Source organism: Streptomyces sp. NBC_01549, from assembly GCF_026339955.1.
In the GTDB taxonomy this organism is placed as follows: Bacteria; Actinomycetota; Actinomycetes; order Streptomycetales; family Streptomycetaceae; genus Streptomyces.
Genome location: NZ_JAPEPW010000001.1, coordinates 3,299,876 through 3,357,546, shown reverse-complemented (window position 1 = coordinate 3,357,546; position 57,671 = coordinate 3,299,876). Strand labels below are relative to the sequence as shown.

The following is a 57,671-nucleotide window of genomic DNA, read 5'->3' as shown; positions in this document are numbered from 1 at the left end:
CGCGAGGGCCTGGTCGAGGCCAGACGCGGCCTCGGCACCTTCGTGAAGCGCTCACTGGGCGCCGCCCCCGCCGACTCGCCCCTGCGCGTCGAGCTCGACGAATGGGCCGCCAGGGCCCGCGGGGCAGGGCTCGATCAAGACGACGTGGCGGCGCTCTTCACCGCCGTACTGGAAAAGTTCAGCAAGGGAGACAACCAATGAGCGACACCGCCATGGAGGCGGCCGGGCTCGGCAAGCGGTTCGGACGGCGCGGGGGCTGGGCACTGCGCGAGTGCTCCTTCCGGCTCCCCGCAGGACGCGTCTGCGCCCTCGTCGGACCCAACGGAGCGGGCAAGTCGACCCTGCTGGCCCACGCCGCCGGACTGCTCGCCCCCACCGAGGGCTCCCTGACCGTGCTCGGCAGTCACCCGGCCGCCGCGCGCGAACGCATCGCGTACATCGCCCAGGACAAGCCGCTGTACCCGCAGCTGACGGTGGCCCAGACACTGCGCCTGGGCCACGAGCTCAACCCCGCCCGCTGGGACGCCTCGGTCGCCGAGCGGATCACGTACGAGAACGGCGGGCTGGACCCGAAGGCCAAGGTCCGTACGCTCTCCGGCGGCCAGCGCACCCGCGTGGCGCTCGCCCTCGCCCTCGGCAAGCGGCCCGAACTCCTGCTCCTGGACGAACCGATGGCCGACCTCGACCCGCTCGCCCGCCACGAGCTGATGGGCACACTGATGGCCGAGGCCGCCCAGTACGGCACGACGGTCGTGATGTCCTCGCACGTCGTCGCCGAGCTGGAAGGCTCCTGCGACTACCTGTTGCTGATAGGCGGCGGTCAGGTACGACTGGCCGGCGACCTGGACGACCTGCTGGACGCGCACACCCTGACCACCGGGCCGGTCCGCGACCTCACCCCGCACACCGTGGTCGAATCCCGCACCACGGGGCGTCAGCTGACCGCCCTGATCCGCCCGCAGGGCCCGTTCTCCGGCGGACTCGACGCCCACGTCACCACGCCCTCCCTGGAGGAGCTGGTCCTCGCGCATCTGCGCAACCCCGAGGCCCCCGCGCTGATCCTCGCCCCCGCCCGCACGTCCGCCCAGGAGTCCGCCGCATGACCGCGCTCACCGCCCCCGGCAGCACGGCGGCGCCCCCGCGCCGCCCGTCCACCTCGCGCGGCCTGATACGCGCGGTGCTGCTGCTGCACCGCCCGGCGCTCTACATCTGGGCCGGTCTGTTCGTCGCCCTCGGGGCGCTGCTGCTGTGGCTGTACGGCCCGGGAATGGACGCGGCGGCCGAGGCCTGGCGGCAGTACGACCACTGCACGACGGCCAACTGCTCCTACGACCAGGACGCGCTCCTCAGGTACAAGTCGTACTCCCAGTACGCCACCTTCGCGGTGACCTTCCTGCCGCTCCTCGTCGCCGCCTGGTCGGGCGCCTCGCTCGTGGGCCGCGAAATGGAGAACGGCACCGCGCACCTCGCCTGGACCCAGTCCATCTCCCCGGCCCGCTGGCTGGCGGTCAAGCTGACGCTCCCGGCCGCGCTGATCACCGCCGGGACAAGCGTGCTGGTCGCACTGCACCACCAGGTGTGGGCCAGGAGCCAGGGCCGGATCCACAGCGCCAAGAACTGGAGCGAGTCCCTCACGTTCCACGCCAACGGACCGACCACCGTGGCCTTCGCCCTGTGCGGCCTGGCCGTCGGCGCGCTCGCCGGCCTCACGCTGCGCCGCTCGTTGGGCGCGCTCGTCGTGGCGACGCTGGCGACCGGTGCCGTCCGGATCGCCGTCGGCATGGCGCTGCCCTACCTCTGGCCGACCGTGCGGACCGTCAGCAGCCTCAAGAACGACGGCCCCGTCGGCGGGGGCCTCACCCTCCACCACGGCCTCCTCACCTCCACCGGCGCCCAGCTGCCCGACCCGTACTGCGGCAGCAGCCGCTACACGGCCTGCCGCCACCTCTACGACAGGCTCGACGCCGTCAGCTTCTACAGCGACTGGCACCCCTACTCCCACTACTGGCCCCTCCAGCTCGTGGCGACCGGCCTCACCCTCGTCATCACCGCACTGGCGGCCTTCGTCGCCTTCCGGCTGCTGAACCACCGGACCGGTACCGCCTCGAAGGAGGTCCGCCAGTGAGCGCCGCCGTCAACGGCCTGCCCTGGACCGTCCTGCGCCTGCACCGCGCGGCGCTGCTCGGCTGGGGCGCGTTCGTGGCCGCCGTCACCGGGTTCCTGCTGTGGACGGCCGGGGTCAAGGCGGACGCCGCCCGCGCCGAACTGGCCTACTGCGCACACCACGACACCTGCTCCATCAAGGCCACACTCGACTACGACGGCGCCGTCCGCCTGGCTGCCACGTTGCTGTGCTACTCCTTCCTCGCCGTCGCGGCCTGGGCGGGCGCCGCCCTGGTCGCCCGCGAGCTGGAGACAGGCACCGCGCAGCTCGCCTGGACCCAGTCGGTGCCCCCCGTGCGCTGGCTGGTCACCAAGCTCGCCCTGCCCGCGCTGCTGATCACCGTCGGCGGTGCGGTGCTGGTGCCGGTGTTCCGCCACGCCTGGTGGATCAACCCGGACCGGCTGGGCAGCGGCTGGACCTCCGCCAACGTCTTCGTCGCCCGCGGCCCCGCGACGGTGGCGTACGGCCTGTGCGCGCTGGCCGTCGGCGCACTCGCCGGACTGGTGCTGCGCCGCTCGCTGCCCGCCCTCGGCGTCTCCTTCGCCGTGATGCTGATGCTCAACCAGCTCATGCAGAGGTGCCGCACGGACCTGTGGCCCTCGGTCACCCGTACCGGCACCGCCCTGTTCACTCCGCCCGACACCGCCTGGCAGCTGACCAACGGGGTGATCGTCCACGGAAGACGCGTGGCGAACCCCGAGTACGGACACTGCAACGGCACGGGCACGAGGGCCGAACAGTGCCTGGCCGACCACGGGATCACCGGGTACTACTCCGTCTACCACCCCGTCTCCCACTTCTGGCCCCTCCACCTCGTGGAGACCGGCATCGTCCTCGCCGTGACCGCCGCGGCCACCGCCGCCGCCTTCCGGCTGCTGCGCCGCCGCACCGCATAGCTCCCCCGCACACCGGCGGCCGTGTACGCCCCCCACGGGGGGTGGGGCGTACACGGCCCCCGGGCATGTAGTCGTCCGGGAGCCGCTCCCCGATATCCCGCACGTCATGTCGCCGTAACCATCGATTCAGACGGGCTTGCGACGCTCAGCCAATGAAGCCCGCCGTGCCAGAGCCGTCGCCTCCACCGGAGCACGAGACCTCTCCGACGACGGGGAGCGAGGCGGTGCCGGGGCCGCGGAACGGGAACATCCGCCTCACCCCGCTGCCGCTCGCGCTCTCCGACGCGCCGGTCTCGCTCCCGGCGCGGAAGAATGGGGCCATGAACCAGCCCAGCGCCCAGGCACCGGTCCAGCACCCGCAGCCCTCCGTCGGCTCCATAGCCGCCCACCGCCCGCACACCGTGGCGGCGAACGTCTCCGACCTCGAGCCCGACATCGACGCCGACCTCGACGCCTACGAGGACCTGGTGCAGGACGGCATCATGTTGCCGCAGGGCCGGTTCCTCGACCGCGAGCGCAGCTGGCTGGCGTTCAACGAGCGGGTGCTGGAGCTCGCCGAGGACCCGAGCACGCCCCTGCTCGAACGGGCGAACTTCCTGGCGATCTTCGCCAGCAACCTGGACGAGTTCTTCATGGTCCGGGTGGCCGGACTGAAGCGCCGCATCGCGACCGGCGTGGCCACCAAGTCCGCCTCCGGCCTGCAGCCCCGCGAGGTCCTGGAGATGATCTGGGCCCGCTCGCGCGAGCTCATGGCCCGGCACGCGGCCTGTTACCAGGAGGACGTCGCCCCCGCGCTCGCGGAGGAGGGCATCCACCTGGTCCGCTGGAGTGAACTGACGGAGAAGGAGCAGGCCCGCCTCTTCACCCTCTTCCGGCACCAGATCTTCCCGGTGCTGACCCCGCTGGCGGTCGACCCCGCGCACCCCTTCCCGTACATCTCGGGTCTGTCCCTGAACCTCGCGGTCGTCGTGCGGAACCCGGTCAGCGGCCACCGGCACTTCGCGCGCGTCAAGGTCCCGCCGCTGCTCTCCCGCTTCCTGGAGGCCTCCCCGAACCGCTACGTCCCCATCGAGGACGTGATCGCGGCGCACCTGGAGGAGCTGTTCCCGGGCATGGAGGTGCTGGAGCACCACACCTTCCGGCTGACCAGGAACGAGGACCTGGAGGTCGAGGAGGACGACGCCGAGAACCTGCTCCAGGCCCTGGAGAAGGAGCTCATGCGGCGCCGCTTCGGGCCGCCGGTGCGTCTGGAGGTCGAGGAGTCGATCGACCGGTACGTCCTCGATCTCCTCGTACGGGAACTGAAGATCTCCGAGGCGGAGGTGTACCCGCTGCCGGGTCCCCTGGACCTCACCGGCCTCTTCGGCATCGGCGCCCTCGACCGGCCCGAACTGAAGTACCCGAAGTTCATCGCGGGAACGCATCGCGACCTGGCCGAGGTCGAGTCGGCGTCCGCGCCCGACATCTTCGCCGCCCTGCGCGAGCGCGACGTCCTGCTGCACCACCCGTACGACTCCTTCTCCACCTCCGTACAGGCCTTCCTGGAGCAGGCGGCGGCCGACCCGGACGTGCTGGCCATCAAGCAGACGCTGTACCGGACCTCGGGCGACTCGCCGATCGTCGACGCGCTGATAGACGCCGCCGAGTCCGGCAAGCAGGTCCTCGTCCTCGTCGAGATCAAGGCGCGCTTCGACGAACAGGCCAACATCAAGTGGGCCCGCAAGCTGGAGGAGTCGGGCTGCCATGTGGTGTACGGGCTGGTCGGGCTGAAGACCCACTGCAAGCTGTCGCTGGTCGTCCGGCAGGAGGGGGAGACGCTCCGGCGCTACTCCCACGTCGGCACCGGCAACTACCACCCGAAGACCGCCCGGCTGTACGAGGACCTCGGCCTGCTCACCGCCGACCCGCAGGTCGGCGCGGACCTGTCCGATCTCTTCAACCGGCTCTCCGGCTACTCACGCCGCGAGACCTACCGCCGGCTGCTCGTCGCTCCCAAGTCCCTGCGCGACGGCCTGATCGCGCGGATCAACAAGGAAGTCCAGCACCACAAGGCCGGACGCCCGGCCTACGTCCGCATCAAGTGCAACTCGATGGTGGACGAGGCGCTCATCGACGCGCTGTACCGCGCGTCCCAGGCCGGAGTGCCCGTCGACGTGTGGGTGCGCGGCATCTGCGCGGTCCGGCCGGGCGTCACGGGCCTGTCCGAAAACATACGCGTACGGTCCGTGCTCGGCCGCTTTCTCGAACACTCCCGCGTCTTCGGCTTCGGCAACGGCGGAGAGCCGGAGGTCTGGATCGGCAGCGCGGACATGATGCACCGCAACCTGGACCGGCGGATCGAGGCCCTGGTCAGGATCACCGACCCGGCCCACCGCGCAGCCCTCAACCGGCTGTTCGAGACCGGGATGTCCGACACCACCGCCTCCTGGCACCTGGGCCCGGACGGCGAGTGGACCCGGCACTCGACCGACGCGGACGGCCAACCCCTGCGCAACGTCCAGGAGATGCTCATAGACGCCCGGAGGCGCCGGCGTGGCACAGCAACACCTTGAACCCCCCACCGACTCCCCGGCCGGGCCCGTGTCGGGGGACGCCCTCGCGGGCTACCTGAGGGCCCAGGCCACGGAGTTCCTCCGCTCTCTGCGACAGCACCGGGAGAACGGCCCCGAAGCGGGTGCCGCCGCCCGGGCGAAGCCGAGAACGGAGGCGCGAACCGACGCGCGAGACGTGTCGGGAAACGTGTCACGAAACGTGTCGCGAGACCTTTCGCGAACGGGGGAGTACGGCTCGGGGGGGTACGGCCCGGGGGAATCCGTCGACGCGGCGCGCGCCCTGCGCCGCTCGGCCCGCCGCATCAGCGGCACCCTGCACACCTTCCGACCGATGCTCGACACGGACTGGTCGGAGGGCATGCGGCCCGAACTGGCGTGGCTCTCGGGCACCCTGGCCCGTGAGCACGCCTACGCGGCCCGCCTGGAACGGCTCCTCGGCGCACTGAACCGGCTCTCGGGCGCGGCCGGCTTCCCGGCACAGACCGCGGGGAACACCGGGGCGCCGGCCAAAGGCAGTCTGACCGTCGGCGCCGCGAAGGCGGGCGCACTGCTCGACCGCCAGCTGACGCTGGCCCGCACCCGGGCCCACTCGGCCGCGCTCCAGGCACTCGGCTCCTCTCGCTTCCACGCCGTCGCGGACAGCGTCGCCGTGCTCGCCAGCGAGGTGCCGCTCACCCCGGCGGCCACCACGGCCGACCTGCGCCCGCTGGCCGCCGCCGCGACGGACCGGCTGACCGACGCGGTCGCCGCGCTGCCCCTGGTCACCGCGGGCCACCCGTACAACGCCGAGGCCCTCGTGCACGGCCTCTCCGCGGACACCGCACCCCAACCCCAGGACGCCCCCTGGCACCAGGTCCGGCTGCTGCTGCGCCTGCACCGCTACGCGTGCGAGGTCCTCTACGGAGAGGACGCCCCCATCGACGTACGACTGCTCCGCGCGGGCCAGGCCCTCACCCGGCACCGGGACGCGGCGGAGGCGGCCGCGGCCGCCGCGTCGGCGGCCCGCACCCCGCGCATCGCCCCGGCCACCGCGTACGCGCTCGGCGTGCTCCACGCCGACCAGCGGCACGAGGTGGAGGCGGCACGGTTCGCGTTCCAGCAGAACTGGCAGAAGGAAGCCGTGCGCACCCCGTGAGGGAGGCCCGATGACCGAGGACACCTTCAAGGCCGTACGAGCGGCGGGCTGCGTCCTGTGGCGCCGCTCGCCACTCGGCGGTGAGCTGGAGATATGTCTGGTCCACCGGCCGAAGTACGACGACTGGTCGCATCCGAAAGGCAAGCTCAAGCGCGGCGAGGAACCGCTCGCGGGGGCGCTGCGGGAGGTCGAGGAGGAGACGGGGTACACCGCCGCCCCGGGCGCCGCCCTGCCCACTGTTCGCTATCCCGTCGCCGGCCGGCCCAAGGAGGTCCGCTACTGGGCGGCCGAGGCGACGGACGGCCGGTTCACTCCGAACAACGAGGTCGACCGCGTCCTGTGGCTCTCCCCCGCCGCGGCCCGCGACCGCCTGACCCAGCCCAGGGACGCCGACCTGGTGGACGCCCTGCTGAGCGTGCTGCATCTGGGCCGGTCCGGCGCGGCGGCCGGGCCGATGTGACCCGCCACGGCGCGGGGGCTACGTTCGAGCGGATACGCACATGACTCGTCACACACCGTTACCCTGATCGGGATCCGCCCGTGTCCTCGACGTAAGCGTTCCGTGACCTCACCGCACCGCCCACAGGGGTTCACCCCCCGTTCACTTACGACCGTCGACGCCTTCACCTGATCTGCCTAATTTCGGCCTTACCCGGTGCGGAACGCCTCCTGTGTGCGGCTTCCGCATGACACACACTTCGCACGCCGCCACCCAGACGGCGGCTCCTGGAAGGAACACCCCAACAGTGAAGCTTCAGCGCAAGAACCGGCTTCGCGCCCTTTCGCTCGGTGCTGTCGCCGTCTCCGGCGCCCTGGCCCTCACGGCGTGCGGCTCCGACGACACCGGCACCAAGAGCAGCGCCACGGGCGGCTCGACCACGGGCTCCGCCAGCTCGATCAAGTGCGACGACGCCAAGGGCCAGCTGCTCGCCGACGGCTCGTCCGCGCAGAAGAACGCGATCGACGCCTGGGTCAAGGAGTTCAGCGCCGCCTGCTCCGGCGTGCAGATCAACTACAAGGGCGGCGGCTCCGGCGCCGGTGTCACGGCGTTCACCCAGGGCCAGGTCGCCTTCGCCGGCTCGGACTCCGCGCTGAAGCCCGAAGAGGTCACCGCCTCCAAGAAGATGTGCACCGGCGGCGGCCAGGGCATCGACCTCCCGATGGTCGGCGGCCCGATCGCGGTCGGCTTCAACGTCCCGGGTGTCGACAAGCTGGTCCTGAACGCCTCGACGATCGCCCAGATCTTCAACGACAAGATCAAGAACTGGAACGACGCGGCGATCGCGAAGCTGAACCCGGGCGTCAAGCTGCCCGACCTCAAGATCCAGGCGTTCCACCGCTCGGACGAGTCCGGCACCACGGACAACTTCACCAAGTACCTGATCGCCGCGGCCCCCGCCGACTGGAAGTACTCCGGCGGCAAGGCCTGGCAGGCCAAGGGCGGCCAGTCCGCTCCGCAGTCCTCCGGTGTCGCCCAGCAGGTGAAGCAGACCTCCGGCGCCATCGGTTACATGGAGCTGTCGTTCGCCAAGGACGGCATCAAGGCGGCCAGCATCGACACGGGCGCCAGCGCCCCGGTCGACGCCACCGTCGACAACGCCACCAAGGCCATCGCGGACGCCAAGGTCGTCGGCACGGGCAAGGACCTCTCGCTCGAGCTGAACCGCGCCACCAAGGCCGAGGGCGCCTACCCGATCACCCTGGTCACGTACGAGATCGTCTGCGACACGGGCAACAAGTCGGACACCCTGGCCGCCACGAAGGCGTTCCTGACCTACATCGCGAGCGAGGACGGCCAGAAGGTCCTCTCCTCCATCGACTACGCGCCGATCCCGGCGGACATCATCACCAAGGTCCGCACCACCATCGCGGGCCTGAGCTGACCTGAGTGTGCGGCCCGGCTCCGAACAGGTCCGGGCCGCACCGTCCGGTGCACCGCCGCCAGGAGCCGCACACCGAGTACGGCTCTGCAGACCGGAGATCCCGATGGACATATCGACACAGAACACAGACGAAGCACCTCCCCCCACCCCTCAGCCTTCCGTGGCCGTGCAGAAGAGCGCGAGCCACGGCGCCACCCGACCCGGTGACCGGATCTTCCTCGGTCTCTCCCGCGGGTCGGGCATCTTCCTGCTGGTGATCATGGCCGCCATCGCGGTCTTCCTCACCTATCGCGCCTCGCTCGCGATCAGCAGGGACCACGGCAACTTCCTCACCACCTTCGAGTGGAACACCAACACCATCCCGCCGGTCTTCGGCATCGCCGTCCTGGCCTTCGGCACGGTGGTCTCCTCGATCATCGCCATGGCCCTGGCGGTCCCCGTCGCGGTCGCCATCGCGCTGTTCATCACGCACTACGCACCGCGCAGGCTGAGCGGCCCGGTCGCCTACGTGATCGACCTGCTCGCCGCCGTGCCGTCCATCGTCTACGGCCTGTGGGGCGCCCTCGTCCTGGTGCCGCACATGACCGGCCTCTTCGGCTGGCTGGACAAGTACCTCGGCTGGACCGGCATCTTCGAGTGGCAGGGCGGCGCGCCCCGCTCGATGCTCACCGTCAGCATCCTGCTCGCGATCATGATCCTGCCGATCATCACCAACGTGAGCCGCGAGGTCTTCCGCCAGGTCCCGCAGATGCACGAGGAGGCCGCGCTGGCCCTCGGCGCCACGCGCTGGGAGGTCATCCGCATGTCGGTGCTTCCCTTCGGCCGCTCCGGCGTCATCTCCGCGTCGATGCTGGGTCTCGGCCGCGCACTCGGTGAGACAATGGCCGTCGCCACGGTCCTCTCGCCGACCTTCGACATCAACGCCAGCCTGCTCGACCCGGGTGGCGGCACCTTCGCACAGAACATCGCCAGCAAGTTCGGCGAGGCGACCGCTGACGGCCGCGACGCACTGATCGCTTCCGGTCTCGTCCTCTTCGTCATCACCCTGCTGGTCAACGGCGCGGCCCGGGTCATCATCGCCCGTCGCGCGGAGTACTCGGGGGCCAACGCATGAGCCACTCAGCACCCGCCACGGACAAGCGCCCCAGCACCCTGCGCGGCGCGACCCTGCCGAAGTGGTCGCCGTGGGCGATCGCTGTCGGCGCCGTCGTGGTCGCCGTGGCCATCGGCCTGGCCGGCGGTCTCGACAGCAAGGTCCAGTGGGGCCTGATCGCCGGAATTCTCTTCGTCCTCGGTACGTACGGCATCGCCGCCCGCGTCGAGGGTCGCCGCCAGGCCAAGGACCGCGTCGCTACCAGCCTCGTCTGGGTCTGCTTCCTCATCGCGGTCGTCCCGCTGGCGTCCCTGATCTGGACCACCGTCAAGCGCGGTGTGAAGGTCTTCGACATCTACTTCCTGACCCACTCGATGGGTGTGGTCGCGGACTCCGAGCCCGGCGGCGGCATCTACCACGCCATCGTCGGCACGCTGGAGCAGGTCGGCCTCGCCACCCTGATCGCGGCGCCGATCGGTGTGCTCACCGCGGTCTACCTGGTGGAGTACGGGCGCGGCAAGCTCTCCACCGCCATCACCTTCTTCGTCGACGTGATGACGGGCATCCCCTCGATCGTCGCCGGTCTGTTCATCCTGAGCCTGATGCTCATCCTGGACCTGCAGCCCTTCGGCTTCGCCGGTTCGCTGGCCCTGGCCATCCTGATGATGCCCGTCGTGGTCCGCTCCACCGAGGAGATGCTCAAGCTCGTACCGAACGAGCTGCGCGAGGCCTCCCTGGCGCTCGGCGTGCCCAAGTGGCGCACGATCCTCAAGGTGGTCCTGCCGACCTCGATCGGCGGCATCACGACCGGTGTCATGCTCGCCGTCGCACGCATCACGGGCGAGACCGCCCCGGTGCTGCTGCTGGTGTGGGGCACGAACTTCATCAACACCAACCCGTTCTCCGGAGCGCAGGCCTCGCTGCCGCTGTACATCTACCAGCAGTACGCGAACAGCGCCGGTTCGAACGCGGCGTACGACCGTGCCTGGGCGGCGGCGCTCGCCCTGATCGCCTTCGTGATGATCCTCAACCTGGTGGCCCGCGGCATCGCCCGCTGGAAGGCACCGAAGACAGGTCGCTGACGCGGCCATATCAGCGACCAGCAGCATCCCCCTCGAAAGAAGCAGTGATTGACATGGCCAAGCGAATCGACGTAAGCGGTCTCACCGCCTACTACGGCTCCCACAAGGCGATCGAAGACATCTCGATGACGGTCGAGCCGCGCTCGGTGACGGCGTTCATCGGCCCCTCCGGCTGCGGCAAGTCGACGTTCCTGCGCACGCTCAACCGTATGCACGAGGTCACCCCCGGCGGCCGGGTCGAGGGCAAGGTCCTCCTCGACGACGAGGACCTCTACGGCCAGGGCGTCGACCCCGTCGCCGTGCGCCGCACGATCGGCATGGTCTTCCAGCGCCCCAACCCCTTCCCCACCATGTCGATCTTCGACAACGTGGCGGCGGGCCTGCGTCTGAACGGCTCGTACAAGAAGTCCGAGCTGAACGACGTCGTCGAGAAGTCCCTCAAGGGCGCGAACCTCTGGAACGAGGTCAAGGACCGCCTCAACAAGCCCGGCTCGGGTCTGTCCGGTGGCCAGCAGCAGCGTCTGTGCATCGCGCGGGCGATCGCGGTGGAGCCGCAGGTCCTCCTCATGGACGAGCCCTGCTCGGCCCTGGACCCGATCTCGACCCTCGCCATCGAGGACCTGATCGGCGAGCTGAAGGAGCGCTTCACGATCGTCATCGTGACGCACAACATGCAGCAGGCCGCGCGCGTCTCCGACCGCACCGCGTTCTTCAACCTGGCCGCGGTGGGCCAGCCGGGCCGGCTCATCGAGATCGACGACACGGAGCGCATCTTCTCCAACCCGTCGGTGCAGGCCACGGAGGACTACATCTCCGGGCGCTTCGGCTGAGCCGTCCTCCCCCATACCCCTCGCGGTGCTGCATGGCGGTGCCACCGTGAGGACGAGAAGGGCCCGCCCCTGGCTCCCGGGGGCGGGCCCGCTCGTCTTCGACGAGCTACAAGGACGAGGGACGAGGGAGGGCCGGTCGGGGAGTCTTCCGGCTGCGGGCCGGTGGGGGTCGCTCGCGCAGTTCCCCGCGCCCCCAGAAGCGGGGCTCCGCCCCGCATCCCCCACTCACCCGACGTTCTTCGGCTACCGGCCGGTGGGGGCTTGGCGCGCAGTTCCCCGCGCCCCTGAAAGCCTCGCCCCGGCCCGTATCACTCAGCCTGTCCGGCGTTTGAGGACGAGCCCTTCGGGCGATCGGGGGTCCGGGGGCGGAGCCCTGGTGGAAGGCGCGGAGCCCCTGGGGATGGGTCGGGTAGGGGCGGCGGGGGCGAGAAGCGTTGGTGCCGCGTCCGGCGTCCTACAGGAACGCCAGGTCCACGATCCAGAAGCTGGCGGCAGCCACCACCGCCGCGGCCGGCATCGTGATGAACCACCCCATGACGATGTTCTTGGCGACACCCCAGCGAACCGCGTTCACCCGCTTCGTCGCCCCGACCCCCATGATCGCCGACGTGATGACATGCGTGGTCGAGATCGGCGCCTTGAAGAGGAACGCCGTGGCGAACATGATCGACGCCCCCGTCGTCTCCGCGGCGAACCCCTGCGGCGGATCAAGCTCAATGATCTTGCGCCCGAGCGTCCGCATGATGCGCCACCCACCGGCGTACGTCCCCAGCGACAGCATCACCGCACAGACGATCTTCACCCACACCGGAATCGGATCGTCCGACTTCTGGACGTCGCCGATGACGAGCGCCATCACCACGACACCCATCGTCTTCTGGGCGTCCTGAAGACCGTGCCCGAGCGCCATCCCCGCCGCGGACACCGTCTGCGCGATACGGAACCCCCGCTTGGCCTTGTGCGGATTGGCCCGCCGGAACAGCCACATGATCGCGCACATGACCAGATAGCCGCCGATCAGACCGACGACCGGCGACAGGAACATCGGGATGATGACCTTGTCCACGACCCCGGACCACAGCACCTTCGTACCGCCCGCGAGCGCGGCCCCCACCAGCCCCCCGAACAACGCGTGCGAGGAGGACGACGGAAGCCCGAAGTACCAGGTGACCAGGTTCCAGACGATGGCCCCGACGAGCGCGGCGAAGAGGATGCCCATCCCCTTCGAGCCCTCGGGCGTCGCGATCAGCCCCTTGCTGACGGTGTTCGCCACCCCGCTCCCGAGGAACGCACCGGCGAGGTTCATCACCGCGGCCATGGCGAGCGCGGCCCGCGGAGTCAGCGCCCGCGTGGACACCGACGTGGCGATCGCGTTCGCCGAGTCGTGGAAGCCGTTCGTGTACGTGAATCCGAGCGCGACCAGAATGGTCACGACCAGCGCAAAGGTGTCCACGAAGTTCAGGACTCCTTGACGGCGATGGTCTCCACCGTGTTCGCCACATGTTCGAACGCGTCGGCCGCTTCCTCCAGCACATCCACGATCTGCTTGAGCTTCAGGACCTCGATGGCGTCGTACTTGCCGTTGAAGAGATGGGCGAGCAGCTTGCGGTGTATCTGGTCGGCCTGGTTCTCCAGCCGGTTGACCTCGATCCAGTACTCGGTGAGGTTGTCCATCGTCCGCAGGTTCGGCATCGCCTCGGCCGTCAGCTCCGCGGCCCGGGCCAGCACCTCGATCTGCTGTTCGACACCCTTGGGGAGCTCCTCGACCTGATACAGCACGACCAGGTCGACGGCCTCCTCCATGAAGTCCATGATGTCGTCGAGGGACGAGGCCAGGTTGTAGATGTCCTCGCGGTCGAACGGCGTGATGAAGGAGGAGTTCAACTGGTGGAAGATCGCGTGAGTGGCGTCGTCACCGGCGTGTTCGGCGGCCCGCATGCGCTCTGCGATCTCGGCCCGGGCGGAGGCGTCCGCCCCGAGCAGTTCCATCAGGAGTTTCGAGCCCGTGACGATGTTGTCCGCGGAGGCGGAAAACATGTCGTAGAAGCTCGTCTCCCTGGGGGTCAGACGAAAGCGCACTTGAGGTCCTCGGAGTCCTTTTGTTCGGTCAGGCTGATGCTAGGCGCATCATCCGGCCACGGCTAACCGGCCGTCCCCCAGTGTCGCCCATCAGGCACAGTGATCAGCACGGGGTCCGGTCCCGCCATCGGGCAAGGGCCCTATACCCAGCAAAGTTCGTTACCATATACCCACCAGGGGTATATATACCGGACCATCAGGAGGACGCGATGACGACCACCGAGGCCGGCGCGACGGCGCTCTCCGGCGAGGCCAAAACGGTTCAGGAAATCCCGGATACAAGGGACACCACGGACGCCCAGGCTCCCACCGAGGCCGCCGGGGGCGTCGTGACCGATCACGACCGCGGCATCCACGGTTACCACCAGCAGAAGGCCGAACACCTCAAGCGTCTACGCCGCATCGAGGGCCAGATCCGCGGTCTGCAGCGGATGGTCGACGAGGACGTCTACTGCATCGACATACTCACCCAGGTCTCCGCCTCCACCAAGGCCCTGCAGTCCTTCGCCCTCCAGCTCCTCGAGGAGCACCTCCGCCACTGCGTCGCGGACGCGGCCCTCAAGGGCGGCGACGAGATCGACGCGAAGGTCGAGGAGGCCACGAAGGCGATCGGCCGCCTACTGCGCACGTGAAGCCGCCTGCTGCGCACGTGAAAGGGGGCTACTCCCCCGTGCCGCTCCCCCGGGTGCGCTCTTCGGCCACCTTCAGCACCTCGTCGATGCTCTCCAGGCTGAGCCGCTCCTCGTGGGCGGCCGAGGCCGCGATGATCAGGTCGCCGCACAGCTCGATCTCGGCGAGGGCCACGTGGTCCTGAACTGCCGTACCGCCGACCGGAGCCACGTGCATCACCTCTTCCTGCCGTCACCGACTTCCTAGAGTAGGGAGCGGCCTACACACCGCGCATGGCACGGAAGGGCCATTTCCAGCCCCCAACTCCTCCTCACACCTGGACCGGCATCCCCGCCGACGGACGGACGTCTACGGCTCCGCGATCTTCCCCGCGAAGATGTCCGCGGGTTCCGGAAGCCGTACGCGGGCAGAGACCCCGAAGCCGTACAGCAAGGTCGTCGAGGCGACCGCGATGGTGCCCTCCTGCCGGCCGTTGATGAAACTGAACCGGTTCCGGAGCTTGCGGATGCGCCCCTGATCGTCGAGGTAGACGTCGAACGGGACTTCGGCGGTGGCGAACCCTTTCGCCGCCGCCGCGAGTGCCTTCCGGTTCCCCCGCGAGGCGCTCTGCGCCGCGATGTCCAGGTCGGCGATGCCGCGATAGTGCCGCACCGGCGTCCCTGCCACCTCCGTCCTCCCCACGTACGTCGCCCTCCGCGCGCCCCGCAACAACTCGGCCGCGGCGAACGGGTCGGTGGCACCGCCGGTCACGAGGTTCCCGTCGGAGAGCGTGGCCGTGTCGACGCGCACCCACTTGTCGGCAGGGACCCCGGCGCCGCGGTTCTTCATGAACAGGGCGCCCGGGGCGAGGAGCTCGGTGATCGGCCGGTGCTCGACGGCTCCCGCGGGATCCTGTGGCAGCAGCACCTTCAACTGCCCCAGCTGCTTCTTGAAGTCGTAGACACCCTGGCCGCGGATGGTGACCCGGGTCCCGCCCGTGGCCATCTCCATCGACGTACGGGTCTGGGCACTGCCGGCGCGCTCGAGTGCGTCGGCGGCCCGGTGCAGTACCTCGACGGAGGTAATGCCCTCGCGCGCGTCCTCGGCACCGGCCCGGCCGACGGAACATCCGCCGACGCAGACCATGAGCCCCGCCATCGCGACCGCGACGACGTCCGTGCCCGTGCACGTCCGACTCTGCTGCTGCGCCACCATCGTCTGCCGACCCCCAGCCGGTCCGTCCCGGGCCTCCTGTCGTTTCGGTTAACGACGGGTAGGGGCGCCCGTCACGCGGCGGTGATTCGTTTGCTTGCCTTGGGTAACGTTATTGATGTGGCGCAGCCTGAGGACACCCATCTCGTCCAGGAACACCGAACGACGACGGTCGAACAGGGCCGCTTCTGCCTGGCGCGCTGCTCCTGCGGCTGGCGAGGCCCGGCCCGCCGCGCCCGCAGCCTGGCCCGCACGGACGCCGAGGGTCACACGGAGAACACCCCGCTCGCGTAGGGCCCGGCGCTGTGACATCCACGACTCCACGGCGCGGGCGCGCCCAGCGCCCGCCCACCCGCGGCCGAAGAGCCACCCCGGCGTCCGGGGGCGTGGGGCCCGGGTTCAGGATGGGGTGACATCCGCGCGGGATCACGGCCATGTCCCGGTTCCGTCCCGCGCGCGCCCGCCGCGGAACCCCCAGGACCCGGCACACGTCTCGTCACACGCACGGGAAACAATGGGAGGCGCACATGCAACGGCGTACGTTCATAGGTGGCGGCGCGGCCGCACTCGCGGCGGCGGCCACGGCCGCGTGCAACGGCAAGGGCGGCGGGAGCAAGGCGGCGGCGACCACGGACACGTCCGGCACCTCCATACGCACGGCCACCACCAGCACGGCCGGCACCGGCGCGGGCACCGGCACAGCCGCCCATGCCGCCGCCAACTCGACGGCCCTCGCCAAGGACCTCGACGGCGCCCTGGTCCGCCCCGGCGACCGCAGCTGGTCGACGGCCCACCTGCTGTACAACACCCGCTTCGACTCCCTGAAGCCCACCGCCGTCGCGTACGTCGCCCACGCGGACGACATCCGTACGACCATGGCCTACGCCCGCGCCCACAACATCCCGCTGTCGATCCGCAACGGCGGCCACTCCTACGCGGGCTGGTCCTCCGGAAACGGCCGGCTGATCCTGGACGTCTCCAAGCTCAACACGATCCGGGCGTCCGCGAACGAGGCGGTGATCGGCGCCGGTTCCAAGCTGATCGACGTCTACCGGGCGCTCGCCGCGAAGGGCGTCACGATCCCGGCCGGCTCCTGCCCGACCGTCGGCGTGTCCGGTCTGACCCTCGGTGGCGGCCACGGCGTGGTGTCACGGGCGTACGGCCTGACCTGCGACAGCCTCACCCAGGCGACGCTGATCACGGCGGACGGCAAGCAGGTCGTGGCGAACGCGAGCGAGAACAAGGACCTCTTCTGGGCCCTGCGCGGTGCCGGCAACGGCAACTTCGGCGTCGTCACCGAGCTCCGCTTCAAGACGCACGCCGCCCCGCAGGCCGTATCGGGGTACCTGACCTGGCCGTGGGCGAAGGCCGCCGCCGTGGTGAAGGCCTGGCAGGAGTGGGGCCCCAGCCAGCCGGACGAGATCTGGTCCTCGCTCCACCTGGAGAACGGCAGCGGCACCCCCACGGTCGCCATCGCCGCCTTCTCCCTCGGCACGTACGGCGAACTCCAGAACGCCGTGGACCGTCTGGCCACCAAGATCGGCGCCCCCGCGCGCAGCGTCTCGCTCAAGAGGCACACGTACAAGGAGTCGATGGAGGCCTACGCGGGCTGCTCCTCCTTCCCCACCGAGGCCCAGTGCCATCTGCCGGGCTCGACGCCGGGCCGTTCCCCGCAGGGTGCCCTCAGCCGCGATACGTTCGCGGCCCGCTCGGACTTCTTCGACCGGTCCCTCTCCGCGGCCGGTATCCAGACACTCCTGAACCAGGTCTCCTCGGTCCGCGGCGGCGCGGGCAGCATCGCGCTCACCGCGCTGGGCGGTGCGGTCAACCGGGTCTCGCCGACCGCGACGGCCTTCGTGCACCGGCGTTCCAGGATGCTCGCCCAGTACTTCGCCTCCTGGGGCTCCGGCGCCTCCGGGACCGCGGTCCAGTCCTGGCTGGTCTCCGCCCACTCGGCGATGGCCCCCTACGCCTCCGGTGCCGCCTACCAGAACTACACGGACGCGACCCTCACCAACTGGCGCAAGGCCTACTACGGCGACGCGGCGACCCGCCTCGCGGCCCTGAAGAAGCAGTACGACCCGAACCGTTTCTTCACCTTCCCCCAGTCGCTCTGAGCGCCCCGTAGGGCAAGCGCCCCGAGAACACCCTGCAAGGGGGGAGCGCCTACGCCGCGAGGTCCGGCTCCTCGGGCCGCTCCGCCCGCGCCCCCGGAATCAGCGCCTCCTGCCCCGCACGCCGCGCGCTCCGTGCCCGGATCAGCCACCCGGCGCGCGGCGAGCGCTCCACGGCCTTCATCACCGGGGTCAGCAGGGCCATGGCGAGCGGGGAGAGCAGCAGGGCGACGGCGGTGCCGAGGGCGAAGCCTCCGACGACGTCCGTCGGGTAGTGCACGCCCATGTAGACCCGGCAGAAGCCTTCGAGCAGCGCGATCCCTATGCCGACGAGCCCGAACTTCCGGTTCGCGACGAACAGCCCGACGCCCATCGCCATGGTGAGCGTCGCGTGGTCGCTCACGAAGGAGAAGTCGGTCTTGCCGCTGACCAGGACGTCGAGCCCCTGGTGGTCGACGAAGGGGCGGGGCCGCTCCACGAAGCCCCGTATCGGCACGTTCACCAGCACCGCGATGCCGGCCGCGAGCGGCGCCCAGACGAGCGCGGCCACCGACGGGGCGGCGTTCTCGTCGCCGCGCCCGCGTACGGTCCACCAGCACCACAGCACCAGCAGGACCATGGCGAGCAGCAGCCCGTACTCGCCGACGAACTCCATGCCGCGGTCGAACCAGTGCGGCGCGTCCTTGGCGAGGCCGTTGATGTCGTACAGCAGGTCGACGTCGGGGTTCGAACCGGATTCGGCGAGTCCAGCCATGGTGCTACGGCCCCTTCGTCGTCTTCCCGCGGGCGCAGCCTTTCGTGCGCCGCCCGATCCACCCCCGTGGTCGTAGATCGGCTCTACGTCAACAGGAACGCACATTCCCCTTCAGTACGTTCCACCCTCCACCGAATGATCACGCAGACGTTATCGAAGAGAGATACATCGCCGCAGCTCAGGGGTGGGATCAAACCGTCGTCGGCAACGCTTTCGCGCCATCTTCGGTCACCCGCGTGGCGCCGAAGTAGTCGGGGGTGTCGATGGGATCGAAGCGGATGACGGCACCCGTTCGCGGTGCGTCGATCATGTACCCGCCACCCACATAGATACCGACGTGCCGAATGGCGCGCGAGTTGGTGAGGTCGTCGGAGAAGAACACCAGATCACCCGGAAGCAGCTCCGCGCGCGCGGGGTGCGGTCCGGCGTTGTACTGGTCGTTGGCGACGCGCGGCAGGGTGACTCCGACGCTCTCGTACGCGGCCTTGGTCAGACCTGAGCAGTCGAAGCGTCCCCCCTGGTCAGCGGTTCCGTTGCCGCCCCACAGGTAGGGCGTGCCGAGCTTCTTCTGCGCGTAGTAGATCGCCGCGGCGGCCTGCTGCGAGGGATCCACCCGGCTCACCGGCCGCGCGAAGCTCTTCTCCAGAGTCGTGATCGTCTTCACATAATTCTGGGTCTCCTTGTACGGCGGCACGCCCCCGTACTTGATGACCGCGTAGGCCCCCGCGTTGTAAGCGGCGAGCATGTTCTCCGTGACGTTCCCAGGTGCGTCCTTCACATAGGACGCGAGCTTGCAGTCATAGGAGGCCGCCGACGGAATCGCGTCATTCGGGTCCCATACGTCGCGCTTGCCGTCCCCATTGCCGTCGATTCCGTGCGTGGCCCAGGTGCCGGGGATGAATTGCGCTATCCCCTCCGCCGCCGCCGGACTCTTGGCGTTCGGGTTGAATCCGCTCTCCTGGTACAGCTGTGCGGCGAGCAGCGCCGGATTGATCGCGCTGCACAGATTGCCCCACTTCTGTACGAGCGTCTGGTATGCGGCCGGCACGGCGCCCTTGGCGAGCCCGACCGATCCTCCGCCGACCCCGTTGGCGAGGTTCCCGGCCACCATGTAGACGCCGACGACCAGCGCCGACATGAAGGCGAGCCCCACCCCGGCGACGGCGGTCACCACGACCCACGTCTTACGCACCGTCAACCGCCCCTCGCCGCCCGGGAGTCCGCCGGACGTCAGTCTAGAGGCGACCCCTGTGCGAAGAAACGATCACACACGACAAGAAACGGGGGCGCGAAGTGCGCCCCCGACCCTCCCTGCGCGCCCCTAACTCGCTTTGCGCGCCTCCTTGTACAACGCCGCAACCTCTTTCCCGAGGACGACGCTGTACGAGATGTCGTCGGTGTCCCCGCCCGCCTCGTGGCCGCCGATGACCCCGACGACCTCTCCGTCGCCGTTCACCCAGGGGCTGCCGCTGGTGCCGCCGGCGAAGGCGGGGCACGCGATGCGCTGCTGGGTGGGGCTGTGGACAGTCGGCTTGTTCGTACAGATGATCGGTACGTCGAGGGTGCTGGGGTAGCCGGTGACCGTGACGGCGGTGGCCCCGGTCTCCCGCCCCGTGGCGAGGGCGTTCGCGCCGACGACGTCCTCGATGCCCTTCGCGTGCTGCTTGGCGACCTCGGCGAAGGCGACGTCGCTGTCCTCGTCCTGACCGCCGGTCCAGGCGTCACCGACGTAGGTCTTCTTGACGTCCCAGATCCCGTACGGCGCCCGGCCGTCCCGATAGCCCGGGACGAACCGCAACTTTCCGGCCCCGTCGAGACAGTGTGCGGCGGTCACCAGGAGGTCCCGCCCCTCACTGTGCACGACGGAGGCGGTGCAGAAGTGTCCGCTCAGGCCCTCACCCGCGCCGAACAAGGCGCCCACACGGGCGCTCGCCTTGTTCACGCCGGCCTGCACGGTCACGCCGAGCGGCCCGGGGCCGTCATCGGCGGACGCCACGGAAGCGGACGTGACGGCCAGCATCACGACCACGACGAACAAAGCGTTCCGCCGGTTACCAGGGGGACGAGTGGTGCGCTTCATCGGTTCACACTCTGGCCCACGGAATTAAGAAAAATCCTGGAACCACACTGAGAATCTCCTATGAGTCACCGGTGGGAGCCAACGGGAGCACGACAGCAGGTCCACCGTACGGCCCACCCTCAGCCCTCGCACGCACACTCGGCCCACAGCAGCTTCCCACCCCGCCCCGCCCCCACCGTGTACGCGCCCCACGCGTCGGCACAGGCCTGGACAAGCTGCAACCCACGCCCGCCCTCCGCACTGCCCACAGCCTGTGGACGAACATCGCCGAACCCGGCCGGGACCTGTGGATCGGAGTCCCACACGGCGATCCGCAGCCACTCGACCCCGCCGCCGGCTCCTCGAATGCGGAGAGCGTAGGGGCCCCGGGTATGCAGATGGGCGTTGGTGAGCAGTTCGGATGCGAGCAGTTCGGCGGTGGGGGTGAGTGCGGTGAGGTCGTGGGCGGCGAGGACGGTCCGGAGGGTGGCACGGGCGATGCCCGGGGCGCGGGGATCGTGCGGAAGCTGGAGGGTGTAAGCCCAGGACGGGGATACGGTTGCCATGGGAAGTCTCCCGGTTCGGAGGGGAGTTGGGTGATTTGGTTACGGTGCCCAGTGACCGCGGCCGCTCCGTCGAGCGGGGTGCTTCTGGGCGAGGCGCCCAAGCACTAAGGTAGCGGCGAACAGTAAACCCATTCACCGGTTTGCGGGGATTGAGTTCACTACCACTCGTGTGGGTGACCACTGACATCAAGGAGACGGAGGAGCCCGTGAGGAGCAACCCGACGGGTCGTCAACTCCGCTTCGGCGCGGAGCTGCGCAAACTCCGGGAGCACGCGGGCCTGACCGCCACCGAGGCCGGTCAACTCATGGGCATCAAACAGACCCAGGTCAGCAACATGGAGGCCGGGCGCGTGGGCGTGAGCGCCGAACGGGTGCGCACGCTCGCCCGCCACTACGACTGCTCGGACAAGGCCCTCGTCGAAGTGCTCAGCACCATGACCACCGAGCGCTCGCGCGGCTGGTGGGAGGAGTACCGCGAGCTCCTGCCCGGGGGCCTGATCGACCTGGCCGAGATGGAGCACCACGCCACGCTCCTGCGCGCCGGGATCACCGCCCACATTCCCGGCCTGCTCCAAATCCACGACCACGCCCGCGAGGTCTTCCGTCAGGTCGTGCCGGAGCTCTCGCCCCCTGACATCGAGCACCGCCTCTCGTTCCGGATCAAGCGCCAGGCCGTCCTCTTCAAGGACGCCCCCACCCCGTACGACACGGTGATCCACGAAGCCGCGCTGCGGATGCAGTTCGGCGGAACGTCCGTCACCCGGAAGCAGCTGCGACACATTCTCGACATGAGCGAGCGAGCCCACATCACCGTCCAGGTCATCCCGTTCGCCGCGGGCGCCTACCCCGGGTCAGGCCAGTCGATCCTGTACGCCCACGGGGCCGTGGCGCAGCTCGACACGGTGCACCTCGACCAGTCCCACGGTTCGGCGCTCATCGACGCCGAGGCCCAGCTCGAGAAGTACCGCGTCCTCCTGGAGCGCATGAGGGCCACCGCTCTCGCGCCCAAGGAGTCGCAAGACCTCATCCACACCATCGTCCAGGACCTGTGAAGGGACCCGAGATGCCTACCGACGCCTGGCAGAAGTCCTCGTACTGCGGCGAGGGCGAGGCCTGCATACATGTCACCGGAACCCAACTCATACATCTCACCGAAAGCGGCGACCCCCGCAAAGCGATACTCACCGCCACCCCCGCCACCTTCCACGCTCTCCTCCTCACCCTGAAGGAAGCCCCCCGTGGCTGACGTCCCCCCGGACCTCGACTGGGTCCGTGCCGCCCCGGACGACGCGACCGGACCCGGCCCCTGGATCGAACTCGCCTTCGGCGCCGACGACCTGGTCTACATCCGCGAAACCGGCGACCCCACCAACATCGTCACCACCACTCAGAAGAAGTGGGACGCCTTCGTCCTGGGCGTACAGGCGGGCGAGTTCGACCACTTCGTCGAAGGAGTGGAGGACGGAAGATCTTAAGGGGGCTGTCGACGACGACGGTGGCTGTGGCCGCGGTGAGCTCTTGATGGCCAACGCCCATGCGGAGCCGCCGGGCGATGGAGTGTGTGGGGATCCACCGGCGGCGCCCGAGACGGGCCGCGACAACCAGCCGCGGCCCGTTCGCCGTCGCGTCCACCTGGCCGGAATCTTTGGTGAATCCCTTGACCTGCCTGTGAGTTGAGTCAAGCGGCGCTCAGCCGCAGTCCATCGAGCGGCCATCGAGGGGTAACGCGGCGTCCTCGTTCAGTAATGCGGAAGTCAGGATTCCAGACGGCCCTTGTTGTCGCGTACTCAACAAGAGGATGGTCATCGGCGGGCCGCTCGGCCCTCCGCCGGGGACAGCGCACCGGCGGCGCACCCGCACCGCCCCTGTCAAACACTCTCAGGAGGCTGTCCGTTGCGTACCTCAATCCCCCAAGAGCCCGCCAGACCTGCCATACGCGGCAAATGGCGCCGCATCGGTGCGGCCGCCGTCGGTACCGCGGCCCTCGTACTGGCCGGTCTCGGCACCGCCGTCGACGCGAGCGCCGCCCCCGCCACCACGACGACTGCCAGGACCACGGCCGCCGCCTCCACCTCCGCCAAGGTGACGTGGAGCCCGGCCTGTTCCACCCCCGCGAAGGGCCAGATGGCCTGCAAGGCGCTGCGGGTCACCGGCGGCACGACGGCCTTCCAGAAGGCGGGCGCCCACGCGGACGCCGTCACCCCGAAGGCCGCCGACGCCGCCACCCCGTCGGGCTACGGGCCGAGCAACCTCCAGAGCGCCTACGGCCTGACCTCCGCCGCCGCCTCCAACGGCTCGGGCGAGACGATCGCGATCGTCGACGCGTACAACGACCCGAACGCCGAGGCGGACCTCGCCAAGTACCGCTCGTACTACGGCCTGTCGGCCTGCACCACGGCCAACGGCTGCTTCAAGAAGGTCAGCCAGACCGGCTCGACGACCTCCCTCCCCTCCAGTGACGCCGGCTGGTCCGAGGAGATCTCCCTCGACGTCGACATGGCCAGCGCCATCTGCCCGAACTGCAACATCCTGCTCGTCGAGGCCACCTCCGCCACCATGGCCAACCTCGGCAAGGCGGTGAACGAGGCCGTCACCCTGGGCGCCAAGTACGTCTCCAACAGCTACGGCGGCTCGGAGTCCTCCTCCGACTCCACGTACGACACCTCCTACTTCAACCACCCCGGCGTCGCCATCACCGTCTCCGCGGGTGACTCCGGCTACGGCGCCGAGTACCCGGCGGCCTCCAAGTACGTGACCTCCGTCGGCGGCACCGCCCTGTCCACCAGCTCCAACAGCCGCGGCTGGACCGAGAGCGTCTGGGAGACCAGCAGCACCGAGGGCACCGGCTCGGGCTGCTCCTCGTACGACGCGAAGCCGACCTGGCAGACGGACACGGGCTGCTCGAAGCGGACCATCGCCGATGTCTCGGCCGTCGCCGACCCGGCCACCGGCGTCTCGGTCTACGACTCCTACGGGGTCACGGCCGGCTGGTACACCTTCGGCGGCACGAGCGCGTCCTCGCCGATCATCGCCGGTGTGTACGCCCTCGGCGGCACCCCCTCCAGCAGCTCCTACCCGGCGTCCTTCCCCTACGCGTCGGCCGGCACCTCGGCCCTCAACGACGTCACCTCCGGCAGCAACGGCAGCTGCGGCTCCAGCTATCTGTGCACCGCGAAGTCGGGCTACGACGGCCCGACCGGCTGGGGCACCCCGGAGGGAGTCGCGGCCTTCACCGGCTGACCCTCCGGAGACACTGAAAACCGCCGAAAGCACAGGAAAGCGGGGGGAACTGCCGGGGAGGACGTGGGGATCCTCCGGCAGTGCGGGGAACGGGCCGCGGCAACCAGCCGCGGCCCGTTTTGGATAGCCTTCGGGGCAGCGGCCGTGCGTCCACATCGGGCGGACGCGCGACCCGGAGAACATCGGCTCGACGACCCGTCAGAAACACGACGGGCACGCAGGGATGCTGCGAGGAGCGGTGGGGCGACCACCCCGCGCTCGTCGTAGAAGGGGTTAACGACGGAACCACACCACAGGTTCCGGTTCGACTTCATTGCCCGGCGTGACCAGGCGTGATACACAGAGTGACCATACGACTCTTTGCATACCGTCGCACGCCTCCCGCAAGGGGCCCGCGTACGCCGGTGACAAGGGATTCGTACGAAAACCGCCAATCAATGACGCCAAGTCGACATACGACAGCGGCATTGTCGGCGAGAATGGGCCCGACCTCTGCGCACAGTGGCAGGGGGTGCAGAACTACCCACTAGGGGCGGTGACTTACATGCTTTTCGCAGCCGACAAGGGCGACATCACCACAATCATCGGCGGAATCGCCCCGGACTGGGGTCCCTTCGGCAGCCTGGGCAACGAGGCCAAGACGATGATCCAGGTCGTGATGGCCGTCGCCATCCTGCTCTGCCTCGGGATCGCGATCTGGGGAGCGGCGAAGCAACGTATCGGAGCAACGGCGCTCCGTGACACGTTCAGCGCCGAACAGGGCAAGGGTCTGATCATCGCGGGCCTCACCGGGGTCTTCATCATCGGATCCCTCGGCACGCTCTTCACCATCGTGTACGGCATGGCCGTCTAGCTTCGGCCGGGCACCCGGCTCCTCACCTCATCTCCTCCTTTCCCTGTCCGACCCACCCGTCCGACGTGCCCACCGGCTGAGGTTGCGTTTCCCTGATGTCGAGTCACCACACCGCGTCCGCGCGGGAACCAGCACGGCTACCGTCGTACTACGCGGTTCAGGAAGAGGTTGAGGGGGCGTACGCGACATGAGTCCCGGTGACGAACCCGGATACGGGGACGGCTCCCGCCGCGACGACGGGGGGTACGGGGGGACGGGCCAGACCCGTACCCGCCTCCCCGACCGCCCCGGAGACGTCTACGGCGGCGCCCGCCGCGGCCGCTCCTCCTCGCGGAGCCTGGTGACGGTGGTCGGCGTCGTCGTGCTCCTCATCGCGGCCATCGCCTTCGCGAACCGTGGAGGAGACGATTCCTCTTCCTCCTCCGGAACCGGCGGCGCAAGCAACGGCGCCTCCAAAACCTCCCCCACGGCCCCGTCGGGCCAACGCCCGGTGGACACGAACACCGGGGGGATCCCCACGGGGTTCGCACACAGCGAGCAGGGAGCGCAGAGCGCGGCGGCGAACTACGCGGTGGCGCTGGGGTCGACGAGCATGTTCCAGAAGGCCGGTCGGCACAGCCTGGTCGACACCCTCTACACCTCCGACGCGGCCGGCCGTCTCCAGGGTCCGCTGGACGACGCCTACTCGACGAGCTTCCTCAAGAAGCTGGGACTCGACGCGTCCGGCAACGCGCCGCAGGGCAGCACCTTCGTCTCCCGCACGATCCCTGTCGGCAGCAAGGTCGAGCAGTACAGCGCCACCGACGCCAAGGTGTCGGTCTGGTACCTGGGCCTCATCGGAATGTCCGCGCAGAACTCGACCGACCCCGTCACCTCTACCTGGAAGACGTGGACCTTCGAGCTCCAGTGGTCCGGCGGGGACTGGAAGATCGTCACCGACTCGCAGAAGGACGGCCCCGCCCCGGTCCCCGGTGACGACAAGGCCGCCACCTCCGACGAGATCAGCAAGGTCATCGAGGAGTACGGAGGGTTCACTTATGCCCGGTAGCCCACGCCGTGTACTCAAGCTCACCGGCGCCGTCACGGCCGTACAGACCGCGGTCGTCGTGCTGGCGTCCCATGCCTACGCGGCCCCACCGAGCCCGACGCCGAACGCGAACTCGAGCCCCAACCCCAGTGCGAGCGCCTCGACCGACTCGTGCAGACTCATCGTCGGCGAGGCCAAGAAGTACTGCGAAAAGGGCAGCACCACCGGCGGTACCACCGACCCCGGTACCACCTCCACCCTCGACCCCCTCTCCTCGCTGGCCAAGGGCTGCGCCGAGGCCGCGTCCTGGACCATCGACAAGCTCTCCGCGGCCGTCAAGGGCACCGCGAACGTCGACTTCACGAACCAGAAGTTCCTCCAGCAGTACGCCGTGGTCTTCGCCGCCTCCACCATCCTCACCCTCCTCCTGTGGCTGCTGGCCGTGGCGAAGCGGGCGGTGCGAGGCGTCCCCCTCGGCACCGCGATCTCCGAGGCGATCGGCTTCCTCTGGCTCACGGTCCTGGCGTCGGCGTTCACCCCGCTGATCCTCTACACCGTCGTCTCCGCGAGCGACGGCGTCACCGACGTCCTCGCCAAGACCACCGGCAACCAGACCGACACCTTCTTCGGCACCTTCTCCGGCGCCCTCGCCAAGGGCCAGAACATCGGCGGCGGCCCGATCATGCTGATCGTCGTCTCCCTGGTGTCGATCCTGGCGGCAGGCGTCCTGTGGCTGGAGCTCGTCATCCGTGCCGCTCTGCTGTACGTCGGCGCCCTGCTCGGCACCGTCGTCTACGCCGGACTCGTCGACAAGAACCTGTGGGGCCACGTCCGCCGCTGGGCCGGCATCATGATCGCCGTCATCCTGGTCAAACCGGTCATCGTGATCGTGCTGGGCCTCGCCGGCGCGCTGTCCACCAACGGCGGCCCGGACTCCTTCTCCGCCGTCGTCTCCGGCCTCGCGATCATCCTGCTCGCCATCTTCGCCAGCGCGATGATCTACCGCTTCGTGCCCGGCTTCGGCGACGAGATCGCAGGCGGCCGCAACAACCGCATCATGCAGGGTGCCGAAAGCAAGGCCGCGGCCGTGATCAGCTCCCCCGCCACCCTGGTCGCCCAGGGCATCAAGACCCACAGCGCCCGCGCCGACAACAACGGCGGAGGAGGCGCGGGCGGCGGCAACAGCCAGCCGCGCCCCGCGAACCCCGTCTCCGGAGGCGTGTCCGCCCACAGCACCCGTACGCCGAACGGAGGCGGCGGATCTGTCCCCTCCGCCGCACCCCCACCGCGTACCGCCAACACCCGCAACAGCAGTACCAACCGCACGGGAGGTGAAGGGCGTTGACGACCGATTCCCACGTGTCCCATCCGGTCACGCCCCGCCGTACATATCTGATCGGCCGCGCCCGGCCGAACGCGATCGTCGGCCGGAACCGCGAGTCCGGCGAGATCGCGCTCATCATCGCGGGCGCGTTCCTCGGCATGATGTGCGGCTTGCTCGTCCCCGTCCTCTCCCTGCGGATCGTGCTGCTGATGGGCTTCCCACTGGTGGCCATCGCCGCGGTGTACGTCCCGTACAAGCGCCGCACGTTCTACAAGTGGTTCGAGATCAACCGCAGTTACAAGCGCAACCTGCGCCAAGGCACCGCGTACCGCAGCAGCGTCCAGGAGGCCGGCACGCGCCTCGACGGCAAAGAGGTCGAGATCGGGCCGCCGCCCGGCATCGGCCGGATCTCCTGGCTCGCGGCCCCCTTCGGCCCCGACGAGATCGCCGTACTCCTGCACGCCGACCGCCGCACCGTCACCGCCGCCATCGAGATCGAGGGCCCGGGCGTCGGCCTGCGCGACAGCGAGGACCAGGAGGCCCTCGTCGACCGCTTCGGCACACTGCTCAAGCACGTGGCGAACGGCGACGGCTTCGTCACCCGCCTCCAGATGCTCGCCCGCACCCTCCCCGCCGACCCGGACGCCCACGCCAAGGACGTCGCCCAACGCGGGGACGAGAAGGCACCGCCCTGGCTGCAGCAGTCCTACGACCAGCTCCAGTCCATGGTGTCCACCAGCAGCGAGCAGCACCGCGCCTACCTCGTCGCGTGCATGCACTACAACCGTGAACTCGCCGCCGAGGCCCAGGCCATGGCCCGCGCCGCCCGTCCCCAGGGCGGCAGGAAACTGGACCGCGACGCAGGACTCGCCGTCGTCATGGCGCGCGAGCTGACCGACATCTGCTCGCGCCTCCAGGAAGCCGACATCCGCGTACGCCAGCCGCTCGGTCAGGGGCGGCTGGCCTCTCTCGTGCACTCCATGTACGACCCCGACCACCCGATCGACCACATCCAGGCGATGACGAAACGTAATGCCTGGCCCGCCGAGCTCGACGCTATGGAGCCCACCTACCTCCAGGCGAAGACCCGCGAGTCCTCCACCCGCGCCCCCTGGTGCCACGCCACGGCCTGGGTGAAGGAATGGCCGATGACCCCGGTCGGCGTGAACTTCCTGGCGCCGCTCCTGGTCCACACCCCGGACGTCATCCGCACCGTCGCCGTCACGATGGACCTCGAACCCACCGAGGTCGCCATCGAGCGCATGCTGACGGAGAAGACGAACGACGACGCTGAGGCCAGCCGCCAGCTCAAGATGAACCGCACGGTCGACCCCCGCGACGTCGCCTCCCACAACCGCCTGGACCAGCGCGGCGAGGACCTCGCGAGCGGCGCGGCAGGCGTCAACCTCGTCGGCTACATCACGGTCAGCTCCCGCTCCCCCGAGGCCCTCGCCCGCGACAAGCGCACCATCCGCGCCTCCGCCGGAAAGTCGTATCTGAAGCTGGAGTGGTGCGACCGCGAGCACCACCGGGCCTTCGTCAACACACTGCCGTTCGCCACCGGAATCCGCAGGTAGGAGCTGATGTTCTGATGCGGGATCCGCTGTCCGCCGCGACAGACGCCTTCACGGGCTTCCTCTTCGGCAAGGTCGAGACGACCCGCCTGCCCGTGCGCACCTCCACGGGCCAGGCCCAGGCGGTCTACCTGCCGACCGCCGCGCCCGGCCTCGGCGACTCGGGCGTCATCATCGGACGCGAGGTGTACTCCGGGAAGGGCTACATCTACGACCCCTTCCAGCTGTACGGCCAGCAGCTCCCCGCGCCGCACTGGCTGGTGCTCGGCGAGTCCGGCAACGGCAAGTCGGCGCTCGAGAAGACGTACGTCCTGCGGCAGCTGCGCTTCCGCGACCGCCAGGTCGTCGTGCTCGACGCACAGGGCGAGGACGGCGTCGGTGAGTGGAACCTCATCGCGGAAGAGCTGGGAATAACTCCCATCCGTCTGGACCCGACCGCGGCCCTGGACATGGGGATCCGGCTCAACCCGCTCGACCCGGCGATCACGACGACGGGCCAGCTGGCCCTGCTGCGCACGATCATCGAGGTCGCGATGGGCCACGGCCTCGACGAGCGGTCCGGCTTCGCCCTCAAAGTCGCGCACGCCTACGTCAACGAGACGATCGTCGAGCGCCAGCCCGTACTGATGGACATCGTCGAACAGCTACGGCACCCCGAGCCGGAGTCGGCCGAGGCGATGAACGTCGCCATAGACGACGTACGGGCGTGGGGCCTGGACGTCGCCCTGGTCCTCGACCGTCTGGTCGACGGTGACCTCAGGGGCATGTTCGACGGCCCCACGACGGTGGGCATCGACCTCGACGCCCCGCTCATCGTCTTCGACCTGTCCCACATCGACCGCAACTCCATCGCCATGCCGATCCTGATGGCGATCGTCGGCGTGTGGCTGGAACACACCTGGATCCGCCCCGACCGCAAGAAGCGCATCTTCCTGGTGGAGGAGGCGTGGCACATCATCAACAGCCCCTTCGTGGCCCAGCTCTTCCAGCGCCTGCTGAAGTTCGGCCGACGCCTGGGTCTGTCCTTCGTCGCGGTGGTCCACCACCTGTCCGACGTGGTGGACGGCGCGGCGGCCAAGGAGGCGGCCGCGATCCTGAAAATGGCGTCCACCCGGACGATCTACGCCCAGAAGGCCGACGAGGCACGGGCGACGGGCCGGGTGATCGGTCTGCCCAGGTGGGCCGTCGAGATCATCCCGACCCTGACCCCCGGTATCGCCGTCTGGGACGTCAACGGCAACGTCCAGGTGGTCAAACACCTCATCACCGAGACCGAACGCCCCCTCGTCTTCACCGACCGGGCCATGACCGAGTCCTCCGCCGACCACCTCGCCGACGACGCGCTGCGCGCCGCCGAACGGGAAGCCGAGGAACGCGCCGCGGCCTTCGTGGAGCAGCACCTCGCCGATCTCGACGGTACGTCCGAGTCCACGGTGGCGTGAGATGAGAGGCGACGGGCCAGGCCGCCGCAGGGCGGAGAGCGAGGGCGGCATCCCGGACGGCCTGCTGGTCGGGGTGCTCGCCTTCCTGCTCGGCATGACCTTCCTGATCTGGTCGGCCACAGGGCTCGCCGGCTGGTTCGCCCACGGAGCCTGGCCGAACGCGGTCACCTTCGCCCGTACGCCGCTGGCCCTGCGGCATCTGATCGGGCACCCGCACGATGTGGCGGGTGCCTGGCCGGACTCGCCCCCGGATCAACTCTCGGGGTATGGGCTCTTCTGGGGCCTGTTCATCGGCCAGCTGATGGTGCTGGTCGTGATGGCCGTCTTCGTGATGGGGACGTGGGCACGGTGGCGGGCGGTCCGGGCGAGACGCAGGGCGGGGGCGTACGCGAGACAGGCGCCGACGCCGGTACCTGAACCGGCTCCGACCCCCGCCGCCGAACAGGTCCCCCCGCATCACGAGGTCACGCTGCCGCGACCCGAGCCGCAGCCGGCCGAGCTGTCCAAGGAGACCTCACAGCCACCGCTTTCGACGGCTCCTTCGGCAGTGAACGGTAAACGGGTGGGCGAATGGGAAAGAACCCGCGCCGCAGGCGCGCTCATCCTCGGCCCCGCCGAAACCCGCCACCCGACCGCGACCCAGGCCGTACGAGACGCGGACGGCCCCGCCCTGGTCGTCACCTCCAACCCCGCCATCTGGTCGGAGACCAAGGACGCCAGAGCCAAACTGGGCCCCGTCCTCCTCTACGACCCCTCCCACCTCTGCGACACCCCGGCCCGCCTCCACTGGTCCCCCTCCACCGGCTGCGAGGACAAGGCGACGGCCGCATCAAGAGCCGCCGCCCTACTCGGCCCCGTACGTCCCACCGCCAAGGTCGACCAGGCCATGGCAGACGTCGCCGAAACGCTCCTGCGCAGCTATCTGCACGCCGCCGCCGTGGAGGGCAAGGCCTTCCGCCACGTCCACCGCTGGGCCCAGGGCGCCCAGGTACAGGACGCCGTACGAGCCCTCCGTACGAACCCCAAGGCCGCGTCCGGCGCGGCGGGCGAACTCGAGGCCGCCCTCACCTCGCACCCGGAACGCCGCGACATAGCGCAGGAGTTGACGGCCCGCGCCCTGTCCGCCCTCTTCACGGTCAACGTCCGCGAATCCTGCACTCCCAACCGAAGTGACGCCCTCACGCTGGATTCCTTCGTCAACGAAGGGGGCACGCTGTATGTGGTCGGTGAACCCATCGAGGACCCCAAGGCGAACCCCGGCGCGATGCCGCTCATGACGGCCCTCGTCTCAAGCGTGGTCGAGCGCGGCCGGCGCATGGCCGAACGGTCATCCTCCGGTCGCCTCGACCCACCACTTACGCTCGTCCTCGACGACGTCGCCGCGGTGGCCCCGCTCCCCCAACTCCCGGGGCTGCTCGCCACCGGAGCCGACCAGGGCCTGCCCACCCTGGCCCTGCTCCGCTCCCAGGAACAGGCCAGGGCCCGCTGGCCCCAGCACGAACTACCGGTCTGACGACACCCAGGGCCTTCCTGCACCTACGGCCTGGCGGCACCTACGGCCTGGCGATGACGAACTCCAGATCCCGGGTTCCCGCGTTCCCCTCGGACGCCACGGAACCCCCGGTCGGCACGAACCCCGCCTTGCGGTAGAAGGCCTCGGCGCGCCCGTTCTTCTCGTGCACGAACAGCCGTACACGCGCGAGCCCGCGCTCCCAGGCCCAGGCGAGAGCGGCGCCGACGAGCGCGTCCGTCACCCCGCTCCCCCGGTGCTCGGACCGCACGAAGACACCGACCAGATGCCCCTGGTCCTGCTCGATCACCGCATCGAAGAAGTCCCGTCCGCCGGCCTTCTCGACCAGCATGACCACGGAACCGCCCCACACCCCGTCCGGCCCGACCGCGACGAACTGCCGCGCCCCGTCCCCCTCGGCGGCCCCCGCCGCCCGCTCCTGCCAGAAAGAGTCGGGCCTGGCCACGGCCTGCTCGTACGTCTCCAGGAACGCGAGATGCGCCACGGGGTCCTTCAGGGCGGCAAGCCGCAACTCCTTGACCGCGGGCCACTCGTCGGCGCCTATAGAGCGAATTACATGGTTCATGGAGCCCACCGTAGTCTCCGCGTCCGACGTCGCTCATCTGAATTCCACCCTGCCGATCCCCGCCGTCCGGCACCCCGTCATGCTCTTCCCTGTACTCACATTGATCCCAGGGGAGAAAGCCGCATGACCAAGGTCCAACTAGAGGAACTCCGCGAGGTCATCCACCCCGCGGGCAAACTGGAGAGCAGGGCGGAGCACTGGGCCGGCCGCCTCTACATGCGCGCGCTCTCCCTGCGGGTGACCCGCCTGATGCTGGGAACCCGCGTCTCGCCGAACCAGATCACCACGGTCATGGTCTTCGCGGGCGTGCTCTCCGGGGTCGCGCTCGTCGTCCCCGGCCTGGGCGGAGCCGTACTGTCCGTCCTCTTCATGCAGTTGTATCTGCTCCTGGACTGCGTGGATGGCGAAGTGGCCCGCTGGCGGCGCCAGTTCAGCCCGCTCGGCGTCTACCTGGACCGTCTCGGCGCCTACCTCGCCGACGCCGCCGTCATGGTCGGCATGGGCATCCGCGCCGCCGAACTCGGCCTGAACCTCTACCTGGTGGCCGGCCTGGCGGCGGCGATCGGTGTACTGCTCCTGAAGTCGTCCTCCGACCTGGTCCACGTGGCCCGGTCCGACAGCGGCATGGAGAAGGCCACCGACCAGTCCGTCGTCCCGCGCTCCAGCGGCCTCGCCCAGGTCCGCCGCCTCGCTTCCGCCGTCGGCCTCCACCGCCTGGTCAACGGCATCGAGTGCACCATCCTGCTGCTCGTGACGGCCGTCGTCGACCTGGCGCTCGGTGACCTGACGGCGACGAAGATCGCGACGGTGGCCGTGACGGCGATCGTCTGGCTGCTGGTTCCCGCGCACATCGTCTCGATCGTCGCGTCGTCCCGCCTGAAGTAACCGAACGAGGGGCACACGGGGCCGAGCAACAGCCTCGCGTGCCCCTCGCGGATGCGTATCTGGCACTCAAGGCAGCGGGACGACTGTAAACCGGCACAAAAGAAAGGGGCCTCTCGCATCGAGAGGCCCCAAAAAATGACCGTGAACGCAGAGAACCCCCGTACCGATTTCCCGGTACGGGGGTTCTCCCTAAAATTTGTTCGGCGGCGTCCTACTCTCCCACAAGGTCCCCCCTGCAGTACCATCGGCGCTGTGAGGCTTAGCTTCCGGGTTCGGAATGTAACCGGGCGTTTCCCTCACGCTATGACCACCGAAACACTATGAAACTGTAACTACCGCACCATTGCCGTGGCCCGACAACGGGGTTGTTCGTGGTTTCAGAACCAACACAGTGGACGCGAGCAACTGAGGACAAGCCCTCGGCCTATTAGTACCGGTCACCTCCAGCGGTTACCCGCCTTCCAGATCCGGCCTATCAACCCAGTCGTCTACTGGGAGCCTTAACCCCTCAAGGGGGTGGGAGTCCTCATCTCGAAGCAGGCTTCCCGCTTAGATGCTTTCAGCGGTTATCCCTCCCGAACGTAGCCAACCAGCCATGCCCTTGGCAGGACAACTGGCACACCAGAGGTTCGTCCGTCCCGGTCCTCTCGTACTAGGGACAGCCCTTCTCAAGACTCCTACGCGCACAGCGGATAGGGACCGAACTGTCTCACGACGTTCTAAACCCAGCTCGCGTACCGCTTTAATGGGCGAACAGCCCAACCCTTGGGACCGACTCCAGCCCCAGGATGCGACGAGCCGACATCGAGGTGCCAAACCATCCCGTCGATATGGACTCTTGGGGAAGATCAGCCTGTTATCCCCGGGGTACCTTTTATCCGTTGAGCGACGGCGCTTCCACAAGCCACCGCCGGATCACTAGTCCCGACTTTCGTCCCTGCTCGACCCGTCGGTCTCACAGTCAAGCTCCCTTGTGCACTTACACTCAACACCTGATTACCAACCAGGCTGAGGGAACCTTTGGGCGCCTCCGTTACTCTTTAGGAGGCAACCGCCCCAGTTAAACTACCCATCAGACACTGTCCCTGATCCGGATCACGGACCCAGGTTAGACATCCAGCACGACCAGAGTGGTATTTCAACGACGACTCCACACGGGCTGGCGCCCGCACTTCACAGTCTCCCACCTATCCTACACAAGCCGAACCGAACACCAATATCAAACTGTAGTAAAGGTCCCGGGGTCTTTCCGTCCTGCTGCGCGAAACGAGCATCTTTACTCGTAGTGCAATTTCACCGGGCCTATGGTTGAGACAGTCGAGAAGTCGTTACGCCATTCGTGCAGGTCGGAACTTACCCGACAAGGAATTTCGCTACCTTAGGATGGTTATAGTTACCACCGCCGTTTACTGGCGCTTAAGTTCTCAGCTTCGCCACCCCGAAGAGTGACTAACCGGTCCCCTTAACGTTCCAGCACCGGGCAGGCGTCAGTCCGTATACATCGCCTTACGGCTTCGCACGGACCTGTGTTTTTAGTAAACAGTCGCTTCTCGCTGGTCTCTGCGGCCACCCCCAGCTCAGAGTGCAAGACTCATCACCGGTGATGGCCCCCCTTCTCCCGAAGTTACGGGGGCATTTTGCCGAGTTCCTTAACCATAGTTCACCCGAACGCCTCGGTATTCTCTACCTGACCACCTGAGTCGGTTTAGGGTACGGGCCGCCATGAAACTCGCTAGAGGCTTTTCTCGACAGCATAGGATCATCCACTTCACCACAATCGGCTCGGCATCAGGTCTCAGACTATATGCCAGGCGGATTTACCTACCTGACGTCCTACACCCTTACCCCGGGACAACCACCGCCCGGGATGGACTACCTTCCTGCGTCACCCCATCACTCACCTACTACAGGTCTGGTCCGTCGGCTCCACCACTCCCCTTTGCCCGAAGGCTCCGGGGCGGCTTCACGGACTTAGCATCGCCTGGTTCGATGTTTGACGCTTCACAGCGGGTACCGGAATATCAACCGGTTATCCATCGACTACGCCTGTCGGCCTCGCCTTAGGTCCCGACTTACCCTGGGCAGATCAGCTTGACCCAGGAACCCTTAGTCAATCGGCGCACACGTTTCTCACGTGTGTATCGCTACTCATGCCTGCATTCTCACTCGTGAACCGTCCACCACTGCCTTCCGGCGCGGCTTCACCCGGCACACGACGCTCCCCTACCCATCACAGCCGCCGTTGGGCGTATTGCTGCAATGACACGACTTCGGCGGTACGCTTGAGCCCCGCTACATTGTCGGCGCGGAATCACTAGACCAGTGAGCTATTACGCACTCTTTCAAGGGTGGCTGCTTCTAAGCCAACCTCCTGGTTGTCTCTGCGACTCCACATCCTTTCCCACTTAGCGTACGCTTAGGGGCCTTAGTCGATGCTCTGGGCTGTTTCCCTCTCGACCATGGAGCTTATCCCCCACAGTCTCACTGCCGCGCTCTCACTTACCGGCATTCGGAGTTTGGCTAAGGTCAGTAACCCGGTAGGGCCCATCGCCTATCCAGTGCTCTACCTCCGGCAAGAAACACACGACGCTGCACCTAAATGCATTTCGGGGAGAACCAGCTATCACGGAGTTTGATTGGCCTTTCACCCCTAACCACAGGTCATCCCCCAGGTTTTCAACCCTGGTGGGTTCGGTCCTCCACGACCTCTTACAGCCGCTTCAACCTGCCCATGGCTAGATCACTCCGCTTCGGGTCTTGAGCGCGCTACTAAATCGCCCTATTCGGACTCGCTTTCGCTACGGCTTCCCCACACGGGTTAACCTCGCAACACACCGCAAACTCGCAGGCTCATTCTTCAAAAGGCACGCAGTCACGACGCACTGAGTAAACTCAATGCGCGACGCTCCCACGGCTTGTAGGCACACGGTTTCAGGTACTATTTCACTCCGCTCCCGCGGTACTTTTCACCATTCCCTCACGGTACTATCCGCTATCGGTCACCAGGGAATATTTAGGCTTAGCGGGTGGTCCCGCCAGATTCACACGGGATTTCTCGGGCCCCGTGCTACTTGGGTGTTTCTCAAACGAGCCGTTGACGTTTCGACTACGGGGGTCTTACCCTCTACGCCGGACCTTTCGCATGTCCTTCGCCTACATCAACGGTTTCTGACTCGTCTCACGGCCGGCAGACCGTGAAAGAGAAATCCCACAACCCCACATACGCAACCCCTGCCGGGTCTCACACGCATATGGTTTGGCCTCATCCAGTTTCGCTCGCCACTACTCCCGGAATCACGGTTGTTTTCTCTTCCTGCGGGTACTGAGATGTTTCACTTCCCCGCGTTCCCTCCACTTGCCCTATGTGTTCAGGCAAGGGTGACAGCCCATGACGACTGCCGGGTTTCCCCATTCGGAAACCCCCGGATCAAAGCCTGGTTGACGACTCCCCGGGGACTATCGTGGCCTCCCACGTCCTTCATCGGTTCCTGGTGCCAAGGCATCCACCGTGCGCCCTTAAAAACTTGGCCACAGATGCTCGCGTCCACTGTGCAGTTCTCAAACAACGACCAACCACCCATCACCCCGAACCTTCCGGTTCGAGTGCACTGGGGCCGGCACTGAAGGCAGCCAACAATCGGCCGAACCCTCAGACACCCAACAGCGTGCCCGGCACCCCCACCGCTTCCCTCATTCGTTCCACGCCCCGAAGAGCAGTACTGGAAGGAGAAGACAGTCAAGAGTGCCGAATAATCAACGTTCCACCCATGAGCAACCACCGTCGAACATTTGCCGACGTAATGGCCCTGGACCACCGGGCAAGCCCGGCAGCCTAGATGCTCCTTAGAAAGGAGGTGATCCAGCCGCACCTTCCGGTACGGCTACCTTGTTACGACTTCGTCCCAATCGCCAGTCCCACCTTCGACAGCTCCCTCCCACAAGGGGTTGGGCCACCGGCTTCGGGTGTTACCGACTTTCGTGACGTGACGGGCGGTGTGTACAAGGCCCGGGAACGTATTCACCGCAGCAATGCTGATCTGCGATTACTAGCAACTCCGACTTCATGGGGTCGAGTTGCAGACCCCAATCCGAACTGAGACAGGCTTTTTGAGATTCGCTCCGCCTCACGGCTTCGCAGCTCATTGTACCTGCCATTGTAGCACGTGTGCAGCCCAAGACATAAGGGGCATGATGACTTGACGTCGTCCCCACCTTCCTCCGAGTTGACCCCGGCAGTCTCCTGTGAGTCCCCATCACCCCGAAGGGCATGCTGGCAACACAGAACAAGGGTTGCGCTCGTTGCGGGACTTAACCCAACATCTCACGACACGAGCTGACGACAGCCATGCACCACCTGTACACCGACCACAAGGGGGCGACCATCTCTGGCCGTTTCCGGTGTATGTCAAGCCTTGGTAAGGTTCTTCGCGTTGCGTCGAATTAAGCCACATGCTCCGCTGCTTGTGCGGGCCCCCGTCAATTCCTTTGAGTTTTAGCCTTGCGGCCGTACTCCCCAGGCGGGGAACTTAATGCGTTAGCTGCGGCACCGACGACGTGGAATGTCGCCAACACCTAGTTCCCACCGTTTACGGCGTGGACTACCAGGGTATCTAATCCTGTTCGCTCCCCACGCTTTCGCTCCTCAGCGTCAGTAATGGCCCAGAGATCCGCCTTCGCCACCGGTGTTCCTCCTGATATCTGCGCATTTCACCGCTACACCAGGAATTCCGATCTCCCCTACCACACTCTAGCTAGCCCGTATCGAATGCAGACCCGGGGTTAAGCCCCGGGCTTTCACACCCGACGTGACAAGCCGCCTACGAGCTCTTTACGCCCAATAATTCCGGACAACGCTTGCGCCCTACGTATTACCGCGGCTGCTGGCACGTAGTTAGCCGGCGCTTCTTCTGCAGGTACCGTCACTCTCGCTTCTTCCCTGCTGAAAGAGGTTTACAACCCGAAGGCCGTCATCCCTCACGCGGCGTCGCTGCATCAGGCTTTCGCCCATTGTGCAATATTCCCCACTGCTGCCTCCCGTAGGAGTCTGGGCCGTGTCTCAGTCCCAGTGTGGCCGGTCGCCCTCTCAGGCCGGCTACCCGTCGTCGCCTTGGTGAGCCACTACCTCACCAACAAGCTGATAGGCCGCGGGCTCATCCTTCACCGCCGGAGCTTTTAACCCACCCAGATGCCCAGGCAGGTGTTATCCGGTATTAGACCCCGTTTCCAGGGCTTGTCCCAGAGTGAAGGGCAGATTGCCCACGTGTTACTCACCCGTTCGCCACTAATCCACCCCGAAGGGCTTCATCGTTCGACTTGCATGTGTTAAGCACGCCGCCAGCGTTCGTCCTGAGCCAGGATCAAACTCTCCGTGAATGTTTTCCCGTAATCGGGACGACACCACGAGAGCGGAACCAGGAAGAGGAATAATCCTCCCGGTTCACAGCGTCCTCGCTGTGCGCCTACCAGGCAGTGCCCGGCAGGACTTTTTCAAAGGAACCTCGCTCCAGCCGATCGGCCGGAGACGGGGTATCAACATATCTGGCGTTGATTTTTGGCACGCTGTTGAGTTCTCAAGGAACGGACGCTTCCTTTGTACTCACCCTCTCGGGCTTTCCTCCGGGCGCTTCCCTTCAGTCTTGCGTTTCCGACTCTATCAGACCGTTTCGCGATCCGATTTCCTCGGTGCTTTCCAGGTTTCCGCTTCCGCGTTTCCCTTTCCGGCGGTTCCGACTCTATCAGATCCTTTCGGGCCTGATTCCCAGTCAGCGGGGCTTGTCTTCCCAGCCCTTGGGGCCGTTCCGACGTCCCAAACTTTAGCGGATCGTCTCGGCGAGTTCCTAATCGGACCGCCGCGTCCCAATCGAATTGAATTCGGGCACACCGAATTCACCCGACTGGGCGATCGTGCTGGTGGTTTGGGTGCCGCTACTGCGGCGGAGGTGCTACCGCAGAACCGTTACAGCCTCGTGGCAACTCGAAGAACCCTACGGATCCAGCAAGGTGGTGTCAATCGTCCCTGTCAAGATCTTTTAATCGAGGTCGCTGAGCCGGCCGCCGGCGTCGGGCTGGGCGTGCTCCACCCGTCGTAGAAGACGGGTCAGGACCTCACCGAGGACACCGCGCTCATCGGCGGACAGGTCCTGGAGCAGGTCCTCCTCGAAGACCGTGGCAAGGCGCATCGCCTCCAGCCACTTCTCGCGCCCCTCGTCCGTCAGCTCCACGATCACGCGGACGCGGTTGGACTCGTCGCGCTCCCGGGTGACCAGACCCTCCGCGACCATGCGGTCGATCCGGTGGGTCATCGCGGCCGGGGTCAGGCCCAGCCGCTTGGCGAGGTCGCTGGGGCCCATGCGATAGGGCGCGCCGGACAGGACGAGGGCCTTGAGGACCTCCCACTCGGCGTTGCTGATGCCGAGCGTGGCGGTCTGGCGGCCATAGGCCACGTGCATACGGCGATTGAGGCGGCCGAGGGCCGACACGATCTTCTCGACCTGGGGGTCGAGGTCCCGGAACTCGCGCTGGTAGGCGGCGATCTGTTCGTCGAGTGTCGGCTCGGTTGTCGGCTCAGTGACGCCGGGGGTGTCGCCCATGTCCGAAGTATCGCATGGGCTCGCTTGGCATTGAAGTCCTTCGAGCTGTACAGTTCAACTTCTAACTTTAGCTTTGAAGTCTTCAGGCTTGCATCCATGCACGCCGATGCTTCACGACCAAGGCAGGTGAAAGTGACCAGGGCGATGGGCGCAGCGATGCGCCGGATCCACGTGGGCAACGCACTCGGAGCGTTCGGGCTCGGCTTTACCGTCCCCTTCCTCTACGTCTATGTGGCGCAGGTTCGGGGACTCGGCTCCATGACGGCGGGCCTCGTGCTCGCCGTCTTCGCCGTGGCCGCTCTCGTGGTGCTGCCGTTCGCCGGGCGGGCCATCGTCCGGCGCGGCCCGCTGCCGGTCCTGCTCACCGCCCTGGTCACCGCCGCCTTCGGGGCGCTGAGTCTGGGGCTGGCGAGCAACGCCACGACCGTGCTGCTGTCGGCGGCGGCTCTCGGAGCGGGACAGGCCGTCATGCAGCCGGCGCTGGCGACGATGATCGTGGACTGCTCGACGGCGGACACCCGGTCGCGTGCCTTCGCGACGCAGTTCTTCCTGCAGAACCTCGGGCTCGGCGTCGGCGGTCTGATCGGCGGCCACATCGTCGACACGACCCGCGCGAGCTCGTTCACGCTGCTGTTCGCGATCGAGGCGGCGATGTTCCTGGTGCTGGTCGTGGTCATGGCGACCGTACGGGTGCCGCACGCGCCGCAGATCAAGGGGGACGCGCCGCAGGCCGAGGGCAGCGGATGGAAGCAGCTGCTCGGCAACCGGGCCATGGTGCGGCTGTCCGTGCTGGGCTTCGTGCTGTTCTTCGCCTGCTACGGGCAGTTCGAGTCGGGTCTGTCCGCGTACGGCGTCGAGGCGGCCGGGATCTCTCCGTCCGCGCTCGGTACGGCGATGGCGGCGAACACCGCGATGATCGTGGTGGCGCAGTTCGCGGTGCTGAAGTTCGTCGAGCGCCGGAAGCGGACGCGGGTGATCGCGGCGGTAGGCCTCATCTGGGCCGTGGCGTGGCTGACCGCCGGATACGCGGGGCTCGGACACGGCAGCCGGACGATGGCCACGGCGGCGTTCGTCTCGACGTACGCGCTGTTCGGACTCGGCGAGGCGATGCTGTCGCCGACGGTGGCTCCGCTGGTCGCGGATCTGGCGCCGACGGGACTGGCCGGCCAGTACAACTCCGCCTTCGCCCTGGTGAAGCAGCTGGCGCTGGCCATCGGTCCGGCGGTGGGCGGTCCGATGGGGGCGTCGCTGCACGGTCCGTACGTCGTGACGTTCCTGCTCTTCTCCCTCGGCATCACGTTCCTGGCGCTGCGGCTCGGGCGACAGCTCAGCCCCGTACAGAACCAGCCGTGGCTGGCGAAGAGCCGGGTGGTGGCTCAGGGTGGGGCGGCGCCTGCGGAGCCGGTGCCGGCGAGCGCCTGACGGAGGTTCGTACGACGGCTGCCACCACGTTTCGGCGTGGTGGCAGCCGTCTTCTGTATCTCAAGGAACACACCTGGGGGCAGGGGTCAGCCGGCGGTGCGTGGCAGGGCGAACTCGCACCACACCGCCTTCCCTCCCCCAGGCGTACGACGGGACCCCCAACCAGAGGCGATCGTCGCGACGATCGCGATACCGCGTCCGGCTTCGTCGGCGGGCTCGGCGCGGCGCCGCCGGGGCAGATGGTCGTCGCCGTCGGTGACCTCGATGATGAGGCGGCGGTCGGTACGGCGCAGCCGGAGCCGCATCGGCGGGGTGCCGTGCTGAAGGGAGTTGGCGACCAGTTCGCTGGTGGCGAGGACGCCGAGGTCATGGAGTTCGGACGGGAAACGCCAACTCGTCAGCACGCCGGAGGCGAAGGCACGCGCGCGTGGAGCCGCTTCGACCCCGCCGAGCAGCTCCAGGGCCGCGTTGCGGAAGAGCTCACCGTCGGGGCCCGTACGGGCGGGGTGCTGCAGGACGAGGACGGCCACGTCGTCGTCGTGGTCGGCGGTGACGCCGGCGGAGCGGACGAGGCGGTCGCAGACGACCTGGGGTGTGCCCGTCGCGCCCGCCAGGGCGCGCTCCAGGGACGCGATCCCCTCGTCGAGGTCCTCGTCGCGGCGCTCGACCAGACCGTCGGTGTAGAGGACGGCCGTGGAGCCGGGCCCCAGCGGGACCGAGCCCGAGGCGTGCATCCAGCCGCCGGTGCCGAGCGGCGGCCCGGTGGGTTCGTCGGCGCGGATCACCGTGCCGTTCTCGTCGCGGACGAGGATCGGGAGGTGGCCCGCGGAGGCGTACACGAGCCGCCCCTCGTTGGGGTCGTGGACGGCGTACGCGCAGGTGGCGATCTGGTTGGCGTCGATCTCGGTGGCGAGGCCGTCGAGAAGCTGCAGGACCTCGTGCGGGGGCAGGTCGAGGCGGGCGTACGCGCGTACGGCGGTGCGCAGTTGCCCCATGACGGCCGCGGCCCGCACTCCGCGGCCCATCACGTCGCCGATGACGAGCGCGGTGCGGCCGCCGCCGAGGGTGATCACGTCGTACCAGTCGCCGCCGACCGCGGCCTCGGTGCCGCCGGGCTGGTAGGTGGCGGCGACGCGCAGGTCGTCGGGTTCTTCCAGCTCCTGGGGGAGCAGGGAGCGCTGGAGGGTGACGGCCGTCTCACGCTGGCGGCGCTCGCTGGCGCGCAGCCGCTCGGCGGCCTCGGCGTGGTCGGTGACGTCGGTGGCGAAGACGAGTACGCCGCCGTCCTGGACCTCCGGGGTGGCGTCGACGGGCGTGCAGGTGAAGGTGTACGAGCGACCGCGGGGCGCTTTGCGGGACTTGACCGTGCGCGGCTTGGCGCTGCGCAGCACCTGGTCGAGGAGCGGGAGCAGGCCGATCTCCGCGAGCTCGGGCAGTGCCTCGCGCGCGGGTTCGCCGACGGGTCGGGCGCCGAAGGCCGCCACGTAGGCGTCGTTGACGTACGCGAGGCGGTGGTCGGGGCCGTGTACGAGGGCGACGAGAGCCGGAACGCGGTCGAGGACCTCACGCACGGGCAGGTCGTCGACGGCGGGGACGGGTGGCGCGTCGTCGGTCAGCTGCTCGGCGCGGGCCGCGGGCACGGAGCCCTCTCCTCGCCGGTCCGGGGAGGCCGTGTGTTCGGTCCGCGACGCGGTGCGGCGCTGTGTTCCGGGGAGCCGGGCGCTCCAGCGGGTGAAATTCACCGAATCCTTGCCTCGTGATTGTCGTCTCCGGTCGGCTCCGGATCCGGCCGGGGGGCCGGCCCGCGGCCGGAGCCACTGGAGCGCTGCCTCCCTGATCGAAATCCGGGAGATGCGGCGCTTGGGAAGAAGCCTGTGGGTGCGAAGAGCGAACCGTCGGCCCGCCCAAGGTCGGGACCAGTCTGGCCGACCGGACCGACATCCGTCAGACGCCCGCCTGATCGGTGTAGTTCCTGGGTCCGGTCAGGACGACCCCTTCGGGTCGAGCTTCGGGTCGAGAGGATGCTTTCCACCGGCCGCGAGTTCGAACTCCGCTCGAGGATGTTCGAGCGATCCGAGGGACACGATCTCCCTCTTGAAGAGCCCCGCCAAGGTCCATTCGGCGAGTACGCGGGCCTTGCGGTTGAAGGTCGGGACCCTGCTCAGATGGTAGACGCGGTGCATGAACCAGGCAGGATAGCCCTTCAGCTTGCGCCCGTAGACGTGCGCGACCCCCTTGTGCAGCCCGAGGGACGCGACCGAGCCGACGTACTTGTGGGAGTAGGTCTCCAGGGGCTCGTCGCGCAGGGAGTGCGCGATGTTGTCGCCGAGGACCCTGGCCTGGCGTACCGCGTGCTGGGCGTTGGGCGCGGTCTCCTTGCCGGGCTCCTCGACGGTGACGTCGGGGACGGCGGCGGCGTCTCCCGCCGCCCACGCGTGCGGGGCGCCGTCGACGGTCAGTTCCGGGGTGCACTTGAGGCGACCGCGCCCGTTGAGGGGGAGGTCGGTGGCGGCCAGGATCGGGTGTGGTTTCACGCCGGCGGTCCACACGACCGTGCGCGTGGGGAAGCGGGCGCCGTCGCTGAGGACGGCGATCCGGTCCGCGCAGGAGTCGAGGCGGGTCTCGAGACGTACGTCGATGTTGCGGCGGCGCAGCTGGGTGACCGTGTACTTGCCCATCTCCTCGCCGACCTCGGGGAGGATGCGGTTCGAGGCCTCGACGAGGATCCACTTCATGTCGTCGGCCTTGACGTTGTGGTAGTAGCGCGCGGCGTAGCGGGCCATGTCCTCGAGTTCGCTGAGTGCCTCCACACCCGCGTAACCGCCCCCCACGAAGACGAAGGTCAGGGCGGCGTCGCGGATCGCGGGGTCCCGGGTGGAGGAGGCGATGTCCATCTGCTCGATGACGTGGTTGCGCAGCCCGATGGCCTCCTCGATGGTCTTGAAGCCGATGGCGTAGTCGGCGAGTCCGGGAATCGGGAGGGCGCGTGAGACCGAGCCGGGGGCGAGGACGAGTTCGTCGTACGTGATCTGTTCCGTGCCGGCGCCCTCTTCCGCGGTGGCGAGCGTGCTGAGCGTCGCGGTGCGCTTGGCGTGGTCAATGCCGTGGGCCTCGCCGACGACGATCCGGCACCGGTCGAGGACCCTGCGCAGCGGAACCACCACATGGCGCGGCGAGATCAAGCCCGCGGCGGCCTCGGGAAGGAACGGCTGATACGTCATATAGGGGTCGGGGGAGACGACGGTGATCTCGACCTCGCCCCGACTAAGTTCCGGCTTCAACTTTCGTTGGAGGCGCAGGGCGGTGTACATCCCGACGTAGCCGCCGCCGACGATGAGAATGCGCACAGGTTCCTTCACCATCCCATGACGCACCCCGCTCTTGAGTTTGTCCACAGGCTCGACAATTTGTGTGACCGGCCGTCGAGGGCCCGAGGGGTTGGCCGGATTGCCGGAGTGCGAGAAGAGTGCGCAGGTCAGCGGGGATGTTCGGGGGGTTCGGAGGGGGCGTAATCGGGAGGTAACCGACCCGTACTCCGATCGGGGGGCGCTCCGTGCGGAACCTGCCCCTTCTGAATTGACCCCCACTCAACTATGTTCGTGTGTCGACGGGGTGTAGGGGGATGCGCTCGACGAGTCCGCTCGACGGGTTCGTGAATCAAGCTTGTTCCGCACGCTCCGGCTACCAATGGCGGGGAGAGTCTCCGGGGGGAGACGTCATTACCGGGGGAACGCTTATGCACATTCAGGACTCTCGTTGGTCTTCCGCGTCTGCCATCGCATCCGGTGGCACGGTCGGCGCGGCAGCGAGCGGCAATGGCCGCGGTCCGATGGACGGATCGCGGACGACGCCGCTACGGGTGGACGCACAGCGCAATCTGGAGCACGTACTGCGCGCGGCGCGCGAGGTCTTCGGCGAGCTGGGGTACGGCGCGCCGATGGAGGACGTGGCGCGGCGCGCCCGGGTCGGCGTCGGCACGGTGTACCGGCGCTTCCCGAGCAAGGACGTCCTGGTCCGTCGGATAGCCGAGGAAGAGACCTCCCGGCTGACCGACCAGGCGCGCGCGGCGCTCGGTCAGGAGGACGAGCCGTGGTCGGCCCTCTCGCGCTTCCTGCGTACGTCGGTGGCCTCGGGTGCCGGGCGGCTGCTGCCGCCGCAGGTGCTGCGGGTCGGCGTCGCGGAGGAGGGGCCCCTGGTGGACGAGGCGCGGGTGCCGCAGCAGCGGTCCCAGCCCGCCCCCGAGCTCCGGCTCGTCGAGCAGCGGTCGGTGCCCGAGCAGGAGGCCATGGCCGCGGTGGCCGACGACGCCGGTGCGGCCGCGCTGCTCGACGTGGTGGGCCGGCTGGTGGATCGGGCGCGTGCGGCGGGCGAGCTGCGAGCGGACGTGACCGTGGCGGACGTACTGCTGGTCATAGCCACGGCGGCGCCCTCGCTGCCGGATGCCGCCCAGCAGGCCGCGGCCTCGGCCCGGCTGCTGGACATCCTGCTGGAGGGGCTGCGCTCGCGTCCGGCGTGACGGGGCCGGCGTGACGGCGGTCGGCGTGACGGCGGTCGGCGTGAGGCGAACCGGGGTCACCTGAGTGGCCCGGGCGAGCCGGGTGACTTCGGTGACGCGATCCAAATCGGCACATTCCGGTCGTAGCGGCAACTGGCTTACGGGGAGACTTTATTGACTATTCCCCAAACGAGTGACCACTAGTGCTGTCGTGTGGCAACGCCCCACGGACGAGTGGTTGGTCCGTGGGGCGGGGTCCCGTCCCTGAAGCGTGTGGCACTCTGTCCCGGTATTCGGGTCCGAGTGTGCAGGCGGGGGCTTTCCGCGATGAGCGTTGACGGGCGGGACGAGTCACTCGATGACGGTGGCGCGGAGGCCGGTGGGCCGCCCTCGCGACAGGTACCGAGCCAGGGCCGTCCGTCGGACATCACCCCGGAACCCTCGGGTACGCCGCGTGCTTCCGGTCCTGGTACTTCTGGCGCTTCCGGTGCTTCGAGGGACCCCAGCGTTCCGGCGCAGCGCGACCGGCTCGACCGGCGTGACGTCGGTCCGGTCCTGCCGCCCCCGATCGAGCTGCCGCCCTCCGACGCCGATCTGATCGAGCGGATGCGCGCGGGCGACGACACGGCGTACGAGGAGTTGTACCGCCGTCACGCGGAAGCCGTCCGTCGCTATGCCCGTACCTGCTGCCGGGACGCGCACACCGCGGACGACCTCACCGCCGAGGTCTTCGCCCGCATGCTCCAGGCGGTCCGCCGGGGCCACGGCCCCGAGCACGCCGTACGCGCGTATCTGCTCACGACCCTCCGCCGTGTCGCCGCCGACTGGACGAAGTCCGCGAAGCACGAGCAACTGGTCGACGACTTCGCGGTGTTCGCCGCGCACGCCTCGCGTGCCTCCGAGGTGTCCGACGACGACGCGATGGACCTGGGCGCCGACGTACGGGCGATGCACGAGGCCGAGCAGTCGATGGCCATGCGGGCGTTCCGGTCACTGCCGGAGCGCTGGCAGGCCGTGCTGTGGCACACGGAGGTCGAGGACGAGTCCCCGAGCGAGGTCGCCACGCTCTTCGGGCTCGACGCCAACGGCACCCGCGTCCTGGCCAGCCGCGCCCGCGAGGGCCTCAAACAGGCCTACCTCCAGGCACATGTCAGCGCCAGGCTCACCATGGACGAGGAGTGCGCACGCTACGCCGACCGGCTCGGCGCCTATGCCCGCGGCGGCTTGCGCATCCGGGCCGAGCGCGGGTTGCGCAAGCACTTGGAGGAGTGCGCCAAGTGCCGACTGGCCGCGGGCCAGATCAAGGAAGTCGCCAGCGGGATCCCCGCGGTCGTACCGGTCGCGGTCATCGGTTGGTTCGGTGCCGCCGGGTACGCGAAGGCCGTCGCGCTCATCGCCGGTGGCGCCGGAGCGGGCGCGGTCGGCGCCGCGGCGGTGAGCGGCGGGGCGGGCGGGGCGAGTGCCGGGGGCGGCGCGGCCGCCTCGGAGGGGCTCGGGGCGCCGGTCAAGGCAGGTATCGCGGCGGGAGTCGTCACGGTGGCCGCGGCGGCGGTGGCGCTCGCCCTCGTCGGCAACGGCAGCCCGGCCAAGAGGCCCGAGGCCCAGAGGCCCGAAGCCAAGCCGCCGGCCACCTCGCCGGTGGCCGAAGCGCCACAGCCGACGCCGACGCCCGCTCCGTCGAAGAAGCCCGCGCCACAGCCCCCGGTGGTGGCCCCCGCGCCGACACCCAGCCCGACCTCGACTGCGACCCCGCCCCCCGAGCCCACGCCCGAGCCCACGCCCAAGTCGTCCCCCACGCCGACGCAGGTGAAGCCGAAGCCGACCCCCAGACCGGCGCCCACTCCGACGCCCGAGCCCACCCCGCCACCGCCTCCCGCGCCGGTCGTCTACCGGTGGAACGAGCTGAAGTTCACCGGCGACCACACCAAGCCCGAGATGCGGCTCGACGAGAGCAGTTGGGTGTGGCAGCGGTGGGGGGTGTCGATCGCGGGTCGGCAGTACACGCACGGCGTGACCGTGCACGGCGGGTCGTCCGTCACCATCGACCTCAATCGCAGCTGCTCGGCGTACGACGCGCTCGTCGGTGTGGACGACCTGACGCCGGGCCTCGGCCGGGTGAGCTTCTCCGTGTACGCCGACGGAGTCCGCCTGTGGCAGTCGCCACTGGTCGAGGGCGGCGACCCCGCGATCCCCGTGCATGTGAGCCTCACCGGCCGCACAACGGTTCGGCTGGTCGTCGCACCGCACCGGAACTTCGACGCGGTAGCCCTTGCGAACTGGGCGGAGTCGAAGTTCCGGTGCCAGTGAGCCGAGCTGCTCCCTCGCCCCCGCCTCATGCTCCTTACTCGTACTCCTTCAGCGCCTCCCCGAGTTCCCGCAGGGCGTCGGCCTGAGTGAGGCCCGCCCCCGTCGTCCGCTCGGACTCATGGCGGACGGGGCCGAGGGCGGCACGCGCGGCGGCCTCCGTACGCTCGGCGCCGGTGCGCTCCGGGGCGGGACGAGGGTTACCGCCGCGCCAAGACGTGCCGGCGGCAAGCAGACGGGCCGCTCGAGGATGGTCGCCGAGCTCGGACAGCAGGCCCGCCGTGCTCTCGACGAAACTCGCCGTCACCACGTCGGCGCACCGCCCCGTCACCGCCGCGGCCAACGCGTCGACCATCTTGCGCAGGCCGGGCTCCGGGCCGGACTCGGCGGCCGTCACGAGCGCCTCGACCCAGTTCAGCGCCGCCATGAACTGCGGCGGCGGGGTGCCGCGGGCGGTCATCTCGCACGCCTGCTCCCACTGTTCGCGCGCGAAGGCGACCTCGCCGTCGTCCAGGGCCAGCTGGGCGCGGAGCAGGCGGACGAAGGCGCGGGAGTCCGTCACGCTGTACCGTTCGGCCGCGGCGTTCGCCTCGTCCAGGGCGGTCAGCGCCCGCGAGCGATCACCCGCGCGGTAGGCGAGCTCGGCCAGCCGCGCCATGAGGAAGGGCGTCTCGGCGTACGCGCCGACCTCGAAGGCAAGCCGCAGCGCCTCCTCGTACTCGCCCTTGGCCTCCTCGTAGAGACCGCGCGCCATGGCCGTCTCCCCCGCGGCGCTGCACACCTGGGCGCGCACCCAGCGGTCGCCGACCCGCCGGCCGAGCACCCGCAGCTCCGCGAGGTCGTCGTCCACGCCCAGCATGCCGCCCGGGGCGTCGACGACCATGTGCGTACGGAACATCAGGGTGACGCCGACCTCCCACTCCCCTCCGTACACACGGCAGTTGGCCAGCGCCGCGTCCATCGACGGACCCACGTCGCCCCAACCGCTCAGGAAGAAGGCGGTCAACGGCCAGACGATGCCCGGCATGGTCGCCGCGTCCGGACCGCCCTTCTCGAAGAAGTCCCGCACCCGCAGGATGTACTCCGGAATCCACGGATACGCCCCCGTGTCCAACGGATCGGTCTCCACCAGCATGAACAGGTGCAGCATGCGCACCCGCATCCGCATGCCGTGCAGCGGATGGGACTCCTCGTGGTCCGGGGCGTCGAGGAAGGCCGCCAGCGGGTCGAAGCGGTCCAGGTCGGCGAAGAGGTCGCCACCGGCGCCACAGGCGCCCCCGTGTGACCCGTTCGCCTCGGACACGGCGCCCGTCGCGTCGAGCGCCGCACCCAGCCGCAGCACGCGGTCCGTCCATTCCCCGCCCTCGCGGCGGAAGTTGCGCAGCCACCAGAACCAGCCCATGGCGAGGACGAGCGCACCGGCGTCCTCCTCCGCACCGGCGACGATCGCGCGGTGCAGGGCCGCCCGGATGTTGTCGAGCTCGGTCTCCAGGCGGTGGATCCAGGGCAGCTGCGCGGCGGAGCGCAGCAGCGGCTCGGCCTCCTCGACGAGATCGAGCGCCCACGCACGATGGCGCCGCTCGGCCGCGGCACGCAGCTCGGGGACTTCGGCGGCGCGCTCGATGGCGTACTCGTGGATCGTCTCCAGCATGCGGTACCGCATGCCGCCACTGCCGTCCTCGTCGTACGGAGCGGACGGGGTCGCGACGATCAGTGACTTGTCGACGAGCGCCCCGACGAGATCGGCCACGCCGCCGGCGACCGCACCGGCACTGGAACCGGTGCACACGGCTTCGGCGGCCGTGAGATCCCAGCCGCCCGCGAAGACGGACGCCTCGCACAGCACGGCCCGCTCCCGCTCGTCGAGCAGGTCCCAGGACCAGTCGACGACCGCGCGCAGGGTCTGCTGGCGGGGCAGCGCCGTACGGCTTCCGGAAGTGAGCAGCCGGAAACGGTCGTCGAGCCGGTCGGCGATCTGGCGGGGCGTCAGCAGTCGCAGCCGCGCAGCGGCCAGCTCGATGGCCAGGGGCAGGCCGTCGAGCCGTCGGCAGATCTCGTCCACCGCCTCGAAGTCGTGGAGCGCGGCGTCGGCGTCGGGACGTACGGCCGCCGCGCGTTCCATGAACAGCCGGCGGGCGGGGTCGGGCGGCAGGGGCTCGACCGGGCGCACCAACTCGCCGGGCACGCCGAGGGGTTCACGGCTGGTGGCGAGGATGGTGAGCCCCGGGCAGCGGGTGAGCAGAATCTCCGCGAGCGCGGCGGCGGCGCCGATGACATGCTCGCAGTTGTCAAAGATCAGGAGCTGACTGCGCGGGGCGCAGTACTCGACGAGCAGGCCGAGCGGGTCGCTCTGGCCGGCCATCGACATCTCGCTGGTCATCAGCACGGTCTCGCGCAGACCGAGGGCGCTGACCACCGCGCCCGGGACCGCCCCGGGCCGGTCGAGCGGGGCCAGCTCGACCAGCCACGCCTGCGGAAGCCCGGCGGCGGCTTCCTCGGCGAGGCGGGTCTTTCCCGAACCGCCCGGTCCGGTCAGCGTGACCAGGCGTGCCCTCTGCACATCCGAACGGATCGCGTCGAGTTCGGGTTCCCGGCCGACGAAGGAGTTCAGGCGGGGGCGGAGGTTGCCGGTGCGTTCGGGGTCGGGGCGTGGGTGGGGGTGTGAGCCGGGGCCGGGGCGGAGGTGTCCGTCCTGCGTCGGGCTCGGAATCGGCCTCTCTTCGAAGGAGCCGGGGTCGACGCGCCCGCCGCTGCGGGCGGACACCTCCGTGCCGTCCCCTTCCCTCCGTACCCGATCACCGGCATACGGGGGTACGGGCCCCGGCCCGCCCTCGCCCGCCGGGGCCAGCAACTCCGCGTGCAGGCTCCGCAGTTCCCCACCGGGATCCGCCCCCAGACCCTCCTGGAGGGCGCGGCGCACCCCCTCGTACGCGGCGAGCGCGTCCGCTCCCCGGCCCGCGTCGCGCAGGGCGCGGATGAACAGGGCGTGCAGGGCCTCGTCGTACGGGTGGGCCGTCGTCAACTCCTTCAACTCCGGTACGACGTCCGGGGCGCGCCCCAGTCGCAGGTCCGCGTCGATACGCGCGCGTGTCGCCTCCAGACGGAGCGCGTCCAGGCGGGTCCCGGCGTCGCGGTCGGGGAGGTCCGCGAGGGCCGGGCCGCGCCACAGGGCGAGGGCTTCGCACAGGGTGTGGGCGGCGGTGGTCGCGTCGCCGCGCTCCAGGGCGGCCTTGCCCTCCCTTACCAGCCGCTCGAAGACACGCAGGTCCACGTCGTCCTTGGTGACCCGCAACCGGTAGCCGCCCGTCTCCGAGACGACCGCGTCCTTGCCGATCGCCCGGCGCAGGCGGCCGACCAGGGCCTGCAGCGCGGCCGGGGCGTCCAGCGGGGGATCGTCCGCCCATACCTCGTCGATCAGGGTCTGGGGGGTGGTCGTGCGGTCCGCTCGTTGGGCGAGCGCCGTGAGCAAAGCCCGTACGCGGGGGCCGCCCAGCCCGACCGGGGCCCCCTGATCATCCTCCGCCTGGGCGACCCCCAGGATTCTGTACCGCACCCGCCTATTCTCACCTCGCCCGGTGCGTGGAGCCGAGGGTTTCCTCGGCGGGCCTCCGCACCGGGGCTGCGCGCAGGTTCTCCGCCCCCGCCACCCCTACCCGTCCCATCCCCACTTTGGGGCTCCGCCCCCAAACCCCCGATCGGCCTGAACAGCCTCGTCCTCAAACACCGGACAGACTGAAGGTGCGGGCCGGGGTGGGTGGGGTGTGGCCCCTTTCAGGGGCGCGGGGAACTGCGCGACCAGCCCCCACCGGCCGGCGGCCAAACGAATCCGGGCGGGCGGCGGATCCGAGGGCGAAGTCCCGCCCCAGGGGCGCGGGGAACTGCGCGATCGGCCCCTCCGCCCCCACCGGCCCGCAGCCGCCCCCATACGGAAGGGTCCGTGCCGGTGCGTCGTAAGCGCGTCGCTTACGTTCGGGCCTGGAAGCGGCTCCCTGTAGGGCAAGGTCTGATCCGGCGGCGACGTGCTCGACGTACCGGCACGGCCCCGACCCACCGACGGCCACACGATGGCCACACGACAGCCGCACGACGACCCGGGCCCTAGCCCCGCCCCCCGGCCCCCGCCCCCAACGCCCGCCCCTGCGGCACGATCCCCGCGGGTACGGCCCGTTGCCGGGCGGGCGTGCCCGTCCAGCATGTGCCGCGGCGGGCCAGCAGGCGGCGCAGCCACAGTTCCAGGGAGACCAGATCCGCGAGCCCGTCCAGCGGCAGCGGCTCCCCCGCCGCGGCCGCCCGCAGGGCCTTGCGGACCACCCGTGCCTCGACGAGCCCCGCCTGCGCCAGCAGAGGGGTGTCGAACAAGGCGATCAGGGAATCCGCGGCCACCCGCAGCCCCGTTCGCGCGGCCGCCGCCGACGACGCATGCGACGGCGCGCCCCAGCCAGGCGGCAGGTCGGCCACCCCCGCGCCCTCCAGGACGGTCCGGAGGATCGCCGCACGCGCCCCGGGCTGAACCCGCAGCGCCTCCGGCAACTCACGGCACGCGCGCACGACCTGGTTGTCCAGGAACGGCGCGTGCAGCCGCTGGAAGCGGATCTCGGCGGCCTGCTCCAGGACGCGAAGATCGGCGGCGTGGCGCGCGAGCGCCGCCCGTGCACGGAAGTCACCGGGCCGCTGCCCGGGACCGACCGCCCCCGTCCGACCTGCGGCTCCTTGTAGGCGAACCGATACTTCAGCCAGCGCCTCACCGGTGAGCCAACGCGCCGCGGGGCCAGGCCTGGCCCAGGCGAGCGCAGCGAGCGACGCACCCACCGCGCCGCCCGGTTCCTCGAAGCGCCGGTGCAGCAACCGGTCGGCGAGGACGTCGACGCCGGTCCGGTACGGCGTACGGGCGAGCTTGCGCGCGGCGCCGTACACGCGTGCGGGGACCATGACGGACCCGTCCGCCTTCGCCAGCGCGGCGACGGGTCGCACCAGATGGCGTCTCTTGCGGTCCATCAGCAGGTCGGCCAGCCGGGCGGGGTGCGCGTCCAGCACCTGCCGGGCCCCGTATCCGGTGAAGTGGTCCGCGCTGCCGGAGGACAGCCGCGCGCGGTGCCGGGCCGCCGTCACCAGCGACGGCCCCGGCTCGTCCGTCAGCGGCCCCTCCAGGTCGGCGTACGGAAGCGTCTCCTCGCCCCCGGCGACGACCACATGGTGCAGCCTGGGGTTCGCGGCGAGCGTCCCGGCCCGCTCCACCTCGGCCTCCCGTCCGCGGACGGCGAGGTCGTTGAAGGTGACGGCGAGGAGCCGCTCGCCGGCGCCCGTGCCGTGCCCCAGGACCGTGCCGGGCGCCCCCGGCAGCCCCGCCGCGAGCAGGGCCAGCGTCCCGGAAGCGGGCCCTCCGGAGAGGTCGGCCCCGATTCCCGGTACGGGCATCCCGCGCGCCGCGCGCCGCTCCGCGGGCCCCATCCCGGGTACGGGCCCGGGGTCGATGTCGCTCCCGGGTACGTGCCGGGGAGCGGCGAGACGCGCGCGTACGGCCTCCACGAGGGCGTCCCGGACGCCGTCCACCGCCCTGTCGGGGTCCGCGGTGGGCGCGGCGACGGCGAGGGAGGCGACGGGCTCGTAGCCGGCGATCTCGCGGGCACCCGCGCGCAAGATCAGCGCATGCCCCGGCGGAATGCGCCGCACGCCGTCGTACGGGGTCGAGTCGTGGACCGCGGCCGGTACGTCGGGGGCCGCGAGCAGCGCGGCCAGGTGCCCGAAGTCGAGGTTGGCCTCGATGAGGTCGGCGAGGGGCAGGGCGGCGGTCGCGTAGGCCGTACCGCCCGCCCAGGGGGTGTAGAAGACGGGCCGTGCGCCCGCGAGGTCACCCGCGACGGTGGTGCGCCGGCCGACCTGGACGACGGCGGTGTAGCTGCCGGACCAGGCGGTGAGGTGGCGCAGTGCCCCGCCGCGCGCGGCGAAGAGACCGACCTTGAGTTCCTCGTCGCTCGCCCCGCAGGTGCCGAGGACCGCGATCCGGTTCTGCGCGTCGGCCTTGATGACGCGGACCTCGTCGGGGCGCCAGTCGCCGACCGCCCAGAGCGGATCGGGGTCGCCCCACAGGAGTTGGGAGCCCACCGGGTGCACGGTCTCGCCGTCGCTTCCGGTGGCACCCGCCGAGCCGGTCTCGAGCGCTCTGGCGGCGGTACTGCTCCACCCCACCAACCACCGCATCGACGCCTCCACAGGCTGTGGACAACCAGTGCACCGTACGAACTCGGCTCCATGCTGCCACGAAGAACGCGGATGGGAGGGCCGCTGCGACGGCTTGCGCCCCCTGGAATGCGCCCCCGCGAATCCGTTCGCGCCGTTGGGAGGCCGCTGCAAAGCCGATCCGAAGCAGATGCGAACACCCGCCCGAGCCAAGGCGATCACGGGAGACTCACCAGGAACGACGAGTGGGCGGGGGTGAATCGGCGACGCGAATGCGCCCCCGGTACGCTCCCCGAAAGCACCTCATGCGCCCTCAAGTGACGTGGTCGGAGCGCTATTTGCCCGCAAAGGCCACCGTCGATTTTCGGCCAAATCGGTTGTGGGCGGACAGGCGTGCACACGCTCCGTACAGGCCGTGCGCACCGCTCCGACAACGCACAGTCCGGGAGGCGGAGTTCGCCTCCCGGACCGGTCCGCCGCCCGCGGGGATGTAGGCGGCGGTGTCCCCCAGCCCACTGGATCCAGTACAGCGGGCCGACCCACGCGTGATCCATGGAAGCGCTCCCTCGGTGGCCGGAGAAGAGCGCACGGACGGGCGCACAGCCACACAGCGGGAGCACGATGCAACCGTCCGTACTTCCGTACGGACCACAATCCCGCCATCCGGAACAACGCCCCTTAACGCTTGGGATGCGGCGAACTACGCTGGGTTTACGAATGCCGCATGGTTATGCCAGTGCGGCAGCCGTCTGTGTCGAGGGGTGGCGCATGTCCAGGGAGCAACGCGGGCCGAACGAAAAACTCGGCGCCGTTCTCGCCCTCGCGGGAATCAGCAACGCAGGACTCGCGCGGCGCGTCAACGATCTTGGCGCCCAACGCGGGTTGACTCTTCGCTACGACAAGACGTCGGTGGCGCGCTGGGTGTCGAAGGGAATGGTGCCGCAGGGTGCGGCGCCGCATCTCATCGCGGCCGCCATCGGTCAGAAGCTCGGCCGCCCGGTGCCGCTCCACGAGATCGGCCTGGCGGACGCGGATCCCGCGCCCGAAGTGGGCCTCGCCTTCCCCCGTGACGTCGGGCAGGCGGTGCGCTCGGCCACCGAGCTGTACCGCCTCGACCTCGCCGGCCGCCGGGCCGGCAGCGGCGGTATCTGGCAGTCTTTGGCGGGATCCTTCGCAGTGAGCGCTTACGCGACCCCCGCCTCACGGTGGCTGATAACCCCGGCCGACAGTTCGGTGGCGCGGGACGTGAACCCTTCCGAGGGCTCCGGGGCACCACTGAAAGTCGGCCACAGCGATGTGCAGAAGCTCCGCGAGGCAGCAGAGGACGCCAGGCGCTGGGACTCCAAGTACGGAGGTGGCGACTGGCGTTCGTCGATGGTGCCGGAATGTCTGCGGGTCGAGGCGGCGCCACTGCTGCTCGGCGCCTACTCCGACGAAGTGGGCAGAGCTCTGTTCGGGGCGAGTGCCGAGCTGACCCGCCTGGCGGGCTGGATGGCCTTCGACACGGGCCAGCAGGAGGCCGCCCAGCGCTACTACATCCAGGCCCTGCGCCTGGCCCGCGCGGCCGCCGACGTCCCCCTGGGGGGCTACGTACTGGCCTCCATGTCCCTCCAGGCGACCTACCGCGGCTTCGGCGACGAGGGCGTCGACCTCGCCCAGGCCGCCCTGGAGCGCAACCGGGGCCTCGCCACCGCCCGCACCATGAGCTTCTTCCGCCTCGTCGAGGCACGCGCCCATGCGCGCGCGGGTGACGCCCAGGCGGCCGGCGGTGCCCTGAAGGCCGCCGAGGGCTGGCTGGAGCGGGCCCGGGACGGCGACCACGACCCGAGCTGGCTCGGCTTCTACTCGTACGACCGTTTCGCCGCCGACGCGGCCGAGTGCTACCGCGACCTGAAGGCGCCACGTCAGGTGCGCCGCTTCACCGAGCAGGCGCTGTCGAAGCCGACGGAGGAGTTCGTACGCTCCCACGGTCTGCGTCTGGTGGTGTCGGCGGTCGCCGAGCTCGAGTCGGGCAATCTCGACGCGGCATGCGAGCAGGGCGTACGGGCGGTGGAGGTCGCCGGGCGGATTTCCTCCGCGCGCACGACGGAGTACGTGAAGGACCTTCTGCACCGTCTGGAGCCCTACGGCGACGAACCGCGTGTGGTGGAGCTGAGGGAGCGGGCACGACCGCTGCTGATGGCTCCCGCGTAGTCGCCCCGCTGGGAAGGCCGTGGCCGACTGCGGGCCGTGTGTGGCTGAGCGCGCAGTTCCCCGCGCCCCTACGGGAGCGCGGACGGCGCCGCTTCCGGCGCTTCGCGGGTTTGAGGGCGTTGTCAGTGGCGCAGTGCACTCTTGAAGCCGGGAGGTGGAACAGGTGCGGGTCGCTCACGACTGCGATGTACTGGTGATCGGCGGCGGGATCGTCGGCCTGGCGACGGCGTATGCGATCACGCGCGCCGCGCCCGGCACGCGGGTGACCGTGCTGGAGAAGGAGCGCGGTCCCGCCCGTCATCAGACGGGGCACAACAGCGGGGTGATCCACAGCGGGATCTACTACCGGCCCGGCTCGCTGAAGGCGCGGTACGCCGTGCGGGGCGCCGCCGAGATGGTGAAGTTCTGCGCGGAGTACGACATCGCGCACGCCGTCACCGGAAAGCTGATCGTCGCCACGGAGAAGGCGGAGCTGCCCCGTCTGCACGGGCTCGTACAGCGCGGCCGGGAGAACGGGATTCCGGTACGGGAACTGGGCCCCGCCCAGATCGCGGAGTACGAGCCGGAGGTGCGCGGACTCGCCGCGATCCACGTCGGCACGACGGGGGTGTGCGACTTCGTCGCCGTGGCCCGGCAGCTCGCCGAGTCCTCCGGGGCGGAGATCCGCTACGGGGCGCGGGTCGACCGCATCGACCGCCGGCCCGCGCTCGGTGTCGCCGTCCGTACGGAGGACGGGGCGATCGTGCGGGGACGGGTGCTGGTCAACTGCGCGGGACTGCACTGCGACGAGATCGCGCGCCTGGCCGGGGACGAGCCCGGCATGCGGATCCTCCCCTTCCGCGGCGAGTACTACTCCCTGGCGCGTCCCGAGCTGGTGCACGGCCTGGTCTACCCGGTCCCCGACCCGGCGTTCCCGTTCCTCGGTGTCCACCTCACCCGGAGCATCGACGGCAGCGTCCACATCGGACCCAACGCGGTGCCCGCGCTCGCCCGGGAGGGGTACGGGTGGGGGGTCATCCGG

44 protein-coding genes and 3 rRNA genes (2 of these 47 running past the window's edge) are annotated in these 57,671 nt (G+C 69.2%); 30 read left to right on the top strand and 17 right to left on the bottom strand.

What is annotated here, in order from left to right:
- The 11 genes from OG819_RS14925 to pstB form a co-directional block, all read left to right on the top strand.
- Window positions 1-201: the 3' portion of a GntR family transcriptional regulator gene (locus tag OG819_RS14925; RefSeq protein ID WP_266634456.1), read on the top strand. It extends 186 nt beyond the left edge of the window; 201 of the gene's 387 nt are visible here — the last part of the coding sequence; its start codon lies beyond the left edge, outside the window; it ends in the stop codon at window positions 199-201.
- A complete protein-coding gene (locus tag OG819_RS14920; RefSeq protein ID WP_266626022.1) occupies window positions 198-1,103 on the top strand; it encodes an ABC transporter ATP-binding protein in 906 nt (301 codons plus the stop codon). Before OG819_RS14925 ends, OG819_RS14920 begins: the two co-directional genes overlap by 4 nt.
- Entirely contained in the window at window positions 1,100-2,125 is a 1,026-nt protein-coding gene (locus OG819_RS14915; protein WP_266626024.1) for an ABC transporter permease, read from the top strand. The genes OG819_RS14920 and OG819_RS14915 overlap by 4 nt, the downstream gene beginning before the upstream one ends.
- Window positions 2,122-3,060, top strand: coding sequence for a hypothetical protein (locus OG819_RS14910; protein WP_266649793.1), 939 nt, complete (start codon window positions 2,122-2,124; stop codon window positions 3,058-3,060). Before OG819_RS14915 ends, OG819_RS14910 begins: the two co-directional genes overlap by 4 nt.
- Window positions 3,061-3,380: 320 nt before the next feature.
- Window positions 3,381-5,612 carry an RNA degradosome polyphosphate kinase gene (locus OG819_RS14905; RefSeq protein ID WP_266626028.1) on the top strand — a complete coding sequence of 744 codons (2,232 nt, stop codon included), beginning with the start codon at window positions 3,381-3,383 and terminating at the stop codon, window positions 5,610-5,612.
- Complete coding sequence (locus tag OG819_RS14900) at window positions 5,593-6,747, top strand: CHAD domain-containing protein (RefSeq protein ID WP_266649791.1); 1,155 nt, start codon at window positions 5,593-5,595, stop codon at window positions 6,745-6,747. The genes OG819_RS14905 and OG819_RS14900 overlap by 20 nt, the downstream gene beginning before the upstream one ends.
- Window positions 6,748-6,757: 10 nt before the next feature.
- On the top strand, window positions 6,758-7,207 hold the full coding sequence (locus tag OG819_RS14895; protein ID WP_266649789.1) for an NUDIX hydrolase: 450 nt from the start codon (window positions 6,758-6,760) through the stop codon (window positions 7,205-7,207).
- Window positions 7,208-7,493: 286 nt separating this feature from the next.
- Window positions 7,494-8,630, top strand: coding sequence for a phosphate ABC transporter substrate-binding protein PstS (gene pstS, locus OG819_RS14890; protein WP_266649787.1), 1,137 nt, complete (start codon window positions 7,494-7,496; stop codon window positions 8,628-8,630).
- Between the two features lie 103 nt (window positions 8,631-8,733).
- A complete protein-coding gene (gene pstC, locus OG819_RS14885; RefSeq protein WP_266649785.1) occupies window positions 8,734-9,744 on the top strand; it encodes a phosphate ABC transporter permease subunit PstC in 1,011 nt (336 codons plus the stop codon).
- Window positions 9,741-10,805 carry a phosphate ABC transporter permease PstA gene (gene pstA / locus OG819_RS14880; RefSeq protein ID WP_266649783.1) on the top strand — a complete coding sequence of 355 codons (1,065 nt, stop codon included), beginning with the start codon at window positions 9,741-9,743 and terminating at the stop codon, window positions 10,803-10,805. Before pstC ends, pstA begins: the two co-directional genes overlap by 4 nt.
- A 53-nt stretch (window positions 10,806-10,858) precedes the next feature.
- Window positions 10,859-11,635, top strand: a complete 777-nt coding sequence (gene pstB, locus OG819_RS14875) for a phosphate ABC transporter ATP-binding protein PstB (protein ID WP_266649781.1) — start codon at window positions 10,859-10,861, stop codon at window positions 11,633-11,635.
- 454 nt (window positions 11,636-12,089) lie between these two features.
- Here pstB and OG819_RS14870 read toward each other — a convergent pair whose 3' ends face one another.
- Entirely contained in the window at window positions 12,090-13,088 is a 999-nt protein-coding gene (locus OG819_RS14870) for an inorganic phosphate transporter (RefSeq protein WP_266433082.1), read from the bottom strand.
- A 5-nt stretch (window positions 13,089-13,093) separates the two neighbouring features.
- The gene (locus OG819_RS14865) at window positions 13,094-13,714 is read right to left on the bottom strand and encodes a DUF47 domain-containing protein (RefSeq protein ID WP_054232360.1); all 621 of its coding nucleotides are present in this window, start codon (window positions 13,712-13,714) and stop codon (window positions 13,094-13,096) included.
- A 209-nt stretch (window positions 13,715-13,923) separates the two neighbouring features.
- Here OG819_RS14865 and OG819_RS14860 point away from each other — a divergent pair, with 209 nt between their 5' ends.
- A complete protein-coding gene (locus OG819_RS14860; RefSeq protein WP_323139346.1) occupies window positions 13,924-14,346 on the top strand; it encodes a metal-sensitive transcriptional regulator in 423 nt (140 codons plus the stop codon).
- A gap of 28 nt (window positions 14,347-14,374) precedes the next feature.
- Here OG819_RS14860 and OG819_RS14855 read toward each other — a convergent pair whose 3' ends face one another.
- Together OG819_RS14855 and OG819_RS14850 are read right to left on the bottom strand one after the other, a co-directional pair.
- On the bottom strand, window positions 14,375-14,560 hold the full coding sequence (locus OG819_RS14855) for a hypothetical protein (protein WP_067371445.1): 186 nt from the start codon (window positions 14,558-14,560) through the stop codon (window positions 14,375-14,377).
- Window positions 14,561-14,692: 132 nt separating this feature from the next.
- Entirely contained in the window at window positions 14,693-15,538 is an 846-nt protein-coding gene (locus tag OG819_RS14850; RefSeq protein WP_266649779.1) for a hypothetical protein, read from the bottom strand.
- A 117-nt stretch (window positions 15,539-15,655) separates the two neighbouring features.
- Here OG819_RS14850 and OG819_RS14845 point away from each other — a divergent pair, with 117 nt between their 5' ends.
- Window positions 15,656-15,829: a hypothetical protein gene (locus OG819_RS14845; protein ID WP_266583573.1), complete on the top strand. Its 174-nt coding sequence runs from the start codon at window positions 15,656-15,658 to the stop codon at window positions 15,827-15,829.
- Window positions 15,830-16,062: 233 nt separating this feature from the next.
- Window positions 16,063-17,652 carry an FAD-binding oxidoreductase gene (locus OG819_RS14840; protein ID WP_266649777.1) on the top strand — a complete coding sequence of 530 codons (1,590 nt, stop codon included), beginning with the start codon at window positions 16,063-16,065 and terminating at the stop codon, window positions 17,650-17,652.
- A gap of 49 nt (window positions 17,653-17,701) precedes the next feature.
- Here OG819_RS14840 and OG819_RS14835 read toward each other — a convergent pair whose 3' ends face one another.
- The 4 genes from OG819_RS14835 to OG819_RS14820 form a co-directional block, all read right to left on the bottom strand.
- Complete coding sequence (locus OG819_RS14835; protein ID WP_266649775.1) at window positions 17,702-18,403, bottom strand: phosphatase PAP2 family protein; 702 nt, start codon at window positions 18,401-18,403, stop codon at window positions 17,702-17,704.
- A gap of 190 nt (window positions 18,404-18,593) precedes the next feature.
- Window positions 18,594-19,595: a bifunctional lytic transglycosylase/C40 family peptidase gene (locus tag OG819_RS14830; RefSeq protein WP_323139345.1), complete on the bottom strand. Its 1,002-nt coding sequence runs from the start codon at window positions 19,593-19,595 to the stop codon at window positions 18,594-18,596.
- A 129-nt stretch (window positions 19,596-19,724) separates the two neighbouring features.
- Window positions 19,725-20,483 (bottom strand): trypsin-like peptidase domain-containing protein, encoded by a 759-nt coding sequence (locus OG819_RS14825; RefSeq protein WP_266649773.1) that lies wholly within the window; start codon window positions 20,481-20,483, stop codon window positions 19,725-19,727.
- Between the two features lie 119 nt (window positions 20,484-20,602).
- A complete protein-coding gene (locus tag OG819_RS14820) occupies window positions 20,603-21,028 on the bottom strand; it encodes an ATP-binding protein (RefSeq protein ID WP_266626051.1) in 426 nt (141 codons plus the stop codon).
- Between the two features lie 173 nt (window positions 21,029-21,201).
- Here OG819_RS14820 and OG819_RS14815 point away from each other — a divergent pair, with 173 nt between their 5' ends.
- The 10 genes from OG819_RS14815 (at window position 21,202) to OG819_RS14770 (ending at window position 32,001) form a co-directional block, all read left to right on the top strand.
- A complete protein-coding gene (locus tag OG819_RS14815) occupies window positions 21,202-22,080 on the top strand; it encodes a helix-turn-helix transcriptional regulator (RefSeq protein ID WP_266649771.1) in 879 nt (292 codons plus the stop codon).
- Window positions 22,081-22,091: 11 nt separating this feature from the next.
- On the top strand, window positions 22,092-22,274 hold the full coding sequence (locus tag OG819_RS14810) for a DUF397 domain-containing protein (RefSeq protein ID WP_266626054.1): 183 nt from the start codon (window positions 22,092-22,094) through the stop codon (window positions 22,272-22,274).
- A complete protein-coding gene (locus OG819_RS14805; RefSeq protein ID WP_266626056.1) occupies window positions 22,267-22,503 on the top strand; it encodes a DUF397 domain-containing protein in 237 nt (78 codons plus the stop codon). Before OG819_RS14810 ends, OG819_RS14805 begins: the two co-directional genes overlap by 8 nt.
- Before the next feature lie 418 nt (window positions 22,504-22,921).
- Window positions 22,922-24,268: a S53 family peptidase gene (locus OG819_RS14800; RefSeq protein ID WP_266649769.1), complete on the top strand. Its 1,347-nt coding sequence runs from the start codon at window positions 22,922-22,924 to the stop codon at window positions 24,266-24,268.
- Window positions 24,269-24,812: 544 nt separating this feature from the next.
- Window positions 24,813-25,121 (top strand): hypothetical protein, encoded by a 309-nt coding sequence (locus OG819_RS14795; protein WP_054232206.1) that lies wholly within the window; start codon window positions 24,813-24,815, stop codon window positions 25,119-25,121.
- A gap of 187 nt (window positions 25,122-25,308) precedes the next feature.
- Window positions 25,309-26,169, top strand: coding sequence for a hypothetical protein (locus OG819_RS14790; protein ID WP_266626063.1), 861 nt, complete (start codon window positions 25,309-25,311; stop codon window positions 26,167-26,169).
- Entirely contained in the window at window positions 26,159-27,493 is a 1,335-nt protein-coding gene (locus tag OG819_RS14785; protein WP_266649767.1) for a hypothetical protein, read from the top strand. The genes OG819_RS14790 and OG819_RS14785 overlap by 11 nt, the downstream gene beginning before the upstream one ends.
- A gap of 14 nt (window positions 27,494-27,507) precedes the next feature.
- The gene (locus OG819_RS14780) at window positions 27,508-29,049 is read left to right on the top strand and encodes an SCO6880 family protein (protein WP_266634462.1); all 1,542 of its coding nucleotides are present in this window, start codon (window positions 27,508-27,510) and stop codon (window positions 29,047-29,049) included.
- Window positions 29,050-29,063: 14 nt separating this feature from the next.
- Window positions 29,064-30,488: an ATP-binding protein gene (locus OG819_RS14775; RefSeq protein ID WP_266626067.1), complete on the top strand. Its 1,425-nt coding sequence runs from the start codon at window positions 29,064-29,066 to the stop codon at window positions 30,486-30,488.
- A gap of 1 nt (window position 30,489) precedes the next feature.
- A complete protein-coding gene (locus tag OG819_RS14770) occupies window positions 30,490-32,001 on the top strand; it encodes a type IV secretory system conjugative DNA transfer family protein (protein ID WP_266649765.1) in 1,512 nt (503 codons plus the stop codon).
- Window positions 32,002-32,041: 40 nt separating this feature from the next.
- Here the strand turns inward: OG819_RS14770 and OG819_RS14765 are convergent, their stop codons facing one another.
- Window positions 32,042-32,584, bottom strand: a complete 543-nt coding sequence (locus OG819_RS14765) for a GNAT family N-acetyltransferase (protein ID WP_266649763.1) — start codon at window positions 32,582-32,584, stop codon at window positions 32,042-32,044.
- A 123-nt stretch (window positions 32,585-32,707) separates the two neighbouring features.
- Here OG819_RS14765 and OG819_RS14760 point away from each other — a divergent pair, with 123 nt between their 5' ends.
- Window positions 32,708-33,469, top strand: coding sequence for a CDP-alcohol phosphatidyltransferase family protein (locus OG819_RS14760; RefSeq protein ID WP_266433052.1), 762 nt, complete (start codon window positions 32,708-32,710; stop codon window positions 33,467-33,469).
- Between the two features lie 198 nt (window positions 33,470-33,667).
- On the opposite strand, the gene rrf is transcribed toward OG819_RS14760, so the two are convergent.
- The 4 genes from rrf to OG819_RS14740 all read right to left on the bottom strand — a co-directional run bounded on the left by rrf (window position 33,668) and on the right by OG819_RS14740 (window position 40,059).
- Window positions 33,668-33,784, bottom strand: a 5S ribosomal RNA gene (rrf, locus tag OG819_RS14755).
- Window positions 33,785-33,876: 92 nt separating this feature from the next.
- Window positions 33,877-36,999: ribosomal RNA gene (locus OG819_RS14750) — 23S ribosomal RNA — on the bottom strand.
- 317 nt (window positions 37,000-37,316) lie between these two features.
- Window positions 37,317-38,842 (bottom strand): 16S ribosomal RNA (locus tag OG819_RS14745).
- The 16S, 23S and 5S rRNA genes sit together here, the layout of an rRNA operon.
- Window positions 38,843-39,498: 656 nt before the next feature.
- On the bottom strand, window positions 39,499-40,059 hold the full coding sequence (locus tag OG819_RS14740) for a MarR family winged helix-turn-helix transcriptional regulator (RefSeq protein WP_266433050.1): 561 nt from the start codon (window positions 40,057-40,059) through the stop codon (window positions 39,499-39,501).
- Window positions 40,060-40,203: 144 nt separating this feature from the next.
- Here OG819_RS14740 and OG819_RS14735 point away from each other — a divergent pair, with 144 nt between their 5' ends.
- Complete coding sequence (locus OG819_RS14735) at window positions 40,204-41,481, top strand: MFS transporter (protein ID WP_266634464.1); 1,278 nt, start codon at window positions 40,204-40,206, stop codon at window positions 41,479-41,481.
- An 86-nt stretch (window positions 41,482-41,567) separates the two neighbouring features.
- Here the strand turns inward: OG819_RS14735 and OG819_RS14730 are convergent, their stop codons facing one another.
- Window positions 41,568-43,223: a SpoIIE family protein phosphatase gene (locus OG819_RS14730; protein ID WP_266626074.1), complete on the bottom strand. Its 1,656-nt coding sequence runs from the start codon at window positions 43,221-43,223 to the stop codon at window positions 41,568-41,570.
- 240 nt (window positions 43,224-43,463) lie between these two features.
- On the bottom strand, window positions 43,464-44,843 hold the full coding sequence (locus OG819_RS14725) for an NAD(P)/FAD-dependent oxidoreductase (protein WP_266649761.1): 1,380 nt from the start codon (window positions 44,841-44,843) through the stop codon (window positions 43,464-43,466).
- Between the two features lie 374 nt (window positions 44,844-45,217).
- Between OG819_RS14725 and OG819_RS14720 the strand changes: the two genes are divergently transcribed.
- Complete coding sequence (locus tag OG819_RS14720) at window positions 45,218-45,997, top strand: TetR/AcrR family transcriptional regulator (RefSeq protein ID WP_266626078.1); 780 nt, start codon at window positions 45,218-45,220, stop codon at window positions 45,995-45,997.
- A gap of 306 nt (window positions 45,998-46,303) precedes the next feature.
- Window positions 46,304-48,283: a sigma-70 family RNA polymerase sigma factor gene (locus OG819_RS14715; protein WP_266649759.1), complete on the top strand. Its 1,980-nt coding sequence runs from the start codon at window positions 46,304-46,306 to the stop codon at window positions 48,281-48,283.
- Between the two features lie 34 nt (window positions 48,284-48,317).
- On the opposite strand, the gene OG819_RS14710 is transcribed toward OG819_RS14715, so the two are convergent.
- Together OG819_RS14710 and OG819_RS14705 are read right to left on the bottom strand one after the other, a co-directional pair.
- Complete coding sequence (locus tag OG819_RS14710; RefSeq protein WP_266649757.1) at window positions 48,318-51,833, bottom strand: BTAD domain-containing putative transcriptional regulator; 3,516 nt, start codon at window positions 51,831-51,833, stop codon at window positions 48,318-48,320.
- A 545-nt stretch (window positions 51,834-52,378) separates the two neighbouring features.
- Entirely contained in the window at window positions 52,379-54,478 is a 2,100-nt protein-coding gene (locus OG819_RS14705) for an asparagine synthase-related protein (RefSeq protein ID WP_266626084.1), read from the bottom strand.
- A 747-nt stretch (window positions 54,479-55,225) separates the two neighbouring features.
- On the opposite strand from OG819_RS14705, the gene OG819_RS14700 reads away from it, so the two are divergent.
- Window positions 55,226-56,650: an MFS transporter gene (locus OG819_RS14700; RefSeq protein ID WP_099921857.1), complete on the top strand. Its 1,425-nt coding sequence runs from the start codon at window positions 55,226-55,228 to the stop codon at window positions 56,648-56,650.
- A gap of 154 nt (window positions 56,651-56,804) precedes the next feature.
- Window positions 56,805-57,671, top strand: partial view of an L-2-hydroxyglutarate oxidase gene (gene lhgO, locus OG819_RS14695; RefSeq protein WP_323139344.1) — the 5' portion only. Its footprint extends 348 nt past the window's final position; only the first 867 of its 1,215 coding nucleotides appear in the window; the start codon lies at window positions 56,805-56,807; the stop codon falls past the right edge of the window.

Excerpts from the sequence above, each read along its gene's own strand:
- OG819_RS14810 (WP_266626054.1), top strand. The coding sequence starts at position 22,092 with ATGCCTACCGACGCCTGGCAGAAGTCCTCGTACTGCGGCGAGGGCGAG.
- OG819_RS14775 (WP_266626067.1), top strand. The coding sequence starts at position 29,064 with ATGCGGGATCCGCTGTCCGCCGCGACAGACGCCTTCACGGGCTTCCTC.
- OG819_RS14905 (WP_266626028.1), top strand. The coding sequence starts at position 3,381 with ATGAACCAGCCCAGCGCCCAGGCACCGGTCCAGCACCCGCAGCCCTCC.
- OG819_RS14855 (WP_067371445.1), bottom strand. The coding sequence starts at position 14,560 with ATGCACGTGGCTCCGGTCGGCGGTACGGCAGTTCAGGACCACGTGGCC.
- OG819_RS14840 (WP_266649777.1), top strand. The coding sequence starts at position 16,063 with ATGCAACGGCGTACGTTCATAGGTGGCGGCGCGGCCGCACTCGCGGCG.
- OG819_RS14765 (WP_266649763.1), bottom strand. The coding sequence starts at position 32,584 with ATGAACCATGTAATTCGCTCTATAGGCGCCGACGAGTGGCCCGCGGTC.
- OG819_RS14760 (WP_266433052.1), top strand. The coding sequence starts at position 32,708 with ATGACCAAGGTCCAACTAGAGGAACTCCGCGAGGTCATCCACCCCGCG.
- OG819_RS14795 (WP_054232206.1), top strand. The coding sequence starts at position 24,813 with ATGCTTTTCGCAGCCGACAAGGGCGACATCACCACAATCATCGGCGGA.
- OG819_RS14720 (WP_266626078.1), top strand. The coding sequence starts at position 45,218 with ATGCACATTCAGGACTCTCGTTGGTCTTCCGCGTCTGCCATCGCATCC.
- OG819_RS14820 (WP_266626051.1), bottom strand. The coding sequence starts at position 21,028 with ATGGCAACCGTATCCCCGTCCTGGGCTTACACCCTCCAGCTTCCGCAC.
- OG819_RS14790 (WP_266626063.1), top strand. The coding sequence starts at position 25,309 with ATGAGTCCCGGTGACGAACCCGGATACGGGGACGGCTCCCGCCGCGAC.
- pstB (WP_266649781.1), top strand. The coding sequence starts at position 10,859 with ATGGCCAAGCGAATCGACGTAAGCGGTCTCACCGCCTACTACGGCTCC.
- OG819_RS14705 (WP_266626084.1), bottom strand. The coding sequence starts at position 54,478 with ATGCGGTGGTTGGTGGGGTGGAGCAGTACCGCCGCCAGAGCGCTCGAG.
- OG819_RS14700 (WP_099921857.1), top strand. The coding sequence starts at position 55,226 with ATGTCCAGGGAGCAACGCGGGCCGAACGAAAAACTCGGCGCCGTTCTC.
- OG819_RS14740 (WP_266433050.1), bottom strand. The coding sequence starts at position 40,059 with ATGGGCGACACCCCCGGCGTCACTGAGCCGACAACCGAGCCGACACTC.
- OG819_RS14920 (WP_266626022.1), top strand. The coding sequence starts at position 198 with ATGAGCGACACCGCCATGGAGGCGGCCGGGCTCGGCAAGCGGTTCGGA.
- OG819_RS14860 (WP_323139346.1), top strand. The coding sequence starts at position 13,924 with ATGACGACCACCGAGGCCGGCGCGACGGCGCTCTCCGGCGAGGCCAAA.
- OG819_RS14785 (WP_266649767.1), top strand. The coding sequence starts at position 26,159 with ATGCCCGGTAGCCCACGCCGTGTACTCAAGCTCACCGGCGCCGTCACG.
- pstA (WP_266649783.1), top strand. The coding sequence starts at position 9,741 with ATGAGCCACTCAGCACCCGCCACGGACAAGCGCCCCAGCACCCTGCGC.
- OG819_RS14895 (WP_266649789.1), top strand. The coding sequence starts at position 6,758 with ATGACCGAGGACACCTTCAAGGCCGTACGAGCGGCGGGCTGCGTCCTG.
- pstC (WP_266649785.1), top strand. The coding sequence starts at position 8,734 with ATGGACATATCGACACAGAACACAGACGAAGCACCTCCCCCCACCCCT.
- OG819_RS14835 (WP_266649775.1), bottom strand. The coding sequence starts at position 18,403 with ATGGCTGGACTCGCCGAATCCGGTTCGAACCCCGACGTCGACCTGCTG.
- OG819_RS14725 (WP_266649761.1), bottom strand. The coding sequence starts at position 44,843 with ATGGTGAAGGAACCTGTGCGCATTCTCATCGTCGGCGGCGGCTACGTC.
- OG819_RS14735 (WP_266634464.1), top strand. The coding sequence starts at position 40,204 with ATGGGCGCAGCGATGCGCCGGATCCACGTGGGCAACGCACTCGGAGCG.
- OG819_RS14715 (WP_266649759.1), top strand. The coding sequence starts at position 46,304 with ATGAGCGTTGACGGGCGGGACGAGTCACTCGATGACGGTGGCGCGGAG.
- OG819_RS14770 (WP_266649765.1), top strand. The coding sequence starts at position 30,490 with ATGAGAGGCGACGGGCCAGGCCGCCGCAGGGCGGAGAGCGAGGGCGGC.
- OG819_RS14825 (WP_266649773.1), bottom strand. The coding sequence starts at position 20,483 with ATGAAGCGCACCACTCGTCCCCCTGGTAACCGGCGGAACGCTTTGTTC.
- OG819_RS14915 (WP_266626024.1), top strand. The coding sequence starts at position 1,100 with ATGACCGCGCTCACCGCCCCCGGCAGCACGGCGGCGCCCCCGCGCCGC.
- OG819_RS14850 (WP_266649779.1), bottom strand. The coding sequence starts at position 15,538 with ATGGTGGCGCAGCAGCAGAGTCGGACGTGCACGGGCACGGACGTCGTC.